Here is a 56,081-nt window from a genome sequence, read left to right as displayed (position 1 = left end):
CGGCACCTCGGACGAGCTGGCCAAGCACATCGCCGCCGAGACCGTGAAGTGGAAGAAGGTCGCCGACGCGGCGGGGCTGAAGCCGGAGTGATTTCTTCTCTCCGGCAAGCGGGAGAGATGGGTTCGATAGCGCCCGGCAGATGAGGACTCCACGCGAGGCGCGTCGTCCTTGGTCCCTCACCTTCCCATTGCGCTTCGCGCAATGGGCCCCTTCCTCTCCCGCTTGCGGGAGAGGAGATAACTCCCTCAATACCCGAGCGGATACTCGGCCTCGACGGTGTAGACCGCGCCGTCGGGGCGTGTATGGCTGGCATAGAGCCGGAAGCAGTCGACCTCGAACGGCCCGAAGCGCCTGAGGTTGTTGCTGGCGACGAACTGCGCGATGTGATGGCCCATCTCGGCGCGACGGTTGAAGCGCGCCAAGGTGACGTGCGGGCGGAACTTGCGGCGATCGAGCGTCACACCCTCGCCGCGCAGCACCGTGCTCACCTTCTCCTGCAGCCGCAGGAGGCCCGGGTTCGGCGCCACCGCCGCGTACAGCACCTTGGGCGTGCGGCCTTCGACGAAGTGATCCACGCCGGCGATCTCGAGGTCGAGCACCGGGCCGTCGATCGTGCCCAGCGCCTCGGCGATGTCCCGCTGCAGACCGCCATCGACGCTGCCGATGAACGCCAGCGTGACATGGAAATTGTCCGACGGCACCCAGGCGGCATCGGGGATCCCTTCCTGCAATGCCGCCAGGTCATCGGCGACATCTTCAGGCAGCGGCAGAGCAACGAACAAACGAAGCATGACGGACACCGTCGAGCCCTTCTCCCGCTTGCGGGAGAAGGAAAATCAAATGCAGCGGCCACCGTCGACCGGCAGGTCGACGCCGGTGATGAACGACGATTCGTCCGACGCCAGGAACACTGCGGCATTGGCATGATCGAGCGGCTGGCCCAGGCGGCCCAGCGGCACGGTGGCGTTGAAGCGCGAGCGGTTGTCGGCGTTGTCGCCACCCATGAAATGGGCCAGCAGCGGCGTTTCCGTGGCCACCGGGCAGATGGCGTTGAAGCGGATGTTCTTGGGCCCGAACTCGGCCGCCATCGCCTTGACCGCGATGATCACCGCGCCCTTGGTGGCGTTGTACCAGACCAGGCCCGGCCGCGGCCGGATGCCGGCGGTCGAGGCGATCACGATCATGTTGCCGGACTTCTGCGCTTCCCACACCGGCACGCAGGCGCGCGCGGCCTGGTAGACGCCCTTGACGTTGACCGCGAACATCCGGTCGAACTCGTCCTCGGTGACGTCGAGCATCGGCTTGTTCCAGTGCGTGACGCCGGCATTGGCGACGAACACGTCCATGCGGCCGAAGCTCTTGGTCGCTGCCGCCGCCATCGCCTCGTTGGCCGCCAGCCTGGTGACGTCGCCCTCGCAGAAGACGGCGCGGCCGCCTTTGTCGGTGATGTCCTTGGCCACCTTCTGGCCGTTGGCGGCATTAACGTCGTTGACGACCACGGCCGCGCCTTCCTCGGCCATCCGCCGTGCGATCGCCTCGCCGATCCCCTGGCCGGCACCCGTCACGATCGCGACCTTGTCCTTCAGACGCATGATGTCCTCCCGGTTCGTTCTTCCCCGTCTGGCGGGAAAGGAAAATCACCCGTGCTGGATGGCGACCGTCTTCAGCGTCGAGAAGTCGTGCAGCGCCGTGAAGCCCTTCTCGCGGCCGAAGCCCGAGCCCTTGACGCCGCCGAAGGGCAGCTCGATGCCGCCGCCGGCGCCGTAGTTGTTGATGAACACCTGACCTGCCTTGATCGCCTTGGCCAGCCGCATCTGCTTGCCGCCGTCGCGCGTCCAGACGCCGGCCACCAGGCCGTAGGGCGTGGCGTTGGCGATGCGGATGGCGTCGGCCTCGTCACGGAAGCGGATCGCGGCCAGCACCGGCCCGAACACCTCCTCCTGCGCCAACACGTGGCCGACCGGCACGTCGCCGTAGACCTGCGGCGCCACGTAATAGCCGCCGGCCGGCGCGTTGGCAGCGGTCTCGCCCGCTGCCAGCAGCTTGACGCCGGCCGCGGCAGCCTTGCCGACGAAGCCGTCGACGCGCTCCTTCTGCTTGCGCGAGATCAGCGGGCCGACATCGAGATCGCGGTCCCACGGGCCGGCGCGCAGGGCCTTGAACTTCTCGGCGACGCGCCCGACGAAGCTGTCATAGACCTTGTCCTCGACCAGCAGCCGCGAGCCCGCCGAGCAGGTCTGGCCAGCATTCTGGATGATGGCGCGGGTGATGAACGGCAGCGCCGCGTCCATGTCGGCATCGGCGAACACCACCTGCGGGCTCTTGCCGCCCAGCTCCATGGTGCAGGGCCGGTTGAACCTCGCCGACGCCGCCTGCACCAGCGCGCCGACCTGGCGCGAGCCGGTGAAGCTCAGGTGATCGATGCCGGGATGGTCGGCCAAAGCCGCGCCGGCCTCGACGCCGAGACCCGGCACGATGTTGATGGCGCCGGGCGGGAAGCCGACCTCCAGCATCAGCTCGGCGACGCGCAGCACCGACAGGCAGGCCTCCTCGGCCGGCTTCATCACCACTGAATTGCCCATGGTCAGCGCGCCGCACGCGGTGCGGCCGAAGATCTGCATGGGATAGTTCCACGGGATGATCTGGCCGCACACGCCGTGCGGCTCGCGCAGAGTGAAGACGGTATAGCCGTTGAGGTAGGGGATGGTCTCGCCGTGGATCTTGTCGGCCGCGCCGCCGTAGAACTCGAAGTAGCGCGCCAGCGCGCTGGCATCGGCGCGCGCCTGCGAGATCGGCTTGCCGGTATCCTTGGCCTCCAGCACCGCCAGCTCCTCGGCGTGGTCGGCCACATTCTGGGCCATCTTCGACAGCAGCCGGCCGCGCTCGACCGCCGTCATCCGCCCCCAGGCGCCGCCTTCCAGCGCCGCCCGCGCCGCTCTCACCGCGCGATCGATATCCTCGGCCACGCCGCGCGCGATCCTGGCGAACTCGGCGCCGTCGCTGGGGTTGAACACCGGCAGCGCCGCGCCGGACGCAGGCGGGCGCCAGTCGCCGTTGATGAGGATCTGACCGTCGGGCATCGGAAAACCTGCAGGATTGAGATCTCAGAGCTTTTTTAATGAGATTGCGAGCGATCGCAATAGTTTCGGCATTCAGCAGATTCTTATCGCCGGTTGCATAAGATCGTATACTATCTCGCAATCAAACGCCTCTGAGCGCAACGGGAATTGACATAATGAAGAATGGTCCAGTTGCTCTAGCACCGCTGCGGGATGCCGAGGTGTTCATCGGATTGGTTGGGCCAGTTGGAACCGATTGGCAAACGGCGACGTCGTGCATTGAGCAGAGCTTGGCGGTGTTCGATTACACGACGAAGCACGTCCGGCTCTCAGACATCATCAGGATGTATGGAAGAGGCGTAAACTTGCCGGCCGGTCGCGCAAGTGAAGATGCGCGTCTCGAGAGATACATGCGTGCTGGCGACCGCCTACGAAGGACAGCAAGCGACTCGTCCATACTGGCGCAGCTCTCAATTCGACTTATCGAGGAGCATAGGTTCTCCGAGAATCGCCATGTACGGCCTCGTGCATGGCGGTACTTCAAACCTCTCTCACGAGGCGCCTATGTTCTCAACTCGCTCAAGCACCCTGATGAAATAGACTTTCTGCGCCGTGTGTACGGCGACCTGTTTTTTGTCGTTTCCTTGTATTCCCCAAGGGATAGCCGTGTGAACCGGCTGGCGAAGATCATCGCTCAATCAAAGCAAATTACGGATCCATCCTCCTGCCGCGCGGACGCCGAACGGTTGATCGAGATGGATGCGAGCGCAGGCGACAACGAATATGGTCAGAGCGTGCGCAACGCGTTTCCCAAGGCAGACGTCTTTGTTGAAGTCAGCGACGCCGCGTCGACTTACCGACAACTGAATCGGTTCTTTGAGGTCATCTTCGGCCACCCTTTCCACACCCCGACTCGCTCCGAATACGCGATGTTTCTGGCCCGCGGCGCCGCTCTGCGCTCAGCCGACCTCGCGAGGCAGGTAGGCGCGGTTGTCATGAACGATATGGGCGAGTTGATCGGTGCGGGATGCAACGACGTGCCAATGGCCGGAGGCGGCGTTGTTTGGGTGGACGACCCCCTCGGGGCAGACTTGCGGGACTATCGGATTGGATACGACTCCAACGCGATGAAGAAGCACGAGATCCTGGAGGAAATCTTCTCTGCGCTTAAGGAAGAGAAATGGCTGACCACCAACATTCGGGCTCGCGGGGTTCAGCGGCTGGCGCATGCCGCCTTACACGGGCCGTCGCGGCGGGGACGTTCCGTTGGGATGCTGGAAGGTACTCGTGTCGACAACGTCATTGAATACGGCAGGATCGTCCACGCCGAGATGAACGCGTTGATGGAAGCTCTCCGGAAGGGCATCTCTGTCAGAAATACGGACCTCTACTGCACGACGTTTCCGTGCCACATGTGCGCGAGGCACATCATTTCCGCTGGAATCCGTCGCGTGGTGTACATCGAACCCTATCCGAAGAGCTTGGTCGGCGAACTCTACGGACGTGAAGTTGCCATCGAGCCCACGTTTGAGGACGCATCGGTCGTGCAGTTTGTGCCGTTTATAGGCATCGCGCCGCGACGATACGAGCAGTTGTTCAGCCTGCCTAGACGTAAGGACAGCCTTGGACGAGCCGTCAGGTGGGAACCGAGAACAGGGCAGCTCAGAAGCACGCCCGTGAGTTGGTCCTATATCGACAACGAGGCGGAAGTTATCTACCATGCTTTGCGTATCATTTCTTAAGTTGAGTTATATCAACTCATTGGCCGACGGAGTTCACATGGATGCCGGATCGAAATTGCATGCGGCTGCCGTCAAGCTGATGGTCACCAAGCGGCCCGAGTGGCGGCGTGAACTCACCGCTCTTGGCGGCGGTCCTAAAATTGAGGCTACTACGCCACCTTCTCCGCCCACACAGAAGGCTCTGCCAAAGAAAGGCAATACAAAGGAGAGCAAGTCACAACCGAGGCTCGACACGGGCTCTCGTCCTTAGGCGTTGTCCGCCGATAGATGAATCGATCGTGATCGGCGGTTGGGGGGTGATGGATTCCGTTTGGCTGGCGGGGCCTGTAGCATGCCGGCGTGATCGATGAATCAGCCATCCGGCAGCGGTTTGAGACGCTGCGTCCTGTGCTCGACGAACGGGCACGGCGGCGCTTTGCGGCGGCGGAGGCGCGGGCGGCGGGGCGCGGCGGGATCGCAGCGGTGGCGCGTGCCACCGGCATCGCCCGCAGCACCATTGGCCGGGCCTTGCGCGAGGTGCGCAGCGGCGAGACGATTGATCCGACGCGGGTGCGTCGGCCGGGGGCTGGTGGCAAGCCGAAGAGCGCGACGGATCCGAGCCTGGTCGCTGACCTGCGGGCGCTGATCGAGCCCGACACGCGGGGCGATCCCCAGTCGCCGCTGCTGTGGACGTGCAAGAGCCTGAGCAAGCTGTCCGGCGCGTTGTGCGCCATGGGCCACCAGATCGGCCGCACGCTGGTGGGCGAGCTGCTGCACCAGCTGGGCTATCGGCTGCAGGCCAATCGCAAGGCCCGCGAGGGGGCGAGCCATCCTGATCGCGACGCCCAGTTCCACTACATCAACGAGCAGGTGAAGGCGGCGCTGGCCGCCGGCGAGCCGGCGATCTCGGTGGACACGAAGAAGAAGGAACTGGTCGGCGATTTCAAGAATGCCGGGCGCGAATGGCATCCCCAAGGCTCGCCGCCGCAGGTGCGCGTGCACGACTTCGTCATCCCGGAACTGGGGCGCGCGGTGCCCTACGGCGTCTACGACATCGCCGACAATACCGGCTGGGTGAGCGTCGGTATCGATCACGACACGGCGGCATTCGCGGCCAACGCCATTCGCAGCTGGTGGCTGCAGAGCGGCCGCCCGCGCTACCCTGGCGCCACGCGTCTGGTGATCACCGCCGACGGCGGCGGCAGCAACGGCTCACGGGTGCGGCTGTGGAAGCTGGAGCTCCAGAGGCTCGCCGACGAGCTGCGCATGCCCATCACCGTCTGCCACCTGCCGCCCGGCACCAGCAAGTGGAACAAGATCGAGCATCGCCTGTTCTCCTTCATCACCGCCAACTGGCGCGGCAAGCCGCTGGTCAGCCACAAAGTCATCGTCGAGCTGATCGCGGCCACCACGACCAAGGCGGGCTTGACGGTGCGCTGCCAACTCGATCCCAACACCTATCCGGCCGGCATCAAAATCTCGGACGCCGACCTGCAAGCGATCAATCTCAAACGCCATGACTTCCATGGCGACTGGAATTACACCGTCGAACCGACCTGTTTCGATGTAGTTATTCGTGGATGACGCCTTAGCCACTCCCACAGCGATGGCCGTCCCAAGTCAAACATCGCAATTCCCGCGACGATATTCATGCGTCCAAATCGCTGCAGATCAATCGTGACCATAGGTATCGGGTGATGGTCCTGGCGCGTTGACCAAGAGGGCCGAAGCGGACATTGCGCGAAGAAGGTCATCCCGCCCCCCTTGCGCCCAGCACTAACGTACTCACGATGCCTGCGACGGTGTACTATCCGGCTGTGCCAGCAGCAGCGCGACAGCGCTCGTCACCACGAGCACGGCGAGGGCTCGATGCACCGTCCCTGCGCCCAGGTTGCTCGCCCGACGCGGCATGGGCGAAAAGAACGGTGCGGCTGGAGCCACGCTGGCAGCATATCCTCGCTGCACGTTCAATCACACCAGCTTCACCCACTCCTTCACCCAGCCCACGGCCTCCTCGTCGGGCAGCGGCTGGATCGAGGCGTCGACCTCGAGGCGATCGCCGACCTTCCTGGCGCCCAGCTTTTCCAGCAGCGCGTCCATCTGCTTGCCGCCGCCGCAGAACGTGTCCTGGTAGGTCATGTCCCCCAGCGCGATCACCCCGTAGCGCCAGGGCGACAGGTCGGGCTTCTCGCGCGACAAGGTCTCGTGCAGGGGAAGGATGTTGCTGGGGATGTCGCCCGAGCCGTGGGTGGCGCAGATGACCAGCAACGTGTCGTGCCCGGCGAATTCGTCCGCGTGCGTCGCCTTGTCGGAGATCGTGACGCCGTGGCCGGCGTCCTCGAGAGGGTCGCGCACGGCGTCGGCCACCATCTGGGCGTTGCCGGATTCAGTACCGATCAGGACGAGGATATTGGCCATGGTCATAGCAATGATCGCTGGTTGGTTGGAGCTGCACGCCTAATTCGGTATTGCAATACCGAATTAGGCGGCGGATGGCAAGAGGCCATTGATTGTCGGCGCCGGACCGGGCCCAATCATGGATACACCGATTCGCGTCTATGCAAATTGCGCCTACGCAAGAAGAGGAGCGGACCATGCCTGCGGACGCAGCCGCCGACCAAGCCGGGATCGATCGGGCGATCGTCGATCCTCGGACCTACGCGGACCAGGCTGCCTGCGATGCGCTGTTCGCACGGCTGCGCCGTGAGCGGCCGGCGCATTGGACGGCGCCGGACAGCGTGCGGCCGTTCTGGACCATCTCGCGGCACGCCGACATCAAGGACATCGAGCGCCAGAACGACCGCTTCATCAACGATCCACGCCTGGTGCTGACCAGCATCGCCGACGAGGAGCGGGTGAAGCGGATCACCGGCGGCAACCACCTGCTGCTGCGCACGTTGGTGAACATGGATGACCCCGACCATCGCGTCTATCGCAACCTGACGCAGCCCTGGTTCATGCCGCCCAACCTCAAGAAGCTCGAGGCCGGGCTGGCGGCGCTGGCGCGCGAGTTCGTCGATCGGCTGGAGGACATGGACGGCGAATGCGACTTCGTGCGCGATGTCGCCGTCTGGTATCCGCTGCGGGTGATCATGATGATCCTGGGCGTGCCGCGCGAGGACGAAGCGCTGATGCTGAAGCTGACGCAGGAGATCTTCGGCGCGCGCGACCCCGACATGCGCCGCGGCGGCGATACCGACGAGAAGGCCCATGTCAGCGCCACGGTGAAGGAATTCTTCAGCTATTTCGGCGCCCTCATCGCCGACCGCCGCAAGAACCCGAAGGACGATGTGGCCAGCGTCATCGCCAACGCCCAGATCGGCGGCAAGCCGATCAGCGAGTTCGAGGCGCTGTCCTACTATGTGATCATCGCCACCGCCGGCCACGATACGACCAGCTCGACCACCGCGGGTGGCCTGCTGGCGCTGATGCAGAACCCGGCCGAGCTGGCGAAGCTGCGGGCGCGGCCCGACCTGCTGCGGCTGGCGATCGACGAGATGGTGCGCTGGGTGACGCCAGTGAAGCACTTCTTCCGCACCGCCACGGTCGACCACGACCTGCACGGGCACACGATCCGGGCCGGCGATTCGCTGATGATGTGCTACGCCTCGGCCAACCGCGACGAAGCGGTGTTCGCGGAGCCTTATGCCTTCAAGGTCGATCGCGCGCCCAATCCGCATATCGCGTTCGGCTATGGCGTGCATCTCTGCCTGGGCCAGCACCTGGCCAAGATGGAGATCCGCACCCTCTACGAGGAGCTGCTGTCACGGCTCGAGCATGTCGAGCTGGCGGGCGACCCGGCCTGGGTCGAGGCAACGTTCGTGAGCGGCCTCAAGCGGCTGCCGATCCGCTACCGCATGAAACGCAAGGCGGCGTAGGACGCGCAAGCTTCATGGTGAGCCTGTCGAACCATGAAGCCTCGCACGACCGTGGCGTGGGACCGCTTCATGGTTCGACAGGCTCACCCTGAAGCCAAAGGCCTCCGCTCTTTCGCAGAACAGAAACCCGAATGCGCAGCGCCGTGAACGATCGTTTACGGCGCTTGTCCGGCCATGCCACAGTCCGCGGCCAGGAGACCTTGCCATGACAGAACAGCCCGTACTTGCCGACATCGCCGACGGTGTGATGACCATCACGCTGAACCGGCCCGAGCGGCTCAATGCCATGAGCCACGCGCTGATCGCGGCGATGAACGACACCCTCGATCGCGCCCGCGATTCGGCCGACGTCCGCGCCGTGCTGATCACCGGCACCGGCCGCGGCTTCTGCGCCGGCGCCGACCTGAGCGGCCGCGGCCCGGGCGATGCCGGCAGCGACGGCAGGCCCGACGTCGGCACAGCGATGGACCGCCTGTTCAATCCGATGATGCGGCGCATCCGGGCGCTGCCCAAGCCGGTGATCGCGGCTGTCAACGGCGTCGCCGCCGGCGGCGGCGCCAACCTGGCGCTGGCCGCCGACATCGTGATCGCCGCGCGCTCGGCCCGCTTCGACCAGGCCTTCGTGCGCATCTCGCTGATCCCCGATCTGGGCGGCACCTGGTTCCTGCCGCACACGGTGGGCGACGCCCGTGCCCGGGCGCTGGCGATGCTGGGCACGTCGGTGCCGGCCGAGAAGGCCGAGCAGATGGGCATGATCTGGCAGGTGGTCGACGACGCCGCGCTAATGGACGAAGCCCGGGCGCTGGCCAAGCGCATGGCCGCCGGGCCGACGCTCTCCTACGCCGCGATCAAGCGGGCCTTGAACGAAGCCGGCACCAATTCGCTCGACCAGCAGCTCGACCTCGAGCGCGACCTGCAGCGCGAGCTGGGCCGCAGCGAGGACTTCAAGGAAGGCGTCGGCGCCTTCCTCGCCAAGCGCCCGGCGCAATTCAAGGGACGGTGAGCACGCCATGACCTACACCACCATCCGCTGCGATCACGACGACGGATTGGCCACCATCACGCTGAACCAGCCCGAGAAGCTTAACGCCGTGTCACGGCGCATGATCAGCGAGCTGAAGGAGTGCTGGGAGGCCCTGGCGACCGACACCCGCGTGCGCGCCGTGCTACTGACCGGCGCCGGCCGCGGCTTCTGCGCCGGCGCCGACCTCTCCGATCCCGACCGGGCGCAGGGCGCCACGGCCGATTCGGGCGCGGCGCTGGAGCATTTCTTCAACCCGGTGATCCGCACCATGCGGGCCCTGCCCAAGCCGATCGTGGCGGCCGTCAATGGCGTCGCGGCCGGCGTCGGCATGAGCTTCGTGACCGCGAGCGACATCGCCATCGCGGGCAGATCGGCCAGCTTCCTGCAGGCCTTCGCGCGCATCGGCCTGCTGCCCGACGGCGGCAGCACCTGGTTCCTGCCGCGCCTGGTGGGCGACGCAAGGGCGCGGGCGATGGCGATGCTGGCGCAGCAGATTCCGGCCGACAAGGCGCTGGCCTGGGGCCTGATCTGGGACGTCGTCGACGACGCCGCGCTGATGGAGACGGCGACCGCCCTGGCCCGCCGCCTGGCCAACGGCCCGCTGGCGCTCGCCAGCATCAAGAAGGCGCTGAACGTGGCCCACGGCAACGACCTCTCGGCGCAGCTCGACGTCGAGCGCGACCTGCAGCGCGAGCTGGGCCGCAGCGAGGATTTCAAGGAAGGCGTCGCCGCCTTCCTGGCCAAGCGCCCGGCACAGTTCAAGGGACGGTAAGGAGCCGACGATGCAGACGACGACGATCGAACCGAAGGTCCGCGAGATCACCACCGGCCTGAGGTTCCCCGAGGGACCGGTGGCGATGCCGGACGGCACCATCATCCTGGTCGAGATCGCGCGCCAGACGCTGACCCGGGTGATGCCCGACGGCAAGCAGCACGTGATCGCCAAGCTGGGCGGCGGCCCCAACGGCGCGGCGATGGGCCCCGACGGCAAGATCTACGTGACCAACAACGGCGGCTTCAACTGGATCGAGCGCCCCGACGGCCGCATCTTCCCGGGCACCCAGCCGGACGACTATCGCGGCGGCAGCATCCAGGTCGTGGATCCCGAGACCGGCAAGTTCGAGACGCTGTACGAATCCTGCGACGGCAGGCGGCTGAACGGCCCCAACGACCTGGTGTTCGACGATGCCGGCGGCTTCTGGTTCACCGATCTGGGCAAGACGCGCGAGCGCGACAACGATCGCGGCGCGGTCTATTACGCCAAGGCCGACGGCTCGAAGATCGAGGAGAAGATCTTCCCGCTCGAGCGGCCCAATGGCTGCGGCCTGTCGCCCGACGAGAAGACGCTCTACGTGGTCGAGACGCCGACGGCGCGCTGCTGGTCGTTCGAGCTGCAGGCCCCGGGCGAGATCAAGTCGGCCAACGGCCCCTACCGCGGCGAGAAGGGCCGCGTGGTGGCGGGCCTGGGCGGCTACCAGATGTTCGACTCGCTGGCGGTGGATTCGGCAGGGCATGTCTGTGTCGCCACGCTGATCACCGGCGCCGTGTCCGACATCTGGCCCGACGGCAGCCGCGTCGACCAGTACAAGCTGCCCGACCCGATGGTCACCAACGTGTGCTTCGGTGGCGACGGGCTGCGCACGGCCTACGCCACGCTGTCGATGACCGGCAAGCTGGTGAGCTTCGAGTGGCCGCGGCCGGGTCACAAGCTGAAGCATTTGAATCGGAAGTAGTCTTACCTCTCCCGCATGCGGGAGAGGTCGACGAGCGTGTCAGCGCTCGTCGGGTGAGGGGCTAAGGACAAGGCACCTCGTTTGTAGTCCCTCACCTTCCCATTGCGCTTCGCGCAATGGGCCCCTTCCTCTCCCGCTCGCGGGAGAGGAGTTACGTCTTTGCGAGGCGCTTGACGTCGTTGGACGCCACGATCTTGCCGTCGGCGTAGGCCTCGTGGTTGGCGTCGACGTCCTCGAGCTTGTAGCGGTAGTTCACCATCAATCCGCAGGCCTGCTTCAGGCCGTTGGGCGACGGGTCCCCCAGCCAGTTCAGCCGCTCGATGCGTGCCCCGTTGCCGAGATGGAAGTGGGCCACACGGTCGAGCGCCTTGCCCGCGCGGGTCTCGCGCACGAGGTAGCACGCGCATAGCCGCATCAGGATCGGCTTCAGCACCTGCTCGTGGGCGCGCACGGTCGGCCATGCGCTGTCAGCCAGCAGCAGCTTGACCGCAGCGGCGCCGTGCGCCGCATCGGTGACCGCCGCCAGGGCCTCGCACTCGGTGGGCAGCAGCGCCGCATCGCCCTGGGCCTCCAGGATCGAGTCCAGCCAGGTGCCGAAGCCTGGGATCGGCGACAGCGTCGCGAAGATGCCGAGCTTGGGCAGCTCGCGCTTGAGGTCCTCGGCGACGCGCTTGATCAGGTAGTTGCCGAAGCTGACGCGGGCCAGGCCTGGCTGGCAATTCGAGATCGAATAGAAGATCGCCGTATTGGCCGCGCGCGGATCGCGTGTCGGCGCCGACTCGTCGAGCAGGCGCTGCACGTTGTCGGCCATGCCATCGACCAGCGCCACCTCGACGAAGATCAGGGGCTCGTCGGGCATGCGCGGATGGAAGTAGGCGAAGCAGCGCCGGTCGGAATCGAGGCGGTTCTTCAGGTCGCTCCATGAGCCGATGGCATGCACCGCCTCGTAGGCGATCAACTTTTCGAGAAGCGCCGCCGGCGCCCCCCAGTCGATATGGCGCAGGTCGAGGAAGCCGACATCGAACCAAGTGCTGAGCAGCCGACGCAGGTCCTCGGCCAAGCGCGCGATCGCCGGGTCCTTGCGGCCCATGCGCAGCAGCTCGGCGCGCAGGTCGACGACGAACTTCACGCCCTCCGGCAAGGAGTTGAACCGGGCCAGGAGCTGCGCCGCCGGCGATTCCAGGGCGCGGCGCAACGCCGCTTCGGCCGCAGCCTTGCCGCGGTCATCGGCAGCCTCCTGCCAGCGCGTGATGGCGGCCGTGATGGCATCGGCATCCGGGCCGTGGTCGCGCGCCAGGATGGTCAGGAACTTGCGCCGGCCATCGGCCGACAGCCCGAGATAGGTGCGGCCGAGTTCGGCGGCCCGCACCCGGGCGGCCGTCTCGCCCCCGGGGCCGGACAGGCAGACGTCGATTTGGCGGCGCAGCCGCGGCAGCTCATCGTCGGGAAGGTCAGGGCGCAGCGGTGCGCCCACCACCTCGCGGGCGCCCGTGGTGGCGTCACGGAAGGCGCGCGCGACGCGGTCGAGGGCACGGTCGACAAAACCGGAAAGCGGAGAGGTCATCGTTGCCGTCAGAAAGGAGCCGCGATCTTGGAAGTGTAGCACCTGTTCATGACACGCTGCGGAAAGATCATTGGTACTCCCATACTCGTCATCCGCCCAAAGTTTGAGCGAATCGCCGAGCCTTGGGGCAGATGACCCTGTGTCGCGCCCTGCATCCGTGCAGGCACCGGCCAGACGCGGCTGCATGCCCTGTCCGTCGACAGCCGCGTCCGGCTGGCACCCCGTTTGCAGAGCAGCGCGCGAATGGGGAGCCCATGGCCAATCCGGCGAAGCTTGAACTGATCGCGCTCACCAAGCGCTACGGACCCGTGGTTGCGGTCGACTCGATCAACCTCGTGGTGCCGCCCGGCGCCTATTGCTGCCTGCTGGGACCCAGCGGCTGCGGCAAGACCAGCACCTTGCGCATGATCGCCGGCCATGAGGATGCCAGCGACGGCGACATCCTGCTCGGCAAGGACAACATCACCGACCTGCCGCCGGCGCGCCGCGGCACGGCGATGATGTTCCAGAGCTACGCGCTCTTCCCGCATCTCGACTGCGTCGACAATGTCGCCTTCAGCCTGCGGATGAAAGGCGTCGCCAAGGCCGAGCGCCGAGCACGCGCCATGGAGCTGCTGCGCCTGGTGCAGATGGAGACCTACGCGGCGCGCCTGCCGACGCAGCTCTCGGGCGGCCAGCAGCAGCGCGTGGCGCTGGCCCGCGCCCTCATCACCGACCCCGGCGTGCTGCTTCTCGACGAGCCGTTGTCGGCGCTCGACCCATTCCTGCGCGTGCGCATGCGCGAGGAGCTGAAGCGTTGGCAGACCAAGCTCGGGATCACCTTCGTGCATGTCACGCACAGCCAGGAGGAGGCGATGGCCCTCGCCGATCTCGTGGTCGTGATGACCCATGGCCGCATCGAGCAGGCGGCGCCGCCGCGCGAAATCTTCAATCATCCCGGCAGCGCGTTCGTGGCCCGCTTCATCGGCGGCCACAACGTGCTGGCGGCCAAGATCGACGCCGCGGCCGGCGCTCCGGTGGCGGTCCTCGAAGGCGGCGCACGCCTGGCGCTGCCACGCGATGCTGCAATGCGCGGGGCCGATGTGCACCTCGCGATCCGGGCCGACCGGGCCAACCTCGCTTCCGGCGCCGCGCCGCCGGACATGTCGCTGCGCGGCGCCGTGCGCGCCATCGAATATCTCGGCGCCCAGGTCGAGGTCGCGCTGGCGGTGCCGGGCACCGACGGTTTCGTGGTGGCGCTGCCGGAGCAGCGCTTCTTCGCCGACCCCGTGAGCATCGGCCAGGCCGCCACCGTGTCCTGGGCGCTCGAGGACATCCACGTCATCGCCAGCTAACGAAGGGAGACCCACATGAAGAACGGCATCAGCGCCGGGCCGGCATCGAGGCGGCTGGGACGCCGCGCCGCGCTCAAGGGATCGGCGGCGCTGGCCGGCGCGGCCTTGGGCAGCGGCGCGATGGGCGGCTTCCCCACCATCTGGGCGCAGAACATCAAGAACGTCACCCTGCGCCAATTCGGCACCGGCGTGTCGAGCCTCAACCCGATCGCCGAGAAGGTGAAGCAGGATCTCGGCTTCACCCTGCAGATGACGGCGCTCGATTCAGATGCCGTCACGCAGCGCGCCGTCACGCAGCCCAAATCCTACGACATCGCCGATATCGAATACTGGATCTGCCGCAAGGTCTTCCCGGCCGGCGTCATGCAGGCGATGGACACCAAGAAGATCAAGCTGGTCGACAAGATCGTGCCGATCTTCCTCAACGGCAAGCTGACGCCTGCTTCGACCATCGCCCAGGGCACGGCGCCGCACACCGTCGGTTTCGTCGAGGGCAAGGACTCCGTGAAGTTCGCCATGGCGCGGACCGAATGGATGACGATGATTCCCACGATCTACAACGCCGACACGCTCGGCATCCGTCCGGATCTGGTCGGCCGTCCGATCACGAACTGGAAGGACATCATGGACCCCAAGTTCAAGGGCAAGACGTCCATCCTGAACATCCCGTCGATCGGCATCATGGACGCGGCGATGATCTGTGAGTCGATGGGCGTCATCAAGTACGGCGACAAGGGCAACATGACCAAGGCCGAGATCGACAAGACGATCTCGGTGCTGACCGAGGCCAAGAAGGCCGGACAGTTCCGCGCCTTCTGGAAGACCTTCGACGAATCGGTGAACCTGATGACGTCGGGCGAGGTGATCATCCAATCGATGTGGTCGCCGGCAGTGACGGCCGTGCGCTCCAAGGGCGTGCCGTGCGTCTACCAGCCGCTGGCCGAAGGCTACCGCGCCTGGGGCGGCGGGCTAGGCATCGCCAAGCATCTGACCGGCCTGCAGCTCGACGCCGCCTACGAGTACATCAACTGGTACCTCTCCGGCTGGGTCGGCGCCTTCCTCAACCGCCAGGGCTACTATTCCGCCGTGCTTGAAACCGCCAAGGCGCACATGAGCGAGGACGAGTGGGGCTATTGGATGGAAGGCAAGCCGGCGAAAGGCGACATCAAGAACCCCGAGGGCAAGGTGATGGAGAAGGCCGGCGCCGTGCGCGATGGCGGCTCCTTCGCCGACCGCATGGGCAAGGTGTCGTGCTGGAACGCCGTGATGGATGAGGATCGCTACATGGTCCAGAAGTGGAACCAGTTCATCGCGGCATGAGTGGCGGCGCGCGGAGAGGATGACGGCATGCTGCATCCTCTCATCGCGCCGGATCCTGCCTATGTCCTTCTACCGAAACAGGGCAACAGCGTGAGCGTCGGGTCCGTGGCTCAAGAGGCGCCCGCGGCGGCACCCCGCGTGGCGGCGCGGCGCGCCGGCGTCGCCGCATGGGCGCCATACCTGCAGGTGACGCCGCTGACGGCGCTCTTCCTGCTGTTCCTGGCCGTGCCGATCGTCACGATCGTGGTCGTGAGCTTCTGGGATTACGACACGGTGCGCGTGATCCCCGACATGCTGCTCACCAACTATCGCGAGCTGCTCGAATCGCCGGTGACATGGCGCACCTACGGCAACACGCTGCGCTACGCCACCATGGTCTGGGCGCTCACCCTGGCGATCGGCTTCGCGGTGGCCTATTTCCTGGCCTTCCACGTGCAGAGCGTGACCTGGCAGATGGCGCTGTTCCTGCTGTGCACGATCCCGTTCTGGACCTCCAACATCATCCGCATGATCTCGTGGATTCCGTTCCTGGGCCGCAACGGCCTGCTGAACACGACGCTGATTGATCTCGGCGTCATCCGCGAGCCGCTCGAGTTCCTCCTGTTCTCCGATTTCGCGGTCGTGCTCGCCTACGTGCACCTCTATGCGCTGTTCATGGTGGTGCCGATCTTCAACTCGATGATGCGCATCGACCGCTCGCTGATCGAGGCCGCGCGCGACGCCGGCGCGAGCGGCAGTCAGATCGTGCGCCATGTCGTGCTGCCGCTGTGCAAGCCCGGGATCGCCATCGGCTCGATCTTCGTCGTCACCCTGGTGATGGGTGACTTCGTGACCGTGCGCCTGATGAGCGGCGGCCAGAGCGCCTCGGTCGGCCTGATGATGGCCAACGCCATGTCGCTGCTGCAGTACCCCGCGGCGGCGGCCAACGCCGTGGTGCTGCTGCTGGTCGTGCTGGCGATGGTGGCCGGCATGCTGCGCATCGTCGACATCCGCCGCGAGCTCTGACCATGCACACCGCGACCCGACGCTCCAGGAGCTTCTACCCGCTGGCGGTATTCTTCGGCCTGTTCGTGGTGTTCCTCTACGGGCCGATGTCGACCATCATCATCCTGTCGTTCCAGGGTCCCGACGGCGGGCTGACATTCCCGATGAACGGCATGTCGCTGCACTGGTTCCGCAACCTGTTCGAGACCCAGGCGGTGGGCGACTTCGGCGGCGCATTCCAGCGCTCGCTGGCGCTGGGCCTGATCGTGATGGTCGTGACCGTGGCCGTGTCGTTCATGGCCGGGCTGGCGTTCCGGCACAGGTTCCGCGGCGCGTCGGTGGTGTTCTACCTGGCCGTCGCCAGCCTGATCGTGCCCTCGATCCTGATCTCGCTGGGGATCGGGCTGATGTTCAACATCCTGGGCTGGCAGCCGGCCTGGTATTCCTCCGGTCTCGGCGCGCATCTTTCCTGGACGCTGCCGTTTGGGCTGCTGATCATGTTCGCGGTGTTCAACCGCTTCGATCGCGCCTACGAGGAAGCGGCCCGCGATCTCGGCGCCACGCCCTGGCAGACCATCCGCCACGTGGTGCTGCCGATCCTGGCGCCCAGCCTGGTGGGGGTCGGGTTGTTCGGTTTCACCCTCTCCTACGACGAGTTCGCGCGCAGCCTGATGACGGCCGGCTCGTTCAACACGCTGCCGCTCGAGATCTACGGCATGACCACCAATGTCACCACACCCGTCCTCTACGCCCTGGGCACGGTGACCACGGTCTTCTCCTTCGCCGTGATCGCCATGGCCATCATCGCCGTGCAGGTGATCCGCCACCGTCGAGCCCGCCGCGGCTCGGATGCCGGCCGGGCCGTCTAGAGATGGCCCTGCAACAGCAAGCACAGGTGCTGCGGCTCCCGACCGCAGGCCCAAACGACACCACGGCGCTGGCGCAAGCGCTCGACAGGGGCCTGCTCCGCGCCGACGAGATCGTCGGCATCGTGGGCAAGACGGAGGGCAATGGCTGCGTCAACGATTTCACCCGCGGCTATGCGACTCTGGCGCTGAAGGTGCTGCTGGCCGAGCGGCTGGCATGCACGATGGCCGCGGTCGAGCAGCGCATCGCGCTGGTGATGTCGGGCGGCACGGAGGGCGGCCTGTCACCCCACCTGACCGTGTTCTGCCGTCGGAAAGCCGAGGAGCGCTTGCCCGATGCCGGCAAGCGCCTGGCGATCGGCATCGGCTTCACCCGGCGCTTCCGGCCGGAGGAGATCGGCCGGGCGGCGCAGATCCGGGAAACCGCCGCCGCGGTCCGTGCCGCCATGGCGGAGGCCGGCATCGATGATGCCGCCGACGCGCATTTCGTGCAGATCAAGTGCCCGCTGCTGACGCAGGAGCGGATCGGCGAGGCCCGGGCACGCGGCGCGGACACCGCGACGCAGGACACGTATGAATCAATGGCCCTGTCGCGCGGCGCCTCGGCTCTCGGCGTCGCGGTGGCGTTGGGCGAGATCTGCGCGGCGCAGGTGGCCGACGCCGCTGTCGGTTCCGACTGGTCGTTGTTTTCCGGCGTTGCCAGCACCTCCGCCGGCGTCGAGCTGCAGCGCAACGAGATCATCGTGCTGGGCAATGCGACGGGCTGGACCGGCGACCTGCGCATCGAGCACGACGTCATGGCCGATGCCATCGACCTGGAAGCCGCGCGGCGCGCGCTTAGCCGGCTCGGCCTCGCCGCCGCGGGTCAGGTGCCGACAGAGGCACGCGAGCGCATCGTCGCCGTGCTCGCCAAGGCCGAAGCCGCGCCGGCCGGCATGATCCGCGGGCGCCGCCATATCATGCTCGACGACAGCGACATCCACAGCACGCGCCACGCGCGGGCGCTGGTTGGCGGTGTTCTTGCCGGCTTGATCGGCGATACCATGCTCTACGTCTCCGGCGGTGCCGAGCACCAGGGCCCTGCCGGCGGCGGGCCGGTCGCGATCATCGCGCGGGTCGGCTCTCCCTAGCCTTCCCGGCACGCCTGCTTCGCAGAGGTGATCCAATGACCGACCGCTTCGTCGTTCGCAGCATGAGCCGGGCAGAGCTGGATCTCGCCATCGACTGGGCGGCGGCCGAGGGCTGGAATCCCGGGCTTGCCGATGCGCCGGCGTTCCATGCTGCCGACCCGGGTGGGTTCCTGGTCGGCCTGCGCGATGGCGTGCCGGGCGCCTGCATCTCGGTCGTGCGCTACGGCACCGATTTCGGCTTCCTGGGCTTCTACATCGCGCACCCCTCGGCACGCGGACAGGGATGCGGCATCAGGGTCTGGGACGCCGGCATGGCGCGGCTGTCCGGCCGCCTTGTCGGCCTCGACGGCGTGCCGGCGCAGCAGGACAACTACCGCAAGTCCGGCTTCACCCTCGCCTGGCGCAACATCCGCTTCGAGGGGACGCCGCCCGGACGCGCCGCGCCGCCGGCCGGCATCGTCCTCGCCGATGCCGCATCGCTGCCGTTCGAGCCGCTCGCGGCCTTCGACCGGCAGTTCTTCCCGGCGCCGCGCGATGCCTTCCTGTCGCTGTGGCTGGCATTGCCGGGCCACCGCGCCCGCGTCGCGCTGCGCGACGGCACCCTTGCCGGACTGGCGGTGGCCCGCCCCTGCCGCCGCGGCACCAAGATCGGGCCGCTCTACGCCGCCGACACGGGCATCGCAGCCGCCCTGCTTGGCGATCTGAGCGCGGCGCTCAGTGAGGGCCCGATCGTATTGGATGTGCCGGAAAGCAATCCGGCCGCTGTCCGGATGGCTGAATCGTTCGGCTTCAAAGCAGCGTTCGAGACCGCCCGAATGTATACCGCCGCCGTGCCCGTGATCGACTTGCGCAACCTGTTCGGCGTCACCACGTTCGAGCTTGGCTGACAGTGCCGCGGAGGCTGCCGATGCGCCTGTTGCTGATCAACCCCAACACCACCGCCGCCATCACCGACAAGGTGGTGGCCATGGCCCACACGGTGGCGGCGCCGTCCACCGAGCTGGTGGCCGTCACCGGCCGCTTCGGCGCCGCCTACGTCGCCAGCCGTGCCGCCTACGCCATCGCCGCGCACGCCGCGCTCGACGCCTGGGCGGAGACGCCCGGCCCGTTCGATGCCGTGGTGCTGGCCTGCTTCGGCGACCCCGGGCTGGATGCCTTGCGTGAGCTGTCGCCGGTGCCCGTGGTCGGCATGGCCGAGGCGTCGATCCAGTCGGCATGCCAGCTTGGAGGGCGGTTCGGGATCGTCACCGGCGGCGAACGCTGGGCACCCATGCTGCGCGAATTCGTGGCCGTGCGCGGCCTCTCGACGCGCCTGGCCTGCATCCATACCGTGGCGCCGACCGGCGCCGACATCGCGCGCGATCCCGACGGCTCGCTCTCGGTGCTGGCCACCGCCTGCGCCCATGCCGTCGATGGCGGCGCCGACGCGGTGATCCTGGGTGGCGCCGGGCTGGCTGGTCTGGCCACGCGTTTGTCGCAGCGCGTGCCGGTGCCCTTGATCGACGGCGTCGCTGCCGCCGTCGGGCAGGCGGAAGCGCTGGCGCGGCTGGGCGCGAGCAAAAGCCGTATCGGCAGCTTCGCCATGCCGCCGCCCGTCGACAGCGTCGGCCTCTGCGCCGGCCTGGCCGCTCAGCTGGCCGGCCGGTCGCCGGCCTAGCCCGCCGGACCGGCGCCATCGCATGCCGCCGTTGCGATGTCGGCATTGCTTGGGCTTCGACACCGGCGCGCGGCAGTGTTAACCAGCGACTTCCGGCTGCGCGAACCGGCCGCCCGGCTCGTCGGCGAATGGAGTTCGATATATGACCGACGCTTTCATCTGCGACACCGTGCGCACCCCGATCGGCCGCTACAACGGCGCGCTCGCCAGTGTCCGCACCGACGACCTGGCGGCGCTGCCTCTCAAGGCCCTGATGGCCCGCAACCCCGGCATCGACTGGGGTGCGGTCGACGATGTGGTCTATGGCTGCGTCAATCAGGCCGGCGAGGACAACCGCAACGTGGCGCGCATGGCCGGCCTGCTGGCTGGCCTGCCGGTCGAGGTCGCCGGCGCGACGGTCAACCGCCTGTGCGGCTCCGGCATCGAGGCGGCGGCAATGGCGGCACGCGCCGTGCGCACCGGTGAGGCGCAGATCATGATCGCCGGCGGCGTCGAGGGCATGACGCGCTCGCCCTATGTGATGGGCAAGCCGAACCAGGGCTTCGACCGCAACATGAAGCTTGAGGACACGGTGCTGGGCTGGCGCTTCATCAATCCAGCGATGAAGGCGCGCTACGGCGTCGATCCCATGGGCCAGACAGCCGAGAACGTGGCCCAGGAGCATCAGATCAGCCGGGTCGACCAGGACGCCTTCGCCTATCGCAGCCAGCAGCGCTGCAAGAAGGCCACCGAGCGCGGCTTCTTCAAGAAGGAACTGATCCCGGTCACGGTCAAGAACGGCAAGACCGAGAAGATGGTCGATGCCGACGAGCATCCGCGGTTCGACACCACCATGGAAGGCCTGTCGAAGCTGCCGCCGGCGTTTCGCGAGGAAGGCTCGGTCACGGCCGGCAACTCCTCGGGCATCAATGACGGCGCCTGCGCCATGATCGTGGCCTCCGAGAAGGCGGCCAAGGGCCAGGGCCTGACGCCGCGGGCGCGTATTCTCGCCGCCGCCGCGGCCGGCGTGCCGCCGCGGGTGATGGGCATCGGCCCGGTGCCGGCGTCGCGCAAGGCGCTGGAGATCGCCGGCCTGAAGATTTCCGACATGGACGTGGTCGAGCTCAACGAGGCGTTCGCGGCCCAGGGCCTGGCGGTGATGCGCCAGCTCGGGCTCCCGGACTGCGCCGACCATGTCAACCCCAACGGCGGCGCGATCGCGCTGGGCCATCCGCTGGGCGCCAGCGGCGGCCGGCTGATCATGACCGCGATCAACCAGCTGGAGGCGATCGGTGGCCGTTATGCGCTGTGCACCATGTGCATCGGCGTCGGCCAGGGCATCGCCATGGTGATCGAGCGAGTTTGAACAGCGTAGCGTAGCGTACCCCTCTCTCAGCACTGGGGCGCCGCAAGGCGCCCCTTTCTTTTGGCGCGGCGTCCACGTCCGGCATTTGCCGCTCGCCCTGCACGCGTGTTCAAATGGTGCCTCCGGATTGTACAATCCTGGGAACCGCTCATGACCGTCACCCGCACGCCCACATTCTGCCCGTTGTGCCGCTCGCGCTGCGGCGCCGTCGCCGTTGTGGACGATGCGTCGCTGGTGGCCCTGGAAGCCGATCCCACCCACCCCACCGGCCGGGCGCTGTGCGTGAAGGGCAAGGCGGCGCCAGAAATCGTGGCCAACCCCAACCGGTTGCTGCATCCGCTGATCCGGACCGCGCCCAAGGACGCCGCCGATCCGCGGTGGCGGCGCGCCAGCTGGAACGAGGCGCTGGATAGGATCACCGCGAACATCGATCGCATCCGGCGCGCGCACGGACCGGAAGCGGTGGCGTTTGCGTCCACGTCGCCCAGCGCGGCGCCGATCTCCGATGCGCTGCTCTGGATCGAGCGCTTCGTCAACCGCTTCGGCAGCCCCAACAGCCTCTTCGCGACCGAGATCTGCAACTGGCATAAGGACCATGCGCACGAGCTCACCTGGGGCGTCGGCATCCGCTCGCCGGATTTCGACAACACGGGCTGCGTGCTGCTGTGGGGACACAATCCGGCCGTCTCCTGGCTGGACCACACGCTGGGGACTGCACAAGCCCGCCGGCGCGGCGCCAAGGTGGTGGTGGTCGACCCGCGCCGGGCCGGACCGGCGGTCGGCGCCGACATGTGGCTGCGGGTGCGGCCGGGAACCGACGGGGCCCTGGCGCTGGCGATCGCGCATGTGATGCTGGAACGCGGCTGGTTCGACGCTGCCTTCATCCGACAGTGGAGCAACGGGCCGCTGCTGGTGCGCGCCGATACCGGCCGCTTCCTGCGTATGGGCGACCTCGACGGCACCGGCGACCGTCGGCTGGCGGCATGGGATCGGCTCTCGAGCCGGCCCATCCCTTACGATCCCCGCCGCGGCGCCTACGACGCCGACATCGACACCGGGAACCTGGCGCTGCGCGGCGCCGTGACCCTGGACGGGCCGGCCGGCCGGGTCGTCTGCCGGCCGGCGTTCGACCTCTACGCCGCGCTATGCGCCCAGTACCCGCCGCAGCGCGCCGCCGAAATCTGCTGGGTGCCGGCCGAGGATATCGAGCGCACGGCGCAGCTGCTGCACTCGGCGCGCCCGGTTTGCCTCTATGCCTGGACCGGCGTCGGGCAGCACACCAACGCCACGCAGACCGACCGGGCCATCGCCCTGCTCCACATGCTCACCGGCAGCCATGATGTGCCCGGCGGCAATATCGCGCTGGCGCAGCCGGCGGCGGCGGACCTCGGCGGCCGTGATTTCCTGTCGCCGGCCCAGCGCGGCAAGGCGCTGGGCCTGGACGAGCGGCCACTGGGCCCGCCCGCCCGCGGCTGGGTGCGCACCGACGATTTCTGTCGCGCGGTCATCGATGCAGAACCCTACCGCGTCGCCGGCCTGATCGCCTTCGGCGCCAATCTCGCGGTCTCGCACGCCAACAGCCGGCGCATCGCCCAGGCGCTGGCGCGGCTCGATTTCTACGTCCATGCCGACGTGGTGATGAACCCGACGGCCCGCTTCGCCGACGTGGTGCTGCCCGTGAACATGCCGTTCGAGCGCGATGCGCTGCGCATCGGCTTCGAGCCGACCCAGGCGGCGGCGCGCCGGGTCCAGTACCGCCAGGCCGTGCTGCCGCCGCGCGGCGAAAGCCGGTCGGATGCCTGGATCGTGTTCGAGCTCGCCAGGCGCCTGGGCTTCGGCGCCGATTTCTGGGACGGCGATATCGAAGCCGGCTACGCCGCGCTGCTGGCGCCGCTGGGTCTTTCGCTCGAGGCGCTGCGGCAAAGCCCCGCCGGCATCGACCTGCCGATGGAGCCGCGCTACCGGCGCTTCGCCGAGCTGGCGGACGGCGTCGCGCGCGGCTTTGCCACGCCGACCCGCAAGGCCGAGGTCTATTCCGAACGGCTGCTGGATCACGGACAGGCACCGCTTCCGGATTACGTGGCACCGCTGGTGTCGCCCGAAACGGCCGGCCCGGGCTACCCGTTGGTGCTGACCTCGACCAAGCGCATCTACTTCAACCACAGCCAGCATCGCGACATCGCGGCGCTGCGGCGGCGCATGCCCGATCCCCTGATCGAGCTGCATCCCGATACCGCGGCGGCACGCGGCATTGCCGATGGCGACTGGGTGCGCCTGCGCACGCCCGCCGGCAGCATCCGCATGCGCGCCAACCTCGATGCGCATCTCGATCCGCGCGTCGTGACCTCGACCTATGGCTGGTGGGCGGGCAACGAGGCGCTGGGCCTGCCGCCGCTCGATCCCTTCTCCGAAGACGGCGCCAACTACAACCTGCTGATCGACGACACTCTGCTCGATCCGATCAGCGGCTCGGCGCCACACCGTTCCTATGCCTGCGAGGTGGAGCGGGACGCAAGCTGAGTCAGGCGCGGCGCATCGCGGCCGTCAGCGCGCCGGCGCCGATCAGCACGCTGCCGCCGACGCGGTTGACGATGCGGCGCACCCGCGGCCGGCGGATCACGCCGCCGGCACGGCTGGCCAGCAGGGCATAGAGGCCGGCATTGAGCGCCGCCATGGTGACGAACGTGGCAACGAGGATCGCGGCCTGCGGCGCCCAGGCGCGGCCGGGGTCCATGAACTGCGGCACGAACGCGATGAAGAACAGGATGCTCTTGGGGTTGAGCGCTGTCACCGCATAGGCGTGCGCCATCATCACCCAGGGCGAGCGATGCTCGACGGTCGCGGTCAGGTCGTCAGCGACCGGCGCCCGCCACAGCCGGATCCCGAGATAGACCAGATAGGCCGCGCCGATCCACTTCAGCGCCGTGAAAAGCGTGCTGGAGGCGGCCAGCAAGGCGCCGACGCCCAGCAGCGACAAGGTCATGGCGGTCAGGTCACCCAGCGCCACGCCGGCGACGATGGCCAGCGCCGCACCCCGCCCCTCGCCCAGCGCATAGCCGATCACCAGCGCGATGGTCGGGCCGGGAATGATGAGAACGACGATCGCAGCAGCAACAAACGCAAGCCAGAGATCAAGCGGCATGACGGTTCCCCGATACGCGGCGCGCGCGGCGGATAGCCGGCTTCGCCTCGGACCGCATCCATCCCTGCGCCCGGCGCGACGTCAATCGTTTAGGAGCGCGCCGCCCGTCAGGCGTTGCGGGCGCGCGCCTTGCCGGCCACGAACAGGATCGCCGGCACGGCCAATGCCGAGGCCAGGGTGTAGAGGCCGAAGGCGTTGAGGTATCCGATCATAGCCGCCTGGCGATTGATCTCCTTGGCGATCCGGGCAAGGCCGGCGGTCGAGTCCATGGTCCAGCCACCCATCACCCAGGGCAGCGACAGCGCCTCGTTGAACGGGCTCACCATCTCGACCATGCGGCCGTAGTTGGTGCCGGTGGCCCGCACGATCTCGGCGACGCACAGCGAGATGAAGAAGCTCGAGCCGATGTTGCGCAGCAGGTGGTAGACGGCCGTCCCTTCGGCGAGATAGCGCGCCTCGATGGTGGCGAACGTGGCCAGGGTCAGCGGCACCCAGATGACGCCGACGGCGATGCCCTGCAGCATGCTGTTAGCCATCAGGGTGGCGACGTCGACGTTGAGGTCGAGGCTCATCAGCCACAGGCCGGACAGCACCTGCACCCCGAAGCCGCCGATCAGCCCGATCCGGGGATCGACCTTGCCGATGAAGATGGCGAGGAAGAAGCCGATCGACGCGCCAACCCCGCGCGCGGCGATCACCTCGCCGATGATGCTGTCGGGGAAGCCCGCATGCTGCTGCAGCAGCGGCGGCAGCAGCACCATGGGCGTGAAGTTCAGCATGCCGTAGATCGCCACCAGGACGAGGCCGAGGGCATAGTTGCGATCCAGCAGCAGGCGCAGATTGAGGAACGGCGCTTGCGACGTCAGGCTGTGCGCGATGAAGACGTAGAATGCCAATGCCGCCACCAGCGCCTCGACGACGACCTCTTCCGATTCGAACCAGTCCAGCCGCTGCCCCCGCGACAGCATCAGCTGAACGCAGGCGATCGCCAGCGATAGCGACAGGAAGCCGGTCCAGTCGAGCGCTGTCCGGCCGGTGGGCGCGTCCTTCGGCAGCGTGAGCCGCAGCCCGATGAAGCAGGCCAGCCCGACCGGCACCACCATGTAGAACGCCCAGCGCCAGCTGTAGAGCTCCGACAGCAGGCTGCCCACGGTCGGGCCGATCACCGGCCCGATCACGACCGCCATCCCGAAGATCGACGTCACCATGCCGGCCTGCCGCTTGGGGAAGCTGTCGAGCAGGATGGTCTGCGACAGGGGAATCACCGGCGCCCCCAGGCCACCCTGGAGGATCCGCCACAGGACCAGCATCTCCAGCGATTCGGCCGCGCCGCACAGCAGCGTCATGACCGAGAAGGCGAAGAGCGACCACACCATCACGTTGCGGCGGCCGAACCGCGCCACCATCCAGCCGGTCATGGGCGTGACGACCGCGGTGGTGAGGATGTTGAAGGTCATCACCCACGCGATCTCGTCCTGCGTCGCCGACATCGCGCCCTGCATCTGCGGCAGCAGGGTCGAGGCGATCAGCAGCGTGGTGGCGTACAGCGTCGAGCCGAGCATCACCGCACGGTGAAGCCCGACGACGACGCGTATATCGGGTATCTCGTGTCGGACGTGGCGCGCCTGATGCGCACCGTGTTCGACCGGCGCGTGCGCAAGCTCGGGCTGACCCGCAGCCAGTGGCTGCTGCTGAGCCGCCTGCACCGGCGCCCCGGCGCCAGCCAGACCGAGCTGGCGGAGATGCTGGAAGTCGAGAAGGCCAGCGCCGGCCGCATGGTGGACCGCATGGAGCGCAACGGCTGGGTCGTGCGCCGCGCCGATGCCGCCGACCGGCGCGTCAAGCGCATCCACCTCACGCGCGAGGCGGAGCGCGTCCATGCCCGGATGTGGGTCGTCGCGCAGGCCACGGTCGACGACGCCCTGGCCAACCTGACCGCCGCGGAACGGACGCAGCTGGCGCGGCTGATGGGCCGCGCCAAGGCGCGCCTGCTGGCACTGGCGAACGGCGACGCCGCATCTGCCACGCCGTCGCGGCGACGAACGCCATGATCCGGGGCCGGCGCCTGCGGCTGCGTCCGCTTCTGCTGATCGGCGTGCCGCTGCTGGTGCTGGCGGCCGCGGTGGGTGTCTGGCTCAGCGGCGGACGCTACATCAGCACCGAGAACGCCTACGTCAAAGCCGACATCGTGCAGATCGCGCCGGAGGTGGCGGGCCGTGTCGCCGAGGTCCGGGTACGGGACCACGCCCGCGTCGCGATGGGCGATGTGCTGCTCACGATCGACCCCGAGCCGTTCCGACTGGCGCTCGAGCGGGCCGAGGCCGAGCTCGACGCGGCCCGCACCCAGGTCGAGACGCTGCGCGCGACATGGCGCGAGGTCGTGAGCGAGCTTGCCGAGGCCGAGTCGCGGGCGGCGCATTTCGCCCGCCAGGCGGCGCGCCAGGCCGAGCTGGCGACACGCGGCGTCGTCTCGACCAGCAAGCGGGAGGAAGCGGAGAACGAGGCGGTCGCCGCCAGCGATCGGGTCAATGTCGTGCGCGAGCGCCTGTATCGCGTGCTCACCACGCTGAACGGCGATCCCAAGCTCGAGGCCGAACAGCATCCGCTGGTGCGCGAGAAGCAGGCGGCACGCGATCGCGTGGCGCTCGATCACGCCCGCACGACCGTGAGGGCACCTGTGTCCGGCGTCGCGATCAATGTCCGGGTCCAGCCCGGCGAGCAGATCCGGGCGGCGACGCCCCTGTTCGTCGTGGTCGCCGACAACCGGCCGTGGGTCGAGGCGAACTTCAAGGAGACACAGCTCACCCATGTGCGGGTCGGGCAGCCGGCCACCGTCGTGCTCGACATCTACCCGGATGTCACGTGGCAGGCGGTCGTCGAGAGCCTGAGCCCGGCGACAGGCGGCGAGTTCGCGGTGCTGCCGCCGCAGAATGCCTCGGGAAACTGGGTCAAGGTGGTCCAGCGCCTGCCGGTGAAGCTGCGCCTGGCGCCGCACCAGGGCGAGCCGGTGCTGCGCGCCGGCATGACGGCGACGGTACGTGTCGACACCGGCCGGCAGCGCGGCATCGGCGACATCGTGGCCCTGTTCATGGGCCCGGGCACGGCTTCGGCGACGACCGCTCCGCCGCGCTGAGCGGTGCCATCAGCCCGGCCGCCGCCGGCGCTCAGCCGTAGCGCATCACCGACTGGCCGTGGTGGCGCAGCCACGCCTTGCAGGCGGCAAGATCGCCGGCCGTGAGCTTCGCCGCCAGCGCCCAGAAGCGGGCGCTGTGGTTGTGGTGGACGAGATGGGCGATCTCGTGCGCCACGACATAGTCGACCACGTCGGACGGCGCGAACGCCAGCCGCAGCGAGAAGCAAAGGGCACCCGACTTGCTGCAGCTCCCCCATTGGGTGGCGGTATCGCGCAAGCTGAAGGGGCTGGCCGGCCGCTCGATGCGCGCCGCCTTCTCGCGCACCAGCGGCTGCAGGTGCTCGCGCAGCCTTGCCGTGAGCCAGTCGCCGACCCGACGCGACATGTGCTCCACGCCGCCGGCGACATGGATCTCGCCGTTCTCGATCCAGACGGTGCCGCGGGCATCGGATCGATGGCGGATGCGATGCGGCACGTCGAACAGCGGGATGACGGCGCCATCGGCGAACGGCACCGGCGGCTGGCGGCGCTTCAGCCGCGTCGCAATCCAGGCAGCGTTCTGCTGAGCGAACTCGAGAGCCTGCTCGCGGGACATGCGCGGCGGCACGACCAGCTTCACGTGCCCGGTGCGGGCATCGACGCGCAGCGCTACACGGCGTGCCCGGGCGCTGGGCTCGTAGGCGACGGTCAGCGTCTCGCCGGCATGGGCGATGTCGACCGCGTCCGTGGCGCGGCTGGTCGCCAAGCCCTCCCGCGCCGCCAGCGCCCACGCGAGCTTGCGCCGTACGAAACGCTCGACCGCCGCCATCGGCTCCAGCACCGGCGCCACGACCGTGACGGTCTTCGCCAGCGGATCCACGTACATCCCTGTGCACCGGGCGCGCGCGCTGCGCTGGAACTGCACCTCCAGCCGTCGGCCGCCTTCAGTGAAGGTCAGCCCTTGCGGATCCTTCGCCGATGGTGACGGACCGTTGCCGAACAGGTCGGCTGGCGGCTGGACGCTGAGGGGATCGATGCGCCGACTCGACATTGGGCTACAGTAAGGTGCCTTCAGACCGGATCAAATGAGGATAACATGACGACCGAACCCACGCTCACGACCGCCCATGACACGTTGCGCGAGGCTGGCCGCGCGGTGCTGCGCGAGGTGCTGGGCGCGCCCTACCTGGAGAAGCGCGACGCCGGCACCACGCCGTTCAACGGCCAGGCGCGCCGCCTCAGCGAGGAATTCGCCTACGCCACGCTGTGGACGCGCGGCACGCTGGACCGCAAGCAGCGCAGCATGATCACCATCGCCATGCTGTGCGCGCTCAACCGACCGCATGAGCTTCGCATCCATCTGGTCGGTGCCCTCAACAACGGCTGCACCGCCGAGGAGATCAGCGAGATCTTCACCCACGCCATCGCCTATTGCGGCTTCCCGGCCGCCATCGATGCCCTGCGCACCGCGGAGGAGGTGCTGAAGGAGCAGGGCAAGCTGTAGGTCGCCCTGCCAGCCCTGGAATCTCCGGTCGGCGATACATCTGTCATCCCGAGCGCAGCGAGGGATCTCCTGCGGCAAAGCGCACGGTGCGCCATTGCGGGAGATCCCTCGCTGACGCTCGGGATGACAGTGACCTCTGCCCTTCCACGGACAGCGCGCTCCTGCTGCTGCAGGCCGGCGGCGCGCTGATGGTCCTGCTGGCCGTCTTCATGGCCGCGCGCCGGCCTGCGGGGCCACGCCTGACCACGCCGCGATCGCATCGGGGGCGGACATGTTCTACGGTGCCGCCCTCTTGCACCACGCCTCCCCGAGCAACGTGATGGATATCACCCGCCTGCGCGACGAGACTCCCGGTTGCGCCGTCGTCAACCATCTGAACAACGCCGGCTCCAGCCTGCCGACACGGCGCACCCTGGATGCGACCCTCGATCACCTGCGGCTGGAAGCCGAGATCGGCGGCTACGAGGCGGCGGACCAGGCGCATGAGCGTATCGAGGCGTTCTATCCGTCGACTGCGAGGCTGATCGGCGCGCGGCCGGACGAGATCGCCTTTATAGAGAACGCCACCCGGGCATGGGGCATGGCGTTCTACTCGCTCGACTTCGCGCCGGGCGATCGCATCCTGACCTGCCGCAGCGAGTACTCCTCGAACTACATCTCCTATTTGCAGGTGGCACGCAGGACGGGCGCCGAGATCGTGCCGGTGCCAGACGATGCGCAGGGCCAGATCGACGTGCAGGCGCTCGCCGACCGGATCGACAAGCGCGCCAAGCTGATCTCGATCAGCCACGTGCCGACGCAGGGCGGCCTGGTGAACCCGGCCGCCGAGGTCGGCAAGGTGGCACGCGCCGCCGGCGTGCCCTACCTGCTGGATGCCTGCCAGTCTGTGGGCCAGATGCCGGTCGATGTCGACGCGATCGGCTGCGACTTCCTGTCGGCCACCGGCCGCAAGTACCTGCGCGGGCCGCGCGGCACCGGCTTCCTCTACGCCCGGCGCGAGACGACGGCGCACCTGGAGCCGGTGTTCCTCGACAACCACGCGGCGCGCTGGACCGGTGCCACCGTCTACGAGGTGCGCGCCGATGCCCGCCGGTTCGAGAACTGGGAACGCTACTACGGCGGCATCCTGGGGCTGGCCGCCGCGGTGGACCAGGCCACGGCGCTGGGGCTGGACGCGATCTGGGGACGTGTGCAGGCCCTGGGCGGCGCCCTGCGCGAACGCCTCGCCCGCGTGCCGGGCGTCGTGCTGACCGACCTGGGCGCGGTGAAATGCGGGATCGTCACCTTCGCGCTCAAGGAAGGGCGGCACGAGGCGATCCGCGCCGCGCTGCGCGAACGCTCCATCAACGTCTCGATCTCGACCAAGTTCTCCTCGCGGCTGGATATGGACGGCCGCGGGCTGGAGGACGTGATCCGCGCCTCGGTGCATATCTACAATACCGAGGACGAGCTCGACCGCTTCGTGGATGCCCTCCAGGCGGCGCGGCGGGCGCTGGCCTGACGAACCGCGCGCGGCGTCCGGCCACGTCCGGCTTTGCAAACCCGCCCGCTTCCGCTAACACCGGCCCGCCGTCACGTCCGACGGCTCCCGGATGGCCACGTTCCATGATCCTGTTTCCCGCCATCGACCTGAAGGATGGCAAATGCGTGCGCCTGCTGCGCGGTGACATGCAGAAGGCGACGATCTTCGACGTCGCGCCGGCGGATCAGGCCAAGCGCTTCGTCGATGCCGGCTGTGAATGGCTGCACCTGGTCGACCTCAACGGCGCCGTGGAAGGCCGCCCCGTCAACCGCGCCGCGGTGGTGTCGATCCTCGAGGCCGTCGGCGACCTGCCGGTGCAGCTGGGTGGCGGCATCCGCAGCATCGAGACGGTGGCGCTGTGGCTCGAGGCCGGCGTGCGCCGCGTGATCCTCGGCACAGTCGCGGTGCAGGATCCCGGACTGGTCAAGGATGCCTGCCGCCAATGGCCCGGGCGCATCGCCGTGGGCATCGACGCCCGCGAGGGGCTGGTCGCCGTCGACGGCTGGACCAAGCAATCGACGGTCAAGGCGCTCGACCTGGCGCTGAAGTTCGAGGACGCCGGGGTGTCGGCCATCATCTACACCGACATCAACCGCGACGGCGCCATGGGCGGCGTCAATGTCGACCAGACGGTCACGCTGGCGCTGCACCTGACGACGCCGGTGATCGCGTCCGGCGGCGTCGCCACGCTGGACGACCTGCGCGAGCTGAAGCAGCACGAGAAGGCGGGAATCGTCGGCGTCGTGGCCGGCCGGGCGCTCTATGATGGCCGCATCGGGCTCACGGAAGCGCTGAAGGTGATGAAGGCCTGAGGCTTCCGATCGCGACGATGGCCACGGCGCTCAGTTCGCCGGCGTCATCTGCCCCTGCATCACGACCGGGCCCGTCGGCAGGCCGGTGGGCGAACCGCCGGCCGGCTCGAGAGAAACAGCGAAGCGCTGACGCAGCTGGGCGGGCGAGAGATTGCCCAGATCGAGCCGGATGGTGCGCACCTGGTCCATGAGCCCGATCGCAACCGGCGACGGCGCAGCGGTCGAGATGGACCAAAGCTGAAGCGAGCGGCCCCGCGGTATGGGTGCGATCTCCAGCGGGATCAAAGTCACACGCCCGTCGGCATAGGCATGCATGACGGCGCCGGGCCGGCCTTGATCCGTGGTCAGCACGGCAACGAAGGCCGGTTGATCCTGGGGCGCCGGCGCCAACCCGATTGTCACCAGCAAGGCCGCCGCCGCGGCGATGGCCGCCCCTGCCAGGCCGCGCCAGAAGACAAGGCTGTTCCACAAGTGTGACAGACGTCTAGTTTCCGCGGCCGACGCAGACGCGCGCACGCCTTCCGCCGGCGGCGCGATGCCGGCACGGATGCGTGCCCATAGCGCCTCGCCGACCGGAAGCGGCGCGGCGGTCTGATCGAGGTCGGCCAACCGCGCGCGCCAGGCGGCGACAGCAGCGGCGAAAGCCGCATCGCCGGCGATGCGGCGCTCGGCGGCCGCCGCGTCGGCCGGACTCAACAAGCCCAACACATGTTCAGCCGCCAGGGCTTCGCGGTCATCGTCGGCGGCGGTCATCCCAGACACTCCCGAAGCGCCAGCGCGCCACGCCTGATCCAGGATTTCACGGTGCCCAGGGGCACGCCCTCGCGTGCCGCCAGCTCCGCGTGGCTGAGGCCGTGCACATAGGTCAGCACGATCAGCTTGCGCGCCCGCTCCTCCAGATGCTCGAGGCAGCGGCGGAGGCTGCTGGAATCCGACAGTTTCGTGACAACGTCGTCGGCGTTCTCCTCAGCGGCAGCCGCCGCGGCGTCGCCGTCGGCATCGAGCTCGAGCCGGCTCTCGTTGCGCAAGATGCTGATGGCGCGATGCCGCACGATGGCATAGATCCAGGTGCGGCCGGCACCGCGGGCGGCATCGAAGCTGGCGGCCCGGCGCCATATCTGCACAAACGAATCCTGCACAACCTCTTCAGCCAGCGCCCGGCGGCGCACGATCCGCTGGGCGACCCCGATCATGCGCGGCGCTTCGCGCTCGTAGATCGCACGCAGCGCCGCGTCATCGCCGCCGGCGCAGCGGCGTAGCGCCTCCTCGATATCCAGGTCGCCGGCTTGCATCATCAGTTCCGCGCCCATCCGGCAGCGCCGTATCTCCGACCTGCCGGGCAGGTGATCGACGCCAGCATCATGACGCTCCTTTCACGGGCCGACAATTCACCGTCCCATGTCCTGGGGCACGCGATTCGGGTGCATCAATGCCAGTACGATCGAATGATCTCATTTGGATGCAACAGCCGTGACGCGCGGGCGGCAGAAGGTAGCGTTGTCGAGTTAGCGCTTGTGCCCCGGGCACGGGCCGGATAGCACCGCAAGCATGCTGAAGGTGCGCATCATTCCCTGCCTCGACGTGCATGCTGGCCGCGTGGTCAAGGGGGTCAACTTCGTGGACCTGGTGGATGCCGGCGATCCGGTCGAGCAGGCGCGTGTATACGACGCTGCCGGCGCCGACGAGCTGACATTCCTTGATATCACCGCCAGCCACGAAGACCGCGACACCATCCACGATGTCGTTGCCCGCACGGCGGAGCAGTGCTTCATGCCGCTGACCGTGGGCGGCGGCGTGCGCACGATCGAGGACATAAGGCGGCTGCTGCTGGCCGGCGCCGACAAGGTGTCGATCAACTCAGCCGCCGTGGCGCGGCCCGAGTTCGTGAAGGACGCCGCCGAGAAATATGGCGACCAGTGCATCGTAGTGGCGATCGACGCCAAGCGCACTGGACCGGACCGATGGGAGGTCTTCACCCATGGCGGCCGCCGCGGGACCGGCCTCGACGCCGTCGCCTGGGCCCGGCGCATGGCCGACAGCGGCGCCGGCGAGATCCTGCTGACATCGATGGATCGCGACGGCACCAAGGCCGGCTTCGATCTGGAGCTGACACAGGCTGTGAGCGATGCGGTGCCGGTGCCTGTCATCGCGTCCGGCGGTGTCGGCACGCTCGATCACCTGGTCGACGGCGTGGTGCAAGGCCACGCCAGCGCCGTGCTGGCAGCGTCGATCTTCCATTTCGGCACCTTCACCATCGCCGAGGCGAAGGCGCACCTGGCGAAGCACGGCGTTCCGGTGCGCGGGAATACAAACTTCTTAGACAAATTACAGAAGTAGCGTAGAGTTGATTTTCGGGAAGCAACCGCAGAATCGGCACCAAGGCCGGCGCGTCTCCCTCTGACGCAGACAAGCGGACCATGGCCAAGCACCGACAGAAAAAGAAAGTCGTCAAAGCGAAGAAGCGCGCCGGAAAGAACCAGCGTGAGCTGGTGGCCGACGACTCACAGCACATGCTTGACCGGCTCTACGCGACGATCGAAAGCCGCAAGGGTGCCGATCCGAGGACGTCGTACACGGCCCGCCTGATGGCGCGCGGCCAGGAGAAGCTGGCGCAGAAGCTGGGCGAGGAAGCGACCGAGGCGGTGATCGAGGCCGTCAAGGGCGATGCCGACAAGCTGATCCTGGAAAGCGCCGACCTGCTCTACCACCTGCTGGCCCTGTGGGCGACGCTGGGCGTCAAGCCCACCCAGGTCTGGGCCGAGCTGGCGCGCCGCGAGGGCGTGTCGGGGATCACCGAGAAGGCCGCGCGGACCACCGCCTGACCACGACCGCCGCGGCGCCTCAGCCGAAGCGCGTGCTCTTCACGCCGAAATAGTAGAGCTCCACCATCGGCGTCGGCCTGGAATTGGGAAAGACCACGAAGCCGTCGCGCGGCGCCGTGAGCACCTCGCCATTGCCGCGCCGCGCGATCACCTGCCCCGCCATGACTGTGTCGCCCGATACGAACGGCCGCTCCAGGCGATCGTCCGGCGCCAGGGCATAGGCTGCCTCGACGACCTCGATCGCCTGCGTCGCGCAAGCCACCGGTGGCGGCGCGTCGATCAGCGCGAGATGCGCCAGCGCATTGAGGATCGCCTGGCGGGCCATTTCAGGCGCTCGGCTGTCGCGGTGCTGGCCGCATTCGATGGTGACGCCGTAGCCCCCGAAGCGACGCATGTACTCGGTCATGCCGACGCCCTTGGACAAGGAGCTTCCCGCCAGCCCGCGCCGCACCAGATCTTCCTGGGCGCGCGCATGCGCCGCCAGGAAGCCGTGCATCAGCAGCGGCGGACCCAGCCGCGACGCGAAGGCGCCTTCCTCGGCCGCGAAGCGGAAAGGCTCGATCGGACCGCTGTTGTCGGGCGGCCCGACGAACACGAAGGCCTCGCCCGGGCCGCTGAAGGAGTGGATGTCGAGCAGCACGTCGTGCTCGCGCAGCAGCGGGCAGAGGATGTTGGCGGCCCGGTCCTCGTGGCATTGCGGCAGGATGTATTCGCGCAGATCGCGGTTGAGGTTGCGATCGCCTTCACGCGTCCCCTGGTCGTAGGCCTTTCGGTTGGCGACCGGCACGAAGGTGACATGACCACGCTGGATCGCCAGCCGCCCGTCGCGGCGATCGGCGATCGTGGCCAGGATCGCCTCGGTGCCGCAGGTTTCGTTGCCGTGCACGGCACCCAGCACCAGCAGCTTCGGGCCCGGCTCCAGGCCGGCAAACCGCACGATCTCCATGGCCATCAACATCACCTCCCTGCCCTGCGTATCCTACGCAATGCCGGCGCTGGCGTCGTGGCCCAAGCCCCGCTACACCGGTCGCATCATGCCCGCCCTGCCCACCGCCATCCTGTTCGATCTCGACGACACCATCATCCAGGCCTATGCCAAGCCCGAGGAAGCCTGGTGGCGGCTGCTGGAGCGGTTCAGGGGCGAGCTGCCCGACGACGCCGACCGCTTTGCCCGCATGCACCGCGCCATCCTGGAGGAAGGACGCACCTTCTGGAGCGACCCGGTCAAGGCGGCCCGTTGGCGGCTCGATCTGGCCGGCGCCCGGCGGCTGGTGGTGCGACGCGCGCTGGCCCGGCTGCAGCTGGCCGATGACGTGCTCGCCGACCGCATCGGCGATGCCTTCACCGAGCTGCGCCGCCAGGAATACAAGCTGTTTCCGGACGCGCACGACACGCTCGACCGGCTGCGTGCAGCCGGCATCAAGCTGGCGCTGGTGACCAACGGCGCCGCCCTGACCCAGCGGGCGAAGGTGGTGCGCTTCGACCTCGAGCACCGCTTCGAGCACATCCAGATCGAGGGCGAGTTCGGCAAGGGCAAGCCCGATCCGGAAGTCTATATCCACGTGCTCGGCCGGCTCGGCGTGCCGCCGCAGGCATGCTGGATGATCGGCGACAATGTCGAGTGGGAAGTCGTGATGCCGCAGCGGCTGGGCATGCGCGGCATCTGGTACGACCCGCATGGCATGGGTCTGCCGGCGGATTCGACGGTCCGGCCCGACCGCATCCTCACGCGGCTGGGCGAGCTGCTGGAGTAGGCGATTTCTCGCGCGGCGCCGGGCTCGGCCGTCCCGCCGCCGATGGATGGATCCGACGGCCCGCTCTATCGCTTCACGATCTCGACACGGCGGTTGCGGGCGCGGCCAGCCTCGGTGTCGTTGGTCGCCAGCGGCGAGAGGTCGGCGATGCCAGCCGACGACAGCCGGGTGCGGTCGGCGCCCAGTCGCGCCACCAGGTCCGTCACCACGGCCTGCGCGCGCTGCTCGGAAAGGGTCCGGTTGGTGGCGAAATCGCCCTGGCTGTCGGTGTGCCCCACGATCAGCAGCTTCAGATCGGAATCGCTCTTCATCAGCTTGGCGAGCTCGTCGATCGAGGCGCGCGACTCATCGGTGAGCTTGGCGCTGCCGATGTCGAACTGGATGCCGTAGAGCGCGATGCTGCCGTTGGTGTCCAGCTCACGGCCGATATCGGTCGCGTCGACCGGACCGGTGGCCGGCGGCGTCGCCGTCGCGCAGCGTGCCGAGTCGGCATCCGGCTTCTTGGCTGCCGCAGCCTGGCACTGGCCCAGCTGGTCGCGCAACGCCGCCGCCGCCTTCTCGCCATCGGCCTTGGCCGACTTCACCGCCTGCTCGACGGCTTCGCGCAGGGCTGCCTCCTTCTCGCTGCCCAGCGACTTCTCGGCTTCGACCCTGGCCGCGGCTATGGCCTTGTTGGCCTCGGCCCGGGCTGCCGTCAGGTTGCGCTCGCCCTCCTCGCGCGCCGCCGCCACGGCTTTCGCGGCGTCGGCTCTGGCGGTCGCGTCGGCGGCCAGGGCGCGGTCGACCTCGGCGCGCGCGCTTGCGAGCGCCTTCTCGGCGGCGTCGCGCGCCGCCGCCGCCTGCGCCAGCTCAGCCTTCGTGCGGTCCGCCAGCGGCGTGCCGGGCAGGCTCCAGAGCGCCAGCACAGCGCCCACGATCGCCAGCACCACGACAGTGATGCCCATGATCCGATTCATGACGACCTCCCGATCCGACATCCGGCCAGGCGCCACGTGAGCAATGGACCGGTCACTTCTTCTGGCTGCCGGCCATCGCCGCCAGGTTCTGCCAGAACATCTGCTGCACTTGCTGCATCTGCTCGACACCCTGCATGGACGCCGGCAGCCACGTCTTGAAGATTTCCGACGGGTCCATGGCGTTGAGGCTGGATTTCATGCGCTGCTCGATCTCGGCCAGGATGCGGTCCTGCATCGGCTTGAGGTCCGGCAGCCCGAAAAAGGAGCGGGCTTCCTCCGGCGTGCAGTCGATCTGTACATTGACTTTCATTGCGGTGCCTCCAGTCGGCGGCCGCAGATTAGGCGACGACGGGCGCCGGCGCCAGACACCGGCCCCCTGCCAGGACACCGACGACGGCGGCTGGCGCCGGACCGGGGGCGTGCTATGGCGACGGATCGCCTCGCCGGAACCCGGCGGCAGGGCGGCCGTTGCCCGGCCATCGCGATGCCGGGCTGCTTCAGGGAGGCTGTGATGAGCACCATCGCCGGCCGAAATCGGCTAGCCGACGAGACCAGCCCCTACCTGCTGCAGCACGCGGACAACCCCGTGCACTGGTGGCCGTGGGGTGACGCGGCGCTGGCCGAGGCCCGGCGGCTGGACCGGCCGATCCTGCTGTCGATCGGCTACGCCGCCTGCCACTGGTGCCATGTGATGGCGCACGAGAGCTTCGAGTCCGACGACGTCGCCGCGGCGATGAACACGCTGTTCATCAACATCAAGGTCGACCGCGAGGAGCGTCCCGACATCGACACGATCTACCAGCAGGCGCTGGCGCTGCTGGGCCAGCAAGGCGGCTGGCCGCTGACCATGTTCTGCACGCCGGCCGGCGAGCCCTTCTGGGGCGGCACTTATTTCCCGCAGCCGGCCAGGTATGGACGGCCGGCATTCGCCGACATCCTGCGCAGCGTCGCCAGCGCGTATCGCGACAAGAAGGATGCGATCGAGCAGAATCGCGAGGCGCTGCTGACCGCGCTGCGCGAGCGGGCACGCGGCCAGGCCGTCGAGGTCGCGCCGGGGACGACGGCGCTGCCGCCGGCCCTGTTCGCCCAGGTCGCGACACGGCTGGCGCGGGAGGTCGACCCGATCTGGGGCGGCATCGGCCAGGCGCCGAAATTTCCCAACACAACCGTTTTCGAGCGGCTATGGCGCAGCTGGCTCGCCGGCGGCCGGCGCGAGGCGGCCCTGCTCGACGCCGTGACGGTGACGCTGGATCGCGTGTGCCAGGGCGGCATCTACGATCACCTCGGCGGCGGCTTCGCGCGCTACGCGACCGACGCCGAATGGCTGATCCCGCATTTCGAGAAGATGCTCTACGACAATGCGCAGCTTGTCGAACTGCTGACCCTGGTCTGGCAGGAGACGAAGAGCCCGCTCTACCGCCTGCGAATCGCCGAGACCTGCGACTGGGTGCTGCGTGAGATGGTCGCGGCCAACGGCGCCTTCGCGGCGACCTATGACGCCGACAGCGAGGGCGAGGAAGGCAAGTTCTACGTCTGGCGTGCCGCCGAGATCGACGCCGTGCTCGGCGAAGCCGATGCTGCGTTCTTCCGCCAGGTCTACGACGTGCGTCCGGACGGCAACTGGGAGCACGGCGCCAATATCCTGCATCGCAACCGCAAGCCGGCGCTGCTGTCCGAGGACGACGAAGCGCGGCTGGCAATGTTGCGCGCCAGGCTCAAGGCCGTGCGCGATACGCGCGTCTGGCCGGGCTGGGACGACAAGGTGCTGGCCGACTGGAACGGCCTGATGATCGCCGCCCTGGCCAACGCGGCAGCGGTCTTCGATCGCCCGGCATGGCGCGAAGCGGCCACCCGCGCCTTCGACACGATCTGGTCCATGCGCGGCGATGACGGACGGCTGTTTCACTCCTGGCGCAAGGGCATCGCCAAGCACCGTGGCACGCTCGACGACCACGCCAACATGGCACGCGCGGCGCTGGCGCTGTTCGAGACCGGCGGCGAAGGGCGCTATCTCGACGCCGCGGCGAGCCTGACGGAAGTCCTCGACACGCATTTCGGCGATGGCGACGCCGGTGGCTATTTCTTCACCGCGGCGGATGCTTCGGACGTGATCGTGCGCCGCACCGACGCGCATGACAGCGCCGTGCCGTCGGGCAACGGCACCATGGTCGGCGTGCTGGCACGCTTGTGGTCCCTGACCGGCGAGCAGCGCTATCGCGACCGGGCCGAGCGCGTGATTGCCGCCTTCGCAGGAGAGGTCGAGCGCAATTTCTTCCCGTTGATGACCCTGATGAACAACGCCGAGCTGCTGCAGGCGATGGTCGAGATCGTGATCGTCGGCCCGCCGAACGACTCGGCCACGCATGCCCTCACAGCCGCCGTCCATGGCCGCTCGCTGCCGGACAAGGTGATCCGCCTGCTGCCCCCCGACGCAGCCCTGCCGGCCGGGCACCCCGCCGCCGGCAAGGGCATGATCGGCGGCCGGCCAACCGCCTATGTCTGCCGCAACATGGCTTGCTCGGCGCCGGTCACCGAGGCCTCCGCGCTGACCGCCATCCTGGAGGCCGGGTCCGCACCCGGTGGAAACGAAAAGCTGCCGAGATAACCGGCGGCATCTCGCTCGCACCCTCAAGCCTGCTGCAAGGTTGCCGTCATTGGATGGATGTGTGCTGCTGCAATGCGGCCGCAAAGGTGGCACGTTGCCGGTCCATATCTGGCTATTCCACAATTTGCATCCATGACCAAGCTCCTGCGCTTCATCCTGATCGGCGTGCTGTGGCTGGCGTTTCCCGCGGTCGTCCTGGGGCAGGCGTCACCGCCGCCATCGAGTGGCGAGCAGCGGCCTTTCGGCCTGATGGTCGAGACATGGACGCGGGCGCTGGACCAGATCGCGCAGGAAGCCGGGCGGCCCAACCTGATCGATGCCGAGATCGAGCGCTTGCGCAACGAGACGACCATGATCCGCCAGGCCGCTTCCCGGGCGGCCGAGCAGGCCCGCGACGAGGGAAGCTCGCTGCGCACCCTGCTGGCGCCACTGGAGGCACGCCCCGACCCGGCGCTGGGCACCAAGACGCCCGACGCGCCACCCACGGACCAGGCGCCCGAATCGGAGGCGCTCAAGGCGCAGCGCGATCGACTGCGCGCCAATCTGGCGCTGGTCGACGCACGCGTGAAGCAGGCGGAGCTGATCATCGCCCGGGCCGATCAGCTCACGGCGCAGATCGCCAAGGCGCGCAGCGACCAGTTTGCCCGCATCGTCCTGAGGCGCAAGCACCCGCCGCTTGCACCATCGACATGGCTGCGCCTCGGCGACGATATTGATTTCGCCTGGAAGACGCAGATGGAAGCGTGGCGCGCGCTGGCCGATTCGGGCGCGATGACCGCGGCCCTGAAGGATGCCGAGCACCGCGGCCGCACCATCGCCAGCGTGATCGGCCTGGCCATCTGCTGGCTCGGGCTGGTCTGGCTGCGGCACTACCATGGCCGCGGCCAGGCGATCACCGAGCCGTCCTATCGCGAGCGGGCGATCGCGGCGCTGCTCGACGGCGTCGGCATGGTGGCGTTGCCGGTGCTGGGAGTCCTGCTGGCAGTGTCCTGGCTGCCCTCGGTCGAGGCGTCGCCCGAGGCGATGCGCCCGGCGCTGACCACGCTGCTCAACGTGGCCTACAATGCGATCTTCTTCCTGGTCGTCTACGGCCTCTCGGAAGCGAGCCTCACGCCGCGCCGGCCGACATGGCGGCTGCTGCCGTTCTCCGCCCACAGCGCCGAGGTGTTCTGCGCTCGCATCCAGCGCCTGGCCGGGTTCGTTTCCCTTGCCGGACCGATCACGGCGTTCTGGCTGCTGCAGCTGCCCGGCGGCACGGTCGAGGTGGCGCGCTTGGCTTCAGTCCTTGGTTTTGCTGTCGCGGTCGGCCTGCTCGCCTTCGGACAGCCGGCGCTGCGATCCGACGCCTGGCAATCGAGCGAGGTCGCCGAGGGCGACACGCCCCGGCTGATCGGCGGCTATCCCTGGCTGCTGGGCCGGCTGGGGCTGAGCGTGCTGCTGATCGCGATCGTGGTGGCGGCGCTGCTGGGCTACACGGCGCTGGCCGTCCACGCCAGCAGCGCGCTGCTCGGGTCGGTGCTGGTCGTGGTGATCGCCATGATCGTGCACGCGCTTGTCCGTGACGTGGTGCACGCCGCCGGCGCACCCGACACGCCGCCCGGGCGCTGGCTGCGCCGCGTCTTCGGCCTGGCCCCCGACGCCCCCATCCATGGCCCCTTCGCCATCGTGATGCTGGCCGACCTGCTGCTGCTGGTCATCGTCTGCGTGCTCGTGCCGGTCCTCTGGGGCGCCGACCTCGACGACATCCTCGACAAGGCCAAGCGGCTGCTGACCGGCTTCTCCATCGGCCAGCACCGGATCTCGCCGATCGACATGGTCGTGGCGCTGCTGGTGTTCGTGGCGGCGATCACGGCGGTCCGGCTTGCCCGCCGCGGGCTGCGCGAGCGGTTCCTGCCGTCGCTGAACATGCAGGACGACATCCGGCTGACCATCGATTCGATGGTCAACTATGTCGGCTTCATCGCCGCCGTGCTGCTGGCGATCTCGGCGCTGGGCATCGACTTCACCAACCTTGCCCTGATCGTCGGCGCCTTGTCCGTCGGTATCGGCCTGGGCTTGCAGAACCTGGCCAACAACACGATCTCCGGCGTGGTGCTGCTGCTGGAGCGGCCGATCAAGGTCGGCGACCGGGTGATCGTCGGCCGGCACGAGGGCATCGTGCGGCGCATCAATGTCCGCGCCACGGAGATCGAGACCGGGCAGCGGGCCATGGTCATCGTGCCCAACAGCGAGTTCCTGCAGAGCGCCGTCGTCAACTGGACCTACGCCGACAATGTCGGCCGGATCGACCTGCCGATCAGCGTCGTCCATGGCAGCGACGCCGACAAGGTCGAGGCGATCCTGCGCCAGGCCGCCGAGGACAACCCGCACACCGTCGCCGTGCCGCGCGCGCTGGTGATGTTCAAGACGATCAGCCCGGTCGGCCTGGAGTTCGAGCTGCGCGCCCATGTCGACAACGTCGCCAATACCGTGGCCGCACAGAACGCGCTCAACCGCTCCATCCTGGCCGGCCTGGCCGAGGCCGGGATCGCGCTGGCGGCAGTGCCGCCGCCGGCGGTCCGGCCGCCACCGGCCGCAACGTGAGAGGACGCTGGCCGGGCCTCGCTGCCGGCGCGGCCATCACCCTGATGTTGGTCGCCGGCGCCGTGCTCTACACGCCCGACATCCCGGTGGAGACGCTGAAATCCCGCTACGCCTCGCCGCGCTCGCAATTCATCGACATCGATGGCGCCGCGATCCATGTCCGCGACGAGGGCAGCAGGCGAGGCCCGACGCTGATCCTGCTGCACGGCTCCAACGGATCGCTGCAGGTCTGGGAACCATGGGCGCGGCGTCTGGCCGACAGTGCCCGCCTGGTGAGCCTCGACCTGCCGGGTCACGGCCTGACTGGCCCCTGGCCGCGCGGCGACTATTCCATCCCGGCCTATGCCGACCTCGTCGTGCAGATCGCCGACAGGCTGGACATCCCGCGCTTCGTCGCCGTCGGCCATTCGATGGGTGGTGCCGTGGCGTGGACCCTGGCTGCACGGCACCGGCAGCGCGTGACGCATCTCGTGCTGATCGACACCGCCGCCTATCCCCGCGACGGCGCGCCGCCATTGTCGCTGCGCCTGGCGCAGGCGCCCGTCCTCGGCGAGATCGTCACGATGCTGAAGCCGCGCTGGCTGGCCGCACGCACGTTGCGCGAGACCTATGCCGATCCGGACAAGCTCGATCCAGCCGATGTGCGCCGCTACCACGACCTGCTGCGCCGCGACGGCAATCGCGCGGCGACGCTGCAACGCCTGCGTCACGCGACGCGCCTGGACCCGGCGCCGCTGAAGTCGCTTGCGCTCCCGACCTTGATCCTGTGGGGCGCGCAGGACCGTTGGGTTCCGGCGGCCGATGCCAGGCGGCTACAGCACGATATCGCGGACAGCACGCTGCTGGTCTATCCCGATGCCGCGCATGTGCCGATGGAGGAAGTCCCCGACCGCAGCGCGGCCGACATACGCCGCTTCGTGCTGAAGTGACTCGCCGGCGAGATTCAGGATGCCGGCGCTTTCGCCTCGGCCGGCGGATCCGGCGGCAGGACCTCCTGCTCGGGGCGCAGGCGCAGCGTGCTGGTGGCTGCGGCCGCCGCCACGGCATGGGATGACGGCGGCGGCATCTGCCATTCGGTGGTGCCGAAGGCGGCGCAGGAATCGCAGACGGCCAGCCACCTGTCGTGGACCGCGCCGCAGCTGCGGCAGCGCCACTGCCGGTCGCCCGGCGAGTCGGCGGCGCGCGCCAGCCATTGGCGCACCTTCTCGCCGTCGCCGTACTCCTGCTCCTCCAGGTCGGCCATGAGCCGGCACAGCCGCGTCGGCGCATCCGGCCGCTCGGCGCCGGCCGCCACGAGATGGCGCCGGGCTTCACCCCATAGCCGCGCCTCCAGGCATTCGCGGGCCAGCGCAATGCGGCTGTCGAGATCATCGGGGTTGCCGGCCGTCAGGCGACTGAGGGCCTGCACCCGCTTGAGCGCATCCTTCTCGCCGGCAGCCGCGAGGTAGAGCTGCGCCAGATCGGGATGTGGCGACACCGGCCAGGCGCGCTCGATCGCCTTCATCGCCTTCCTGCCGTCACCACGCTTGATCAGCAGCTCGGCGTAACGATAGGCCACGGGCTCGCGTTCCGGCGCCAGCGCCAGCGCCGCCCTGGCATGGTCGACGGCATCCTGGTCGGCGCCGCCGCGCTCGGCGGCGCGGCTGCGCTCGACCAGCAGCAGGGCGCTGAGCGTGCGGCCGCGCTCCGGATCGACGATCTTGCGCTTCAGCCCGACCTGCAGGGTCTCCTGCGCCGCGCTCCATTTGCCGGCCTGCGCCTGCATGTCGAACAGCGAGCGCACGACCCACGGCGTGTCGGGCCGGCGCTGGAAGGCCTGCTCGGCATAGGCCAGCGCCTTGCTCGAATTGCCATCCTTCAGCGACTGCATCATGAGCCCGCGCAACCCGAGGAAGGCCATCTGCGGATCGTCGAGCATGGCCGCGAAATAACGCTGCGCGGCATCACGGTCGCCGGCAAGCTGGGCCGCCTGGGCCGACAGCAGGCGCGTCAGCGGCGGCTCCTCGAGCAGCTTCTCGGCCAGCCGGGCGCAACGCTGCGCCTCGGCCGCATCACCGGCAGCGACCGCGACCATGCCCTGCGTCAGCGCGCGATAGCCCTTGCGACGGCGCGACTCGCCCCAGATGTCGAACACGGTGGACGGCGCGCCGGCGAGCCAGCGCCACAGCGCATAGAGCAGCGCCGCCAGCACGCAGAGCACGACGATCACGATCAGCACCACGCCGACGCTGGTGTCGAGCCGCCAGCCGTGCCATTGCACCGTCACCACGCCGGGCCGTTCCACCAGCCAGACGGCGAGGGTCATGGCCACAACAAGCAGCACAAACCAGACCAGGGTCCGCACAAGGGTCATGCGTATCGTGCTCCAGCCGCCGCGTTACTTGGAGTCGGCCCGCGACAGCAGGCCGATGCCGTGAAGGCTAAGCCGATCGACGGCGCGCTGGGCCGCGAGATAGGCATCGGCGCGCGCCAGCCAGTCGCGCGCCGGATCGATGGCGGGGCTCTTCAACCCCTTCATCTCGGCCACGGCCTTGGCGATATCGCCAGCCTCGATCGCCGCCTCGGCGCGCGCCAGGATCGCCTCCGGCGTCGCGCCGACGACATCGTCGCCGACGCGGCGTATCGACACGAGCTGCTTGAGCTTGCCCAGCAGGCGTTCTCCCCAGGAGTCGTCGGCGACGTCCGCTGCCAGCACGCGGCGCGCCATCTCGGGAAACGCGCCGGCCAGCGTCCGGCGGGTGGCAACACCGGCGGACGCGAACGGCGCCAGCTCGCCCTGGATGGCGGCGATGGCCGGATCACCGGCGGCCAGCGGCTTCAGCAAGTCGGCGTCGGCCACGAACGGACCGCCGGCATCGATCGCCTGGCGCAGCCGCGTGGCGATGCCCAACGCGGCCGCGGCTCGGCCGTTGTCGCCGGCGCGCCGGTCGCTGTCGCCGCGCGAGGCGACGTCCTGGCGCACGGCGTCGAGCTTCGCGGTCACGTCCTTCTCGACGGCGGTCACGCGCTCCGTCAACGCTGCCGTCATGCCGCGCGTGCGTTCGATCTCGGTCGTGTTGCGTGCAAGCTGATCGCGCAGCCGTGCCTCGGCCTCGCCGACCGCGCGCGCGAGCGCGGCGCTGTCGACGACGCCACTCAACGTGCCGCTGACCTGGGCCTCGCGCTTCTCGAGCCGGTCGAGGCGATCCATCAGGACCGCGACCTGGCGCGCCACATCGGCCGGGACATCGCTCGTCGTGGCGCCCGGCGCGGCAGCCCGGTCCGTCAATGAGCGGATCGTCGTGTCCGCCGCCTCCTGCCGATTCTTCAGCGTCGCCATATCGGATCGCAGCGTCGCCAGCTCCTGGCGGGCTTGCGCGATATCGGCCGCGATGCGCGCCGCCGCCTCCACGTCACCACTCTTGCCAAGACCATCGACCTTCGCAGCGAGGTCCTGCATCGCGGCCAGCCGGCTCCCCTGCGCCGCCAGCTTGTCCTGCAGCTCCTTGAGCTGGGCTGCCTGGGCTGCAACCGTGTCGAGCGCCCGTGCCTTGGCCTCGAGCTGCGCCAGGCGTTCATCCAGCGGCTTCAAGGAACCGGCCAATGTCTCCCGCGACACCGGTGCGTTGCCGGCATCCTGCGCAGTTGGCGCAAAGAACTGGCGCACCGCCTGCGGCCGCGCCTCGTAGACGGCCAACGCGCCGCCGAGGACGACGACCGATGCGACGAGGCCGCTGATGAAGGCACCGACGACGCCCACGCCGCGGCGCGGCGCTGGAGCGTGAGAAGCCGCCTGCGTGCCGGCTGCCGCCACCGCGTTGTCGTCTGCCGCTTCGGTCGGTTGGATCTTGTCGCCAGCATCTGCCTCGGGGGCAGTCGACTTCTTGTCGTCGCTCATTGTCGGCGATCCCGTTCGTGGTGGCGTCACCGCATCGAGGGAAGCGAGGACACCGTCCTGGGTCGGCGTGCGCGCAGCAATCCGCGCACGCCACGAAATGCCATCGGCGCCAGCCAGCGCGGCCGGACTGATGGCCACGGCAACCGTCCGCGCCAGGAACGGCGCGATGCCGGTCTGCTCGGCCACCTTAACAAAGGCCTGCGCCGTGCGTGGCGAAAAAAACGTGACTGCGTCGACGCGCCCGTCCTCGATGGCCTGCACGATCTCGCGGGGCAAGGCATCGACGTTGCGTGTCTCGTAGAGCACGACGTCGTCGACAGTGAAGCCTGCCGTCCGCAGGACGCCGGCGATGTCGCCAGCCTTCACGGCGCCGCCGGCATGGATCAGCCGGCCATCCGCCGGCGACAGCCGCCGCGACACGAAAGCGATCAATGTCCGCCCGTCGCCGCTGGCCGACACCACGTCCGTGAACCCGAGCTGGCGCGCGGCGTCGGCCGTCGCATCGCCGACCGCCATGATGCGATAGCCGCGCACCTTGGTGGCCTGCGCCAGCGCCCGCGCGCCGTTGATGCTGGTGAGCAGGACCGCCTGAGCCGCTGCCAGCTGATCGGCAAGCCCGTCCGGCACCGGCAGGATCACCACGCTCAGCATGGGCGCCAGCAGCGCCTCGTGCCCACGCGCGCTCAGCTGCTCGGCGAAAGACTGCGCCTCGGGCTCGGGCCGCGTGATGAGGACGCGCATCGCGCGCGGCTCAGCCGAAGAAGCCGGGGCCGGCGCGGCGCCGCAGCTCCTCGCCGGCATCGACGCCCAGCGCGTCGCCGTCACCGGCAGCGCCACGCCGCTCGGTGGCGATCACCTCGCTGCCATCGGGCCGCGCCACCAGCGCCCGCAGCCAGAGCTGCCCGCCGTCGAGCACGGCATGGCCGGCGATCGGCGTGCGGCACGAGCCATCGAGCACGCGCAGCATCGCGATCTCGGCGCGCACGCAGCGCGCCGTCGCCTGATGGTCGATCGCGGCCAGCAGATCGCGCACCCGCCCATCGTCGCTGCGGCATTCGATGCACACGGCGCCCTGGCCCACCGCCGGCAGCATCTCGTCGACGGGGATCACCACGCCGACATCGCCGCGGCCCAGCCGATTGAGTCCGGCCCGTGCCAGGATCAGCGCATCGGCGGCGCCGTCCTGAAGCTTGCGCAGCCGCGTGTCGACATTGCCGCGGATCGGCTCGACCCTCAGGTCGGGCCGGCGATGCAGCAGCAGCGCCTGACGGCGCAGCGCCACGGTTGCGACGGTGGCTCCCTTCTTCAGATCGGCGATCGCGCGCGCATCGCCGCGCGCGATCAACACGTCGCGCGGATCCTCGCGCGGCAGGAACGCCGCCAGGGCCAGTCCATCCGGCTGCAGCGTCGGCATGTCCTTGGTGCTGTGCACGCCGATATCGACCGAACCGTCCAGCAGCTGCTCCTCGATCTCCTTGGTGAAGAGGCCCTTGCCGCCGATTTCCGACAGCTTGCGCGCCTGCTCGCGATCACCCGTGGTGCGGATCGCGACGATCTCGAGGGCGCCATCGCGCGCCAGCGCCGGATGGGCCGCCTTCAGGGCGTCACATACCAGCGTTGCCTGAGCCAGGGCCAGCTTGCTGCCGCGTGTGCCGATGCGAAGAACAGGGGACGTCATGCAAAAGGGTGTAGCCTTCCGCCGCGTCCCGCGAAAGTGGCCAGAGGCCGCGGCAGCGGCTACAAGGTCGGCTCTGCCAGATGGGCTGACTTGATGCTGGTGCTGGGAATCGAGACAAGCTGTGATGAGACGGCGGCCGCCGTGGTCGAGGCCGACCCGACGCCGGGCACGCCGGTGGGCCGGATTCGTGCCAACGCGATCTACGCCCAGCTCAGCGAGCACCGGCCGTTCGGCGGCGTGGTGCCGGAAATCGCTGCCCGCGCCCATCTCGAGCGCATCGACGGCATGGTGGCCCGCGCGCTGGCCGATGCCGGTGTCGGCTTCGCCGACCTCGACGGCGTCGCCGCGACGGCGGGGCCCGGCCTGATCGGTGGCGTGATCGTGGGCGTGATGACGGCCAAGGCGATCGCGCTGGCGCATGACAAGCCGTTCCTGGCCGTCAACCACCTCGAAGGCCACGCGCTCACCACGCGCCTGGTCGAGCCGGTCGCCTTCCCTTTCCTGCTGCTGCTGGTCTCGGGCGGACACTGCCAGCTCCTGGCGGTCCAGGGAGTCGGGCGCTACAGGCGCCTGGGCACCACCATCGACGATGCTGTCGGCGAAGCCTTCGACAAGACGGCCAAGCTGCTGGGCCTGGGCTTTCCCGGCGGGCCCGCCGTCGAGCGCGCCGCACGCGATGGCGATCCGGCGAAATTCGACCTGCCACGCCCACTGTGGCGCAAGCCGGGCTGCGATTTCTCGTTCTCCGGCCTGAAAACGGCGGTGCGGCTAGCCGCCGCAGGCCTGCCGAAGGACGATCCGCGCGCGATCGCCGACCTGGCGGCGAGCTTCCAGCGCACCGTGGGCGACATCCTGGTCGACCGCTGCCGTCATGCCTTCGACATGTTCCGCACCACCTGCGGCCTCCCTCCCGACACGCCCGTGCCGCTGGTGGTGGCAGGCGGCGTCGCCGCCAACCAGCACCTGCGGGCGCGGCTGGCAGATGTCGCGGCTTCATGCGGCGCGCGCCTCGTGGCGCCGCCGCCGGCACTTTGCACCGACAACGCAGCGATGATCGCCTGGGCCGGCATCGAGCGGCTGCGGCTGGGGCTGGTCGACGGCCTCGACGTCGCCCCGCGGCCGCGCTGGCCGCTCGACCCGGCGGCAACCGCCGCGATCGGCAGGACCGGTGTCGGCGCCGGCGTGAAGGTGTAGGCTGCCGCCATGTCGTCTGCTGCCCCGAAAGTCGAAGTCGCGCCGCTGTTCGCCACGCCCATCGCCGTGGTGGACGTTCCCGGCGCCGCCGCGCTCAACGCCGAGCTCAAGGCCGTGATCCTGGCGCAGGAGAAGGCGACGCCCAGCACGCAGCACAGCAACCTCGGCGGCTGGCAATCGAGCTGGGACATGGAACGCTGGGGCGGCGGCGCCGCGGCACGGCTGCTCGACGTGGCCCGCGGCGTCGCCAACGGCCTCACCTGCGATCGCCAGGGCCGTCCCGTGCCGATCACATGGAAGTCCAACATCTGGGCCAACGTGAACCGCGCCGGCCACGGCAACGAGTTTCATTTCCATCCCGGCAGCTTCTGGTCGGGCGTCTACTACGTCGAGGACGGCGGCATCGGAACGGATCCGTCGCTGGGCGGCGAGCTGGAGTTCATGGATCCGCGCGGCGCGGCGCCAGCGATGTACGCGCCCCATCTTGCCTGGACCGTGCCCGGCGGCCGTTCGATGGGCGCCTGCGAGACCATCCCGCCCCGCGCCGGCCGCATGGTCATGTTTCCCGCCTGGATGCTGCACGCCGTGCGCCCCTATCACGGCGCGGCCGAGCGCATCTCGGTGGCCTTCAACCTCAGTGTGTGAGCATGAACGGCCCTGCCTTCCCGTTCCGACCCGGCGATCGGGTCCCCGACATCCCGCTGCCGAGCCTCGATGGACAGATGCGCAAGCTGCAGTGGGCATTCCAGGGCGAGCCGGTGGTGCTGATCGCCCTGGCCGACGCACGCGCGCTCGATGACGACGCCATGCGGATCCTGTCCGACGCCGTGGCGCAGGGTGCGACGCCCGCCATGATCATTGGCGCCGCGCCGTCGTCGCTGAACGTCGGCACGATACCGGGCGTCGACAGATCCTTCATCCTGTGCGACGCCGAGCGCCGCTTCCTGCGCCCGCTGCTGGCACCGGATACGGCATCCGCCACCGCATCGCCGGCACGGCGCACGCTGGTGCTCGACGCCAACCAGAGGCTTGTCGGCCAGACGGCCGCCGGCCCGCTCGAGACGCAGCTCGCCGCCATCCGCGACGCGATCGCCGTCGCCCGCGCCGACCGGCCGGCGGAGCAGCAACTGCTGTTCGGTTCGGCGGCGCCGGTGCTGATGCTGCCGCGCGTGTTCGAGCCGCCGTTCTGCCGTGCGCTGATCGACCTGTGGTCGGCGGGCGAGCGCGCCGACGGCGGCGTGGCCAGCCGCTACGGCAATGTCATGGCGGCCGACCGCAAGCGCACCGAGGACCACATCGTCACCGATCAGAACATCAACAAGCAGATCTCCGACCGGCTCGCCTACCGCATCGGGCCGGAGCTGGGCAAGGTGTTCGCGTGGGATGCCGAGTTCGGCTTCGATGCGCATGTCATCATCTCATATGCAGCCGAGGCGCAGCATTATTTCCGGGCCCACCGCGACAACGGCACGCCGCAGACGGCAGACCGCACGTTCGCAGTCTCCCTGAACCTGAACGAGGACTACGATGGCGGCGAGCTGGCGTTCCCGGAATACGGGCCGACGCGCTACAAGCCCAAGGCCGGTGCCGCGGCCGTGTTCTCGTGCTCGCTGCTGCACGAGGCCCTGCCGGTGACGCGCGGCCGGCGCTTCGTGCTCACCACGTTCTTCCGCAACCGCGGCCCGCAGGCGCCGCAGCGACGCACCTCCTGAGTCCGGCCCGAGATGCCATCCTCCCTCTACGCACATGTCGGGATCGTGGGCGGCGGCGCCTGGGGCACGGCGCTGGCGCTGACGGCGCAGCGGGCCGGCCGTCAGGTGACCTTGTGGGCGCTGGAGCCCGAAGTCGTCGACGACATCAACACCGCCCGCCGCAACCAGCGCTACCTGCCGGGACACACGATCGCGGCCGGCATCACCGCTACTTCGGCGCTGGCTGATCTCGCGTCCTGCGACGTCGTCCTGCTGGTAACGCCGGCGCAGGCGTCCGGCGCGGTGGCGCGCCAGTTGGCGCCGCTGGTGCCGGCGACGGTGCCGATCGTGGTCTGCGCCAAGGGCATCGAGGCGGCGGCGGCGAAGCTGATGCCCGCGGTCGTCTCCGATGCGCTGCCCGGCCATTCGATCTCGATGCTGTCCGGCCCGACCTTCGCCGAGGAGGTCGCGCAGGGGCTGCCGACGGCGGTCACGCTGGCCAGCCCCGACCGCGCCCTGGGTGAAGCGCTGGCGCATGCGCTGCGCACGCCGACATTCCGGCCCTACTGGACCGATGACGTGACCGGCGTGGCGCTGGGCGGCGCCATCAAGAACGTGCTGGCGATCGCCTGCGGCGTCGTCGAGGGGCGCAAGCTGGGAGACAATGCGCGGGCCGCCGTGCTGACCCGCGGCTTCGCCGAGATGGCACGGCTGGGCCTGGCCATGGGCGCGCGGCTGGAGACGCTCGCGGGCCTGGCCGGGCTGGGCGACCTCACCCTGACCTGCAACGGCCCGCTGTCGCGCAACCGCTCGCTGGGCGTCGCGGTCGGCCAGGGCATCAAGGCCGCCGATTTCCTGGCCGGGCGGTCGAGCGTGGCCGAGGGCTTCCATACCGCCCCCATCGTGCAGGCGCTGGCAGCCCGCCACCAGGTCGAGATGCCGATCTGTGCCGCCGTCGCGGCGCTGCTGCATGATGGCGCCGACATCGACGACACGATCCGGGCGCTGCTGGCGCGGCCACTGAAGGGCGAGGGAGAGTGATATGGCCCATTGGCTGGTGAAATCCGAGCCGTCCACCTATTCCTGGGACCAGCTCGTGAAGGACAAGCAGACGTTCTGGAGCGGCGTGCGCAACTTCCAGGCCAGCGCGAACATGAAGGCGATGAAGGTCGGCGACCTGGCGTTCTTCTATCATTCCGGCGAAGGCAAGGAGATCGTCGGCATCGCCAAGGTCGTGAAGGAATACTACCCCGACCACACCGACAAGACGGGCAAGTTCGGCATGGTCGACCTCGCGACGGTGAAGCCGCTGAAGACGCCGGTGACCCTGGCCGACATCAAGGCCGAGCCGAAGTTCAAGGACCTGGCGCTGGTGCGCCTGTCGCGGCTGTCGGTGCAGCCGGTGTCCGACGCCCATTGGGACATGATCCTGAAGATGGGCCACACGACGGCATAGGACCGCGCCGCGCCAGGCAGGCGACGGCGGCCTCGCCCCACCGGAATGACAGGGTTGCGCAACATCGCGCTGGCGCGCGCGATGCGCGCCGCTAGGATCGTGCCCCGACATGTCGACGGCTGTCGCCCTCTCCGCCCACCCGGCCGATGCCAACCGGCGCGGCATCATCGCCATGGCGGCGGCGATGACGCTGTTCATCGTCAACGATGCCCTGATCAAGGCGGCGGCCGAGGCCATGCCGGCGGCGCAGGCCATCTTCATTCGCGGCCTCTTCGCCACGGCGCTGGTGCTCGTGGCGGTGATGGCCATGGGCCAGGTCCGCAACCTGCCCCGGCTTGCCGACCCGCACGTCGCCTTCCGCGCGCTGCTCGACGTGCTGTGCACCTTCGGCTACCTCGTGGCCCTGTTCAACATGCCGATCTCGATCGCCACCGCGATCAACATGGCGGCGCCGCTGGCGATCTGCGTGCTCGCCGTGCTGCTGCTGCGCGAGCATGTCGGCTGGCGGCGCTGGGCGGCCGTGACAGCCGGCTTCGCCGGCGTCCTGCTGATCATAAAGCCGACTCCCGACGGCCTCGATGGCTGGGCGCTGCTCTGCCTCGGCGCCACGGTGCTGAACGGCGCGCGCGACATCTACACCCGCCGCATCGGCGCCCATGTGCCCTCGATCGTCATCACCCTGGCCACCACGCTCGGGGTGACCATGGTCGCCGGGCCGGTGGCGGTGGCCGAGGGATGGCGGCCGATCGCCTGGCATGAGCTCTCGCTGCTTGCCACGGCATCGGTGTTCCTGGCGGCCGGCTACCACCTGGTGGTGATCGCCATGCGCGGCGGCGAGGCGTCCCTGGTCGGCGCGTTCCGCTACACCGGACTGCTGGGCGCCCTGATCATCGGCTACGTGGTGTGGGGCGAGGTTCCGCACACCCTGGCATGGCTCGGCATCGCCCTGCTCGTCGGCGCCGGCCTCTACATCCTGCATCGCGAGCGGGTCCGCGCCCGCGAGGCAGGGCACCGCTGAATTCTCCCCCTGCGATAGCGCGTTGCGCAATTGCGGCAATCCCGGAAACGAAATCGTCGCCGCGAAACGCGTGACAAAAACGACAACAATGACTGAAAGTCGCCTGCGCCATCGCCACCTCCGCGCGAAGCCTGCCGACAGAGGGGCCCTATATGGTGAGAGCGCAGGCCGGCACAACGGAACGAAATCAGACGTGGCCGTTTTTTCCATGAGCGCGCCGGGAGGCGCGCGGTCCGGATCGGGCTCCCGCGCGCCTTCGCCGGCGTCACTCCGGCTCGATGCCGGCCGCCTTCATGATGTCGCGGTAGATCTCGATCTCGGCGAGCTGCAGGCGGCGCAGCGCATCGGGGCTGCCGGGCTGGATCAATGAGCCGCTTTCGGCCTGCCGCTTCACATAAGCCGGATCGCTGATGATCTGCACCAGCGCGGCATGCAGCTTGTCGCGAATGGCGGGCGGCAGGCCGGCCGGCGCGAACACGGCCGTCCACGATCCCAGCTCGAAGCCGTCGAGGCCCTGCTCGATCATCGTCGGGATGTCCGGCGCCAGCGCATAGCGTTCGCGCGAGGATGTTCCCAGGCAGCGCACGGCGCCGGCCTTCACCTGCGGCAGCCCCGTGACCGGATCGGTGAACATGATCTGCACGTGGCCGGCCACGAGATCCTGCAGGCCCAGCGGCGTGCTCTTGTACGGCACGTGCACGATGTCGATGCCGGTCTTCCATTTCAGCATCTCGCCGGCAATGCGGGTCGAGGCGCTGCCGCTGGCGAAGTTCAGCTTCCCCGGCTGCTGCCTGGCGATTCCGACGAGCTCCTTCACGTTCTTCGCCGGCAGCGAGGGATGGACCATCAGGAAGGTCGGCGCCGAGCCGATTGCGGTCAAAGGCTCGAAATCCTTCAGCGGGTCATAGCTGAGCGACTTCATCATCGCGACGTTCGACGCCACCGCCGTGTTCGACGTCACGAACAGCGTCTGGCCGTCCGGCTTGGCACGCGCCACGATCTCAGCTGCGATGGCGCCGTTGCCGCCGGCCTTGTTGTCGACCACCGCCGGCACGCCCCACAGCCGGTTGAGACCCTCGGAAATGTGGCGCGCGCCGGTGTCGGTGGCCGACCCGGCGGCGAACGGCACCACGATGCGGATCGGCCCGTTGGGATAGGCCTGCGCAACGGCGCGGCCAGCGGTCGTCGATGCCCATGCGGCTGCCGCTGTTGCGGCCAGCGCCCGGCGCCGCGTGATTGCGATGGTCATGAACTGGTTCCTCGGCTGGGCCGGCAATGAAGCTCAAGCCCGCACTCCCTGCAAGCAGCGCCGGCGCATTGGCGCTCTGCAGGCCGCCGGCCTAAGATGCGGCCAAGAACGCATCATCACAGGACACGGCCATGAGCGCCCAGACCGCCACCTTGAAGCCCACGACCGGCAACAACGCGCGGCGTGATTTCTACGAGCGTATCGGCGCCCTTTCCATGGCTCCCCTGTGGGAGTCCCTGCATCAGCTCGTGCCGCCGACGCCGGCGCCGAAATACGTGCCGGCGCACTGGTCCTACGACGCGGTGCGCCCCTTCCTCATGGAGTCCGGCAGCCTGATCACCGCCAAGGAGGCGGTGCGCCGCGTGCTGATCCTGGAGAACCCGGCCATGCGCGGCAGCGCCTGCTGCACGCCCACGCTCTATGCCGGCCTGCAGCTCATCCTGCCCGGCGAGATCGCGCCCAGCCATCGCCATACGCAATCGGCGCTGCGCTTCATCGTCGAAGGCGAAGGCGCCTATACCGCCGTCGACGGCGAGCGCACCATCATGCACGAGGGCGATTTCGTGATCACGCCGACCTGGACCTGGCACGATCATGGCAACGATTCGTCCCAGCCGATGGTATGGCTGGACGGCCTCGACATCCCCCTGGTGGCCATGTTCAACGCCGGCTTCGCGGAGAACTACGGCGCCGACGAGCAGCCGGTGACCCAGCCTGAAGGCTACTCGGACGCCCGCTTCGCGCACGGCCTGCTGCCGGTCGACTGGAAGGCCAGCCGCCAGACGTCACCGATCTTCAACTATCCCTATGCCCGCACGCGCGAGGCGCTGGAGCGGCTCGACAAGGATGGCCCACCCGATGCCTGCCACGGCCACAAGCTGCGCTATGTGAATCCGGCCAATGGCGGGGCGCCGATCGCCACCATGGGCACGTTCATGCAATTGCTGCCCAAGGGATTCGCATCGGCGCCCTACCGCTCGACGGACGGCACCGTCTTCTCGGTCGTCGAAGGTGCCGGCGAATCCACGATCGGCGACACCACGATCCGCTGGAAGAAGCGCGACCACTTCGTGGTGCCGAGCTGGGCGCGCGTGACGCATCGCGCCGATTCGGAAGCGGTGCTGTTCAGCTTCTCCGACCGGCCGGTGCAGGAGCGGCTGGACCTGTGGCGCGAGGATCGCGGCGGGAAGTGACGTCCCACCCTCGCCCCGCGGCAGCGGGGAGAGGGAGGGACCCATCGCGAAGCGATGGGAGGGTGAGGGGTACGAGCGACCAGTCCCTGTTCTCTCCGCATGGCCTGATCGTTCCTACCCCTCACCTTCCCATGCCTTCGGCATGGGCCCCTTCCTCTCCCCGCTCGCGGGCTAGGGCGTCTACAGATCGTTGAGGGCATAACCTTGTGCGAGGGCGCGGAAGTAGGTCAAGCCGTTGAAGAAGGTGATGGGTCCCGGCGGCTTGGTTTCATATACATGCCATCCGCCGAGCTTTGC

At 68.8% G+C, this 56,081-nt stretch carries 51 protein-coding genes (1 of these 51 running past the window's edge); 34 read left to right on the top strand and 17 right to left on the bottom strand.

The window, feature by feature from the left end:
- Positions 1 to 91 carry the 3' portion of a Bug family tripartite tricarboxylate transporter substrate binding protein gene (locus FHP25_RS15525; RefSeq protein ID WP_147847858.1) on the top strand. Its footprint begins 902 nt before the window's first position, so 91 of the gene's 993 nt are visible here — the last part of the coding sequence; its start codon lies beyond the left edge, outside the window; the stop codon is at positions 89 to 91.
- 155 nt (positions 92 to 246) lie between these two features.
- Here FHP25_RS15525 and thpR read toward each other — a convergent pair whose 3' ends face one another.
- From thpR to FHP25_RS15510, 3 genes are read right to left on the bottom strand one after another with little or no spacing between them, the layout of a single operon-like run.
- Complete coding sequence (gene thpR / locus FHP25_RS15520) at positions 247 to 792, bottom strand: RNA 2',3'-cyclic phosphodiesterase (RefSeq protein ID WP_147847857.1); 546 nt, start codon at positions 790 to 792, stop codon at positions 247 to 249.
- A 45-nt stretch (positions 793 to 837) separates the two neighbouring features.
- On the bottom strand, positions 838 to 1,593 hold the full coding sequence (locus tag FHP25_RS15515; protein WP_147847856.1) for a glucose 1-dehydrogenase: 756 nt from the start codon (positions 1,591 to 1,593) through the stop codon (positions 838 to 840).
- Positions 1,594 to 1,638: 45 nt separating this feature from the next.
- Positions 1,639 to 3,081 (bottom strand): aldehyde dehydrogenase family protein, encoded by a 1,443-nt coding sequence (locus FHP25_RS15510; RefSeq protein ID WP_147847855.1) that lies wholly within the window; start codon positions 3,079 to 3,081, stop codon positions 1,639 to 1,641.
- 155 nt (positions 3,082 to 3,236) lie between these two features.
- On the opposite strand from FHP25_RS15510, the gene FHP25_RS15505 reads away from it, so the two are divergent.
- Positions 3,237 to 4,802 carry an anti-phage dCTP deaminase gene (locus FHP25_RS15505; RefSeq protein ID WP_147847854.1) on the top strand — a complete coding sequence of 522 codons (1,566 nt, stop codon included), beginning with the start codon at positions 3,237 to 3,239 and terminating at the stop codon, positions 4,800 to 4,802.
- A gap of 339 nt (positions 4,803 to 5,141) precedes the next feature.
- Positions 5,142 to 6,365: an ISAzo13 family transposase gene (locus FHP25_RS15500; protein WP_147847853.1), complete on the top strand. Its 1,224-nt coding sequence runs from the start codon at positions 5,142 to 5,144 to the stop codon at positions 6,363 to 6,365.
- 387 nt (positions 6,366 to 6,752) lie between these two features.
- Here FHP25_RS15500 and FHP25_RS15495 read toward each other — a convergent pair whose 3' ends face one another.
- Positions 6,753 to 7,205 carry a flavodoxin domain-containing protein gene (locus tag FHP25_RS15495; RefSeq protein WP_231712336.1) on the bottom strand — a complete coding sequence of 151 codons (453 nt, stop codon included), beginning with the start codon at positions 7,203 to 7,205 and terminating at the stop codon, positions 6,753 to 6,755.
- 170 nt (positions 7,206 to 7,375) lie between these two features.
- Here FHP25_RS15495 and FHP25_RS15490 point away from each other — a divergent pair, with 170 nt between their 5' ends.
- The 4 genes from FHP25_RS15490 to FHP25_RS15475 all read left to right on the top strand — a co-directional run bounded on the left by FHP25_RS15490 (position 7,376) and on the right by FHP25_RS15475 (position 11,416).
- Positions 7,376 to 8,659: a cytochrome P450 gene (locus tag FHP25_RS15490; RefSeq protein WP_147847851.1), complete on the top strand. Its 1,284-nt coding sequence runs from the start codon at positions 7,376 to 7,378 to the stop codon at positions 8,657 to 8,659.
- A 205-nt stretch (positions 8,660 to 8,864) separates the two neighbouring features.
- Complete coding sequence (gene paaG / locus FHP25_RS15485) at positions 8,865 to 9,662, top strand: 2-(1,2-epoxy-1,2-dihydrophenyl)acetyl-CoA isomerase PaaG (RefSeq protein ID WP_147847850.1); 798 nt, start codon at positions 8,865 to 8,867, stop codon at positions 9,660 to 9,662.
- A gap of 7 nt (positions 9,663 to 9,669) precedes the next feature.
- Positions 9,670 to 10,455, top strand: coding sequence for an enoyl-CoA hydratase-related protein (locus FHP25_RS15480; protein ID WP_147847849.1), 786 nt, complete (start codon positions 9,670 to 9,672; stop codon positions 10,453 to 10,455).
- A gap of 10 nt (positions 10,456 to 10,465) precedes the next feature.
- Entirely contained in the window at positions 10,466 to 11,416 is a 951-nt protein-coding gene (locus FHP25_RS15475) for an SMP-30/gluconolactonase/LRE family protein (RefSeq protein WP_147847848.1), read from the top strand.
- Between the two features lie 151 nt (positions 11,417 to 11,567).
- Here the strand turns inward: FHP25_RS15475 and FHP25_RS15470 are convergent, their stop codons facing one another.
- The gene (locus tag FHP25_RS15470) at positions 11,568 to 12,980 is read right to left on the bottom strand and encodes a malonyl-CoA decarboxylase domain-containing protein (protein WP_147847847.1); all 1,413 of its coding nucleotides are present in this window, start codon (positions 12,978 to 12,980) and stop codon (positions 11,568 to 11,570) included.
- Between the two features lie 254 nt (positions 12,981 to 13,234).
- Between FHP25_RS15470 and FHP25_RS15465 the strand changes: the two genes are divergently transcribed.
- The 9 genes from FHP25_RS15465 to FHP25_RS15425 all read left to right on the top strand — a co-directional run bounded on the left by FHP25_RS15465 (position 13,235) and on the right by FHP25_RS15425 (position 24,136).
- Positions 13,235 to 14,314, top strand: a complete 1,080-nt coding sequence (locus tag FHP25_RS15465) for an ABC transporter ATP-binding protein (protein ID WP_147847846.1) — start codon at positions 13,235 to 13,237, stop codon at positions 14,312 to 14,314.
- A gap of 15 nt (positions 14,315 to 14,329) precedes the next feature.
- Positions 14,330 to 15,634: an ABC transporter substrate-binding protein gene (locus FHP25_RS15460; RefSeq protein WP_147847845.1), complete on the top strand. Its 1,305-nt coding sequence runs from the start codon at positions 14,330 to 14,332 to the stop codon at positions 15,632 to 15,634.
- Between the two features lie 27 nt (positions 15,635 to 15,661).
- Entirely contained in the window at positions 15,662 to 16,639 is a 978-nt protein-coding gene (locus tag FHP25_RS15455) for an ABC transporter permease (protein WP_147847844.1), read from the top strand.
- 2 nt (positions 16,640 to 16,641) lie between these two features.
- Positions 16,642 to 17,487: an ABC transporter permease gene (locus FHP25_RS15450; protein ID WP_147847843.1), complete on the top strand. Its 846-nt coding sequence runs from the start codon at positions 16,642 to 16,644 to the stop codon at positions 17,485 to 17,487.
- Between the two features lie 26 nt (positions 17,488 to 17,513).
- Positions 17,514 to 18,614, top strand: coding sequence for a cyanuric acid amidohydrolase (gene atzD, locus FHP25_RS15445; RefSeq protein WP_456243303.1), 1,101 nt, complete (start codon positions 17,514 to 17,516; stop codon positions 18,612 to 18,614).
- A gap of 35 nt (positions 18,615 to 18,649) precedes the next feature.
- Positions 18,650 to 19,501 (top strand): GNAT family N-acetyltransferase, encoded by an 852-nt coding sequence (locus tag FHP25_RS15440; RefSeq protein ID WP_147847841.1) that lies wholly within the window; start codon positions 18,650 to 18,652, stop codon positions 19,499 to 19,501.
- Positions 19,502 to 19,521: 20 nt separating this feature from the next.
- Positions 19,522 to 20,271, top strand: coding sequence for an aspartate/glutamate racemase family protein (locus tag FHP25_RS15435; protein WP_147847840.1), 750 nt, complete (start codon positions 19,522 to 19,524; stop codon positions 20,269 to 20,271).
- 142 nt (positions 20,272 to 20,413) lie between these two features.
- Complete coding sequence (gene pcaF / locus FHP25_RS15430) at positions 20,414 to 21,616, top strand: 3-oxoadipyl-CoA thiolase (RefSeq protein ID WP_147847839.1); 1,203 nt, start codon at positions 20,414 to 20,416, stop codon at positions 21,614 to 21,616.
- Between the two features lie 150 nt (positions 21,617 to 21,766).
- The gene (locus FHP25_RS15425; RefSeq protein WP_147847838.1) at positions 21,767 to 24,136 is read left to right on the top strand and encodes a molybdopterin-containing oxidoreductase family protein; all 2,370 of its coding nucleotides are present in this window, start codon (positions 21,767 to 21,769) and stop codon (positions 24,134 to 24,136) included.
- A gap of 1 nt (position 24,137) precedes the next feature.
- Here the strand turns inward: FHP25_RS15425 and FHP25_RS15420 are convergent, their stop codons facing one another.
- Positions 24,138 to 24,758 carry a LysE family translocator gene (locus tag FHP25_RS15420; RefSeq protein WP_147847837.1) on the bottom strand — a complete coding sequence of 207 codons (621 nt, stop codon included), beginning with the start codon at positions 24,756 to 24,758 and terminating at the stop codon, positions 24,138 to 24,140.
- 107 nt (positions 24,759 to 24,865) lie between these two features.
- Positions 24,866 to 26,320, bottom strand: coding sequence for a DHA2 family efflux MFS transporter permease subunit (locus FHP25_RS15415; RefSeq protein ID WP_147847836.1), 1,455 nt, complete (start codon positions 26,318 to 26,320; stop codon positions 24,866 to 24,868).
- Positions 26,321 to 26,329: 9 nt separating this feature from the next.
- Here FHP25_RS15415 and FHP25_RS15410 point away from each other — a divergent pair, with 9 nt between their 5' ends.
- Complete coding sequence (locus FHP25_RS15410) at positions 26,330 to 26,809, top strand: MarR family winged helix-turn-helix transcriptional regulator (protein WP_147847835.1); 480 nt, start codon at positions 26,330 to 26,332, stop codon at positions 26,807 to 26,809.
- Entirely contained in the window at positions 26,806 to 27,891 is a 1,086-nt protein-coding gene (locus FHP25_RS15405) for an HlyD family secretion protein (protein WP_147847834.1), read from the top strand. The genes FHP25_RS15410 and FHP25_RS15405 overlap by 4 nt, the downstream gene beginning before the upstream one ends.
- 31 nt (positions 27,892 to 27,922) lie before the next feature.
- Here FHP25_RS15405 and FHP25_RS15400 read toward each other — a convergent pair whose 3' ends face one another.
- Entirely contained in the window at positions 27,923 to 28,921 is a 999-nt protein-coding gene (locus tag FHP25_RS15400; protein ID WP_147847833.1) for a M48 family metallopeptidase, read from the bottom strand.
- Between the two features lie 45 nt (positions 28,922 to 28,966).
- Here FHP25_RS15400 and FHP25_RS15395 point away from each other — a divergent pair, with 45 nt between their 5' ends.
- The 3 genes from FHP25_RS15395 (at position 28,967) to hisA (ending at position 31,708) form a co-directional block, all read left to right on the top strand.
- Entirely contained in the window at positions 28,967 to 29,374 is a 408-nt protein-coding gene (locus FHP25_RS15395) for a carboxymuconolactone decarboxylase family protein (RefSeq protein ID WP_147847832.1), read from the top strand.
- 319 nt (positions 29,375 to 29,693) lie between these two features.
- Entirely contained in the window at positions 29,694 to 30,875 is a 1,182-nt protein-coding gene (locus tag FHP25_RS15390) for an aminotransferase class V-fold PLP-dependent enzyme (RefSeq protein WP_147847942.1), read from the top strand.
- Positions 30,876 to 30,979: 104 nt separating this feature from the next.
- Positions 30,980 to 31,708 (top strand): 1-(5-phosphoribosyl)-5-[(5-phosphoribosylamino)methylideneamino]imidazole-4-carboxamide isomerase, encoded by a 729-nt coding sequence (gene hisA / locus FHP25_RS15385; protein WP_147847831.1) that lies wholly within the window; start codon positions 30,980 to 30,982, stop codon positions 31,706 to 31,708.
- Between the two features lie 30 nt (positions 31,709 to 31,738).
- Here hisA and FHP25_RS15380 read toward each other — a convergent pair whose 3' ends face one another.
- Positions 31,739 to 32,461 carry an anti-sigma factor gene (locus FHP25_RS15380; RefSeq protein ID WP_147847830.1) on the bottom strand — a complete coding sequence of 241 codons (723 nt, stop codon included), beginning with the start codon at positions 32,459 to 32,461 and terminating at the stop codon, positions 31,739 to 31,741.
- On the bottom strand, positions 32,458 to 33,003 hold the full coding sequence (locus FHP25_RS15375) for a sigma-70 family RNA polymerase sigma factor (RefSeq protein ID WP_331461685.1): 546 nt from the start codon (positions 33,001 to 33,003) through the stop codon (positions 32,458 to 32,460). Before FHP25_RS15375 ends, FHP25_RS15380 begins: the two co-directional genes overlap by 4 nt.
- Before the next feature lie 253 nt (positions 33,004 to 33,256).
- Here FHP25_RS15375 and hisF point away from each other — a divergent pair, with 253 nt between their 5' ends.
- Both hisF and FHP25_RS15365 read left to right on the top strand, forming a co-directional pair.
- The gene (gene hisF, locus FHP25_RS15370) at positions 33,257 to 34,045 is read left to right on the top strand and encodes an imidazole glycerol phosphate synthase subunit HisF (RefSeq protein WP_147847829.1); all 789 of its coding nucleotides are present in this window, start codon (positions 33,257 to 33,259) and stop codon (positions 34,043 to 34,045) included.
- An 80-nt stretch (positions 34,046 to 34,125) separates the two neighbouring features.
- Positions 34,126 to 34,530, top strand: coding sequence for a phosphoribosyl-ATP diphosphatase (locus tag FHP25_RS15365; RefSeq protein ID WP_147847828.1), 405 nt, complete (start codon positions 34,126 to 34,128; stop codon positions 34,528 to 34,530).
- Positions 34,531 to 34,549: 19 nt separating this feature from the next.
- On the opposite strand, the gene FHP25_RS15360 is transcribed toward FHP25_RS15365, so the two are convergent.
- Positions 34,550 to 35,482: a succinylglutamate desuccinylase/aspartoacylase family protein gene (locus FHP25_RS15360; RefSeq protein ID WP_218578398.1), complete on the bottom strand. Its 933-nt coding sequence runs from the start codon at positions 35,480 to 35,482 to the stop codon at positions 34,550 to 34,552.
- Here FHP25_RS15360 and FHP25_RS15355 point away from each other — a divergent pair.
- Positions 35,475 to 36,284: an HAD family hydrolase gene (locus tag FHP25_RS15355; RefSeq protein WP_218578397.1), complete on the top strand. Its 810-nt coding sequence runs from the start codon at positions 35,475 to 35,477 to the stop codon at positions 36,282 to 36,284. The genes FHP25_RS15360 and FHP25_RS15355 overlap by 8 nt on opposite strands.
- 65 nt (positions 36,285 to 36,349) lie before the next feature.
- On the opposite strand, the gene FHP25_RS15350 is transcribed toward FHP25_RS15355, so the two are convergent.
- Positions 36,350 to 37,240, bottom strand: a complete 891-nt coding sequence (locus FHP25_RS15350; protein WP_178133551.1) for an OmpA family protein — start codon at positions 37,238 to 37,240, stop codon at positions 36,350 to 36,352.
- 52 nt (positions 37,241 to 37,292) lie between these two features.
- Positions 37,293 to 37,550 carry a DUF6489 family protein gene (locus FHP25_RS15345; RefSeq protein WP_147847825.1) on the bottom strand — a complete coding sequence of 86 codons (258 nt, stop codon included), beginning with the start codon at positions 37,548 to 37,550 and terminating at the stop codon, positions 37,293 to 37,295.
- A 201-nt stretch (positions 37,551 to 37,751) separates the two neighbouring features.
- On the opposite strand from FHP25_RS15345, the gene FHP25_RS15340 reads away from it, so the two are divergent.
- The 3 genes from FHP25_RS15340 (at position 37,752) to FHP25_RS15330 (ending at position 43,357) form a co-directional block, all read left to right on the top strand.
- The gene (locus FHP25_RS15340) at positions 37,752 to 39,845 is read left to right on the top strand and encodes a thioredoxin domain-containing protein (RefSeq protein ID WP_147847824.1); all 2,094 of its coding nucleotides are present in this window, start codon (positions 37,752 to 37,754) and stop codon (positions 39,843 to 39,845) included.
- Positions 39,846 to 39,977: 132 nt separating this feature from the next.
- Positions 39,978 to 42,428 (top strand): DUF3772 domain-containing protein, encoded by a 2,451-nt coding sequence (locus FHP25_RS15335; RefSeq protein WP_178133550.1) that lies wholly within the window; start codon positions 39,978 to 39,980, stop codon positions 42,426 to 42,428.
- Entirely contained in the window at positions 42,425 to 43,357 is a 933-nt protein-coding gene (locus FHP25_RS15330) for an alpha/beta fold hydrolase (RefSeq protein ID WP_147847822.1), read from the top strand. The genes FHP25_RS15335 and FHP25_RS15330 overlap by 4 nt, the downstream gene beginning before the upstream one ends.
- 14 nt (positions 43,358 to 43,371) lie before the next feature.
- On the opposite strand, the gene FHP25_RS15325 is transcribed toward FHP25_RS15330, so the two are convergent.
- The 3 genes from FHP25_RS15325 to hemC are packed head-to-tail and all read right to left on the bottom strand — an operon-like array spanning position 43,372 to position 47,983.
- Complete coding sequence (locus FHP25_RS15325) at positions 43,372 to 44,781, bottom strand: heme biosynthesis protein HemY (RefSeq protein WP_147847821.1); 1,410 nt, start codon at positions 44,779 to 44,781, stop codon at positions 43,372 to 43,374.
- A gap of 24 nt (positions 44,782 to 44,805) precedes the next feature.
- Entirely contained in the window at positions 44,806 to 47,046 is a 2,241-nt protein-coding gene (locus tag FHP25_RS15320; RefSeq protein WP_178133549.1) for a uroporphyrinogen-III synthase, read from the bottom strand.
- Between the two features lie 10 nt (positions 47,047 to 47,056).
- Positions 47,057 to 47,983 carry a hydroxymethylbilane synthase gene (hemC, locus tag FHP25_RS15315; protein ID WP_147847819.1) on the bottom strand — a complete coding sequence of 309 codons (927 nt, stop codon included), beginning with the start codon at positions 47,981 to 47,983 and terminating at the stop codon, positions 47,057 to 47,059.
- Positions 47,984 to 48,076: 93 nt separating this feature from the next.
- Here hemC and tsaD point away from each other — a divergent pair, with 93 nt between their 5' ends.
- From tsaD to FHP25_RS15285, 6 genes are all read left to right on the top strand, one after another.
- Positions 48,077 to 49,177, top strand: a complete 1,101-nt coding sequence (gene tsaD / locus FHP25_RS15310; RefSeq protein WP_147847818.1) for a tRNA (adenosine(37)-N6)-threonylcarbamoyltransferase complex transferase subunit TsaD — start codon at positions 48,077 to 48,079, stop codon at positions 49,175 to 49,177.
- A gap of 9 nt (positions 49,178 to 49,186) precedes the next feature.
- Entirely contained in the window at positions 49,187 to 49,822 is a 636-nt protein-coding gene (locus FHP25_RS15305; RefSeq protein ID WP_147847817.1) for a TIGR02466 family protein, read from the top strand.
- A gap of 2 nt (positions 49,823 to 49,824) precedes the next feature.
- Positions 49,825 to 50,889, top strand: a complete 1,065-nt coding sequence (locus FHP25_RS15300; protein ID WP_147847816.1) for a 2OG-Fe(II) oxygenase family protein — start codon at positions 49,825 to 49,827, stop codon at positions 50,887 to 50,889.
- A gap of 12 nt (positions 50,890 to 50,901) precedes the next feature.
- A complete protein-coding gene (locus tag FHP25_RS15295; RefSeq protein ID WP_147847815.1) occupies positions 50,902 to 51,909 on the top strand; it encodes an NAD(P)H-dependent glycerol-3-phosphate dehydrogenase in 1,008 nt (335 codons plus the stop codon).
- A 1-nt stretch (position 51,910) separates the two neighbouring features.
- The gene (locus FHP25_RS15290; protein WP_147847814.1) at positions 51,911 to 52,324 is read left to right on the top strand and encodes an EVE domain-containing protein; all 414 of its coding nucleotides are present in this window, start codon (positions 51,911 to 51,913) and stop codon (positions 52,322 to 52,324) included.
- Positions 52,325 to 52,433: 109 nt separating this feature from the next.
- Positions 52,434 to 53,342, top strand: a complete 909-nt coding sequence (locus FHP25_RS15285; protein WP_147847813.1) for a DMT family transporter — start codon at positions 52,434 to 52,436, stop codon at positions 53,340 to 53,342.
- Between the two features lie 265 nt (positions 53,343 to 53,607).
- Here the strand turns inward: FHP25_RS15285 and FHP25_RS15280 are convergent, their stop codons facing one another.
- Entirely contained in the window at positions 53,608 to 54,591 is a 984-nt protein-coding gene (locus tag FHP25_RS15280; RefSeq protein ID WP_147847812.1) for a Bug family tripartite tricarboxylate transporter substrate binding protein, read from the bottom strand.
- Between the two features lie 131 nt (positions 54,592 to 54,722).
- On the opposite strand from FHP25_RS15280, the gene gtdA reads away from it, so the two are divergent.
- On the top strand, positions 54,723 to 55,784 hold the full coding sequence (gtdA, locus tag FHP25_RS15275; protein ID WP_147847811.1) for a gentisate 1,2-dioxygenase: 1,062 nt from the start codon (positions 54,723 to 54,725) through the stop codon (positions 55,782 to 55,784).
- The last annotated feature ends 297 nt before the right edge of the window (positions 55,785 to 56,081 follow it).

It is taken from the genome of Vineibacter terrae, assembly GCF_008039615.1.
GTDB lineage: Bacteria > Pseudomonadota > Alphaproteobacteria > Reyranellales > Reyranellaceae > Vineibacter > Vineibacter terrae.
The sequence above is the reverse complement of the archived record's forward strand: the minus strand, read 5'-3'. Positions and strand labels throughout refer to the sequence as shown.

Excerpts from the sequence above, each read along its gene's own strand:
- FHP25_RS15390 (WP_147847942.1), top strand. The coding sequence starts at position 29,694 with ATGGATATCACCCGCCTGCGCGACGAGACTCCCGGTTGCGCCGTCGTC.
- FHP25_RS15350 (WP_178133551.1), bottom strand. The coding sequence starts at position 37,240 with ATGAATCGGATCATGGGCATCACTGTCGTGGTGCTGGCGATCGTGGGC.
- gtdA (WP_147847811.1), top strand. The coding sequence starts at position 54,723 with ATGAGCGCCCAGACCGCCACCTTGAAGCCCACGACCGGCAACAACGCG.
- FHP25_RS15405 (WP_147847834.1), top strand. The coding sequence starts at position 26,806 with ATGATCCGGGGCCGGCGCCTGCGGCTGCGTCCGCTTCTGCTGATCGGC.
- FHP25_RS15335 (WP_178133550.1), top strand. The coding sequence starts at position 39,978 with ATGACCAAGCTCCTGCGCTTCATCCTGATCGGCGTGCTGTGGCTGGCG.
- FHP25_RS15460 (WP_147847845.1), top strand. The coding sequence starts at position 14,330 with ATGAAGAACGGCATCAGCGCCGGGCCGGCATCGAGGCGGCTGGGACGC.
- hisF (WP_147847829.1), top strand. The coding sequence starts at position 33,257 with ATGCTGAAGGTGCGCATCATTCCCTGCCTCGACGTGCATGCTGGCCGC.
- paaG (WP_147847850.1), top strand. The coding sequence starts at position 8,865 with ATGACAGAACAGCCCGTACTTGCCGACATCGCCGACGGTGTGATGACC.
- FHP25_RS15355 (WP_218578397.1), top strand. The coding sequence starts at position 35,475 with ATGGCCATCAACATCACCTCCCTGCCCTGCGTATCCTACGCAATGCCG.
- FHP25_RS15340 (WP_147847824.1), top strand. The coding sequence starts at position 37,752 with ATGAGCACCATCGCCGGCCGAAATCGGCTAGCCGACGAGACCAGCCCC.
- FHP25_RS15395 (WP_147847832.1), top strand. The coding sequence starts at position 28,967 with ATGACGACCGAACCCACGCTCACGACCGCCCATGACACGTTGCGCGAG.
- FHP25_RS15465 (WP_147847846.1), top strand. The coding sequence starts at position 13,235 with ATGGCCAATCCGGCGAAGCTTGAACTGATCGCGCTCACCAAGCGCTAC.
- FHP25_RS15510 (WP_147847855.1), bottom strand. The coding sequence starts at position 3,081 with ATGCCCGACGGTCAGATCCTCATCAACGGCGACTGGCGCCCGCCTGCG.
- FHP25_RS15345 (WP_147847825.1), bottom strand. The coding sequence starts at position 37,550 with ATGAAAGTCAATGTACAGATCGACTGCACGCCGGAGGAAGCCCGCTCC.
- FHP25_RS15495 (WP_231712336.1), bottom strand. The coding sequence starts at position 7,205 with ATGACCATGGCCAATATCCTCGTCCTGATCGGTACTGAATCCGGCAAC.
- FHP25_RS15470 (WP_147847847.1), bottom strand. The coding sequence starts at position 12,980 with ATGACCTCTCCGCTTTCCGGTTTTGTCGACCGTGCCCTCGACCGCGTC.
- FHP25_RS15455 (WP_147847844.1), top strand. The coding sequence starts at position 15,662 with ATGCTGCATCCTCTCATCGCGCCGGATCCTGCCTATGTCCTTCTACCG.
- FHP25_RS15475 (WP_147847848.1), top strand. The coding sequence starts at position 10,466 with ATGCAGACGACGACGATCGAACCGAAGGTCCGCGAGATCACCACCGGC.
- FHP25_RS15425 (WP_147847838.1), top strand. The coding sequence starts at position 21,767 with ATGACCGTCACCCGCACGCCCACATTCTGCCCGTTGTGCCGCTCGCGC.
- FHP25_RS15440 (WP_147847841.1), top strand. The coding sequence starts at position 18,650 with ATGACCGACCGCTTCGTCGTTCGCAGCATGAGCCGGGCAGAGCTGGAT.
- FHP25_RS15305 (WP_147847817.1), top strand. The coding sequence starts at position 49,187 with ATGTCGTCTGCTGCCCCGAAAGTCGAAGTCGCGCCGCTGTTCGCCACG.
- FHP25_RS15435 (WP_147847840.1), top strand. The coding sequence starts at position 19,522 with ATGCGCCTGTTGCTGATCAACCCCAACACCACCGCCGCCATCACCGAC.
- hemC (WP_147847819.1), bottom strand. The coding sequence starts at position 47,983 with ATGACGTCCCCTGTTCTTCGCATCGGCACACGCGGCAGCAAGCTGGCC.
- FHP25_RS15290 (WP_147847814.1), top strand. The coding sequence starts at position 51,911 with ATGGCCCATTGGCTGGTGAAATCCGAGCCGTCCACCTATTCCTGGGAC.
- FHP25_RS15450 (WP_147847843.1), top strand. The coding sequence starts at position 16,642 with ATGCACACCGCGACCCGACGCTCCAGGAGCTTCTACCCGCTGGCGGTA.
- FHP25_RS15295 (WP_147847815.1), top strand. The coding sequence starts at position 50,902 with ATGCCATCCTCCCTCTACGCACATGTCGGGATCGTGGGCGGCGGCGCC.
- FHP25_RS15360 (WP_218578398.1), bottom strand. The coding sequence starts at position 35,482 with ATGGCCATGGAGATCGTGCGGTTTGCCGGCCTGGAGCCGGGCCCGAAG.
- FHP25_RS15365 (WP_147847828.1), top strand. The coding sequence starts at position 34,126 with ATGGCCAAGCACCGACAGAAAAAGAAAGTCGTCAAAGCGAAGAAGCGC.
- FHP25_RS15505 (WP_147847854.1), top strand. The coding sequence starts at position 3,237 with ATGAAGAATGGTCCAGTTGCTCTAGCACCGCTGCGGGATGCCGAGGTG.
- FHP25_RS15380 (WP_147847830.1), bottom strand. The coding sequence starts at position 32,461 with ATGACCGCCGCCGACGATGACCGCGAAGCCCTGGCGGCTGAACATGTG.
- tsaD (WP_147847818.1), top strand. The coding sequence starts at position 48,077 with ATGCTGGTGCTGGGAATCGAGACAAGCTGTGATGAGACGGCGGCCGCC.
- FHP25_RS15490 (WP_147847851.1), top strand. The coding sequence starts at position 7,376 with ATGCCTGCGGACGCAGCCGCCGACCAAGCCGGGATCGATCGGGCGATC.
- FHP25_RS15280 (WP_147847812.1), bottom strand. The coding sequence starts at position 54,591 with ATGACCATCGCAATCACGCGGCGCCGGGCGCTGGCCGCAACAGCGGCA.
- FHP25_RS15325 (WP_147847821.1), bottom strand. The coding sequence starts at position 44,781 with ATGACCCTTGTGCGGACCCTGGTCTGGTTTGTGCTGCTTGTTGTGGCC.
- FHP25_RS15420 (WP_147847837.1), bottom strand. The coding sequence starts at position 24,758 with ATGCCGCTTGATCTCTGGCTTGCGTTTGTTGCTGCTGCGATCGTCGTT.
- FHP25_RS15300 (WP_147847816.1), top strand. The coding sequence starts at position 49,825 with ATGAACGGCCCTGCCTTCCCGTTCCGACCCGGCGATCGGGTCCCCGAC.
- FHP25_RS15415 (WP_147847836.1), bottom strand. The coding sequence starts at position 26,320 with ATGCTCGGCTCGACGCTGTACGCCACCACGCTGCTGATCGCCTCGACC.
- pcaF (WP_147847839.1), top strand. The coding sequence starts at position 20,414 with ATGACCGACGCTTTCATCTGCGACACCGTGCGCACCCCGATCGGCCGC.
- FHP25_RS15320 (WP_178133549.1), bottom strand. The coding sequence starts at position 47,046 with ATGCGCGTCCTCATCACGCGGCCCGAGCCCGAGGCGCAGTCTTTCGCC.
- FHP25_RS15400 (WP_147847833.1), bottom strand. The coding sequence starts at position 28,921 with ATGTCGAGTCGGCGCATCGATCCCCTCAGCGTCCAGCCGCCAGCCGAC.
- FHP25_RS15515 (WP_147847856.1), bottom strand. The coding sequence starts at position 1,593 with ATGCGTCTGAAGGACAAGGTCGCGATCGTGACGGGTGCCGGCCAGGGG.
- hisA (WP_147847831.1), top strand. The coding sequence starts at position 30,980 with ATGATCCTGTTTCCCGCCATCGACCTGAAGGATGGCAAATGCGTGCGC.
- thpR (WP_147847857.1), bottom strand. The coding sequence starts at position 792 with ATGCTTCGTTTGTTCGTTGCTCTGCCGCTGCCTGAAGATGTCGCCGAT.
- FHP25_RS15285 (WP_147847813.1), top strand. The coding sequence starts at position 52,434 with ATGTCGACGGCTGTCGCCCTCTCCGCCCACCCGGCCGATGCCAACCGG.
- FHP25_RS15480 (WP_147847849.1), top strand. The coding sequence starts at position 9,670 with ATGACCTACACCACCATCCGCTGCGATCACGACGACGGATTGGCCACC.
- FHP25_RS15375 (WP_331461685.1), bottom strand. The coding sequence starts at position 33,003 with ATGATGCAAGCCGGCGACCTGGATATCGAGGAGGCGCTACGCCGCTGC.